The following is a 56293-nucleotide window of genomic DNA, read 5'->3' on the forward strand; positions in this document are numbered from 1 at the left end:
CCCACTGGTCGGAGCCGCCGTACTGGAGCTGGCAGCCGTGCCGGCGGTGCAGCTCGAAGAAGTCGTTGGCCTGGAGCAACTGGTAGCTGAACTCGGTGTAGCTGATGCCGCTCTCCAGCCGCGCCTTGACGACCTCCCGGGCCAGCATCTTGTTCACCGGGAAGTGCTTGCCGACGTCCCGGAGGAACTCCACCACCGACATCTGGCCGGTCCAGTCCAGGTTGTTGACCATCTGGGCCGCGTTGTCCCCGGTGTACGTGACGAACGGCGCGAGCTGGTCCCGGATGCGCTGGACCCAGCCGGCGACGACCTCGGGCGGGTTCAGCGTCCGTTCGGCGCTCTCCTTCGGGTCACCGATCTGACCGGTGGCGCCACCGACGAGCAGGAGCGGCCGGTGCCCGGCGCGTTGGAGCCGGCGGGCCGTGACGACCTGCATGAGGTTGCCGACGTGCAGGCTGGGGGCGGTCGGGTCGAAGCCCACATAGAACGTGGCGCTCGGGCCGTCGAGCAGCGCACGCAGCTCGTCCGGGCCGGTCGAGTCCTGGATCAGGCCCCGCCACAGCAGGTCTTCGGTCAGGGAGTCCCGCCCCTGCGGGAGGTTGCTGTCGGTCACGGTCACCGATTCTCCCCCATCGCCGGTCCGGGGCCGTACCGGGTTTGCCGCGACGGCGACGACTAGGCTGGCGGCGCCGCCGAGCACGAGGAGGAACCACGGTGGAGATGCTTGACGTGACCGGAGGGTTCGCCGCCCTGCTGGGGCTGAAGTTCGACGAGGTCAGCGGCGACCGGGTGGTGGTCCGGTGGCAGGTGCGCCCGGAGCTGCAGCAGCCGTACGGGATCCTGCACGGCGGCGTCCACTGCTCGGTGGTAGAGACGGTGGCCAGCGTGGGCGGCGCGCTGTGGCTGGGTGACCGTGGCCGGGTGGTCGGGGTGTCGAACCAGACCGACTTCCTGCGCGCGGTGCGCGACGGCGAGCTGACCGGGGTCGGCACGCCGGTGCACCGGGGACGCAGCCAGCAGCTGTGGCAGGTGGAGATCACCGACGGCGACGACCGGCTGGTGTCCCGCGGACAGGTGCGGTTGCAGAACCTCACCACCGGGCAGGGCTGAGTCAGCCCGGGTAGGCGACGCGGCTGAGCTCGGGACGGGCCCGCACCAGTTCGTCCAGGCTGGACCCGAGCCGGGGTCCGAGGGTGCCGGCGTAGGTCGCGGTCAGGTGGTTGTTGTCCCGGTAGACGAGCACCCCACCGATGATCGGGGGGCAGCTCGCCGCCGGGCAGATCGCGTCGTTGAGGTTCAGCGCCACGACCCCGGGCAGGCCCGCGGCGGCGCGCTCCTGGCTGATGCTCAACGCCGCCGCGGTCTCCCGCGAGAACCCGCACTCGGTAAGCCGGTCCCGATGCAGGGAGACACACTCCGGGATGTCGAAGTTGGGTCGCGGGGTGTCCCGCAGCCCCACCACGAGGGTGCCCGGCCCGGTCGCCGACGACCACGCCTGCCGCAGCGCGTCGACCCGCGCCTGGTCGTTCTCCGCCCCGTATAGCGGCCTGCCGCCGGGGGCCAACCGGTACTCGGAGCTCGCCGTGGCCAGGACCAGGTCAGGGCGGTCCGGCCCGGTCAGCGCGGCGCGGACGTTGTCGTTCCACACCTCGCAGCTCGGGAAGGGCTGGTTCTTAACGATCACCGGGGCGGCCAGGAAGGGGCACGACGACTTGAGGTAGGTGACCAGCCGCCAGCCGCGCTCCTCGACCACCCGTCGCAGGGCGGGGAACCACTGCGCGGCGTGCGAGTCGCCGACCAACGCCACTGCGAATTCGCTGTCCCGGTCGCCGTAGACGCAGGTGCGGGCGGGCGCGTCGGTGCCGCTGACGATGCACTTGGCGCCGTAGACCTCGGCGACGTCGGCGCGGGCCGAGGCCGGCTCCGGAACGACGTGGTCCACCTGCTCCACGCCGGGCACCGCCGCCGCCGGCCCGGAGGGCAGCGCGGCGGCGCCGGGCGCGGCGGCCGTCTGGTCGGGCCGCAGCGGGGCCGGGGCGAGACCGAACTGGAAGCCGAGCGCGGCAACCACCGGCAGCACGGTGCAGACCAAGCCGAGCCGCAGGGCCCGCGCCGGCTCGCCGGCGAGCCGGGGGCTGCGCCGCACCGGGTTCTCCACGAGGCGGTACGTCAGCGCGGCCGGCACGACGGAGAGAGCGACGACCGCCATCCCCTCGACGGCGCCCAGCTCACCCAGCCGGGCCCGCGCGACCACCAGCAACGGCCAGTGCCACAGGTACAGCGAGTAGGACAGCGCGCCGACGGCCCGCAGCGGGCGCAGCCCCAACAGCGCTTCGGGGCCGGTCCGGCCGGCGGTGAAGCCACCGGCGATGATCGCGGCGGTGCCCAGGGTGGGCAGCAGGGCTGCCCAGCCGGGAAAGGCGGTCAGCGGGGTGATCACCAGGCCAGCGGTGACCACCGCCGCGAGCCCCACCCAGCCCAGCGCCGCGGCGACCGGCCGGGGCAGCCGGCCCAGCCCGGTGGCGGTCACGGCCAGGACGGCGCCGACGACCAGCTCCCACAGCCGGGTGGTGGTCACGAAGTACGCGCCGGCCGGCTCGGCGGCGGTGAGGTGCACCGACCAGAGCAGGGACGGCACCCCGATCAGGGCCAACCCCACCAGGGCCAGCGGACGCAGCGGCCGACGGCCGGCCCCCCGCCCGGCCAGGCGGGCCGCGAGCGCCCCCGCGGCGATCAACAGCAGCGGCCAGATCAGGTAGAACTGCTCCTCCACCGCGAGCGACCAGAAGTGCTGCACCGCGCTCGGCGCGTCGTCGGCGTGCAGGTAGTCGACCGCCTGGGCGGCGAGCCGCCAGTTCATCACATAGAGGCCGCTGGCGATCACGTCCCCGGCGGTGTCCCGCCAGCGCAGCGGCGGCAAGAGCAGCAGGGTCAGCAGCAGGGTGGTGAGCAGGACGACGACCACGGCCGGCAGTAGCCGCTTGGCCCGGCGGGCGTAGAAGCCGACGAGCGAGATCCGGTCGGTGCGCTCCAGTTCGGCGAGGAGCAGTCCGGTGATCAGAAACCCGGAGATGACGAAGAAGACGTCGACACCGACGAAGCCGCCGGGCAGGAAGGGCACGCCGGCGTGACCCAGCATCACCAGGAGCACCGCCAGCGCGCGGATGCCCTCGATGTCGCGGCGGAAACCGCGCTGGGGCGTACGCGCGTGGCGGTCCGGGGCCATCAGGGGTGTCCTCCGAGGTCCTGCGGCGTCCCGGCGAGGGGGATCGGCGCTGCTGCCAGGTCCGGCGGCGACTGTAACAGGGGCCCGGCGGCCGCCTCATCCGCCACGACGCCGGCGGGATCCGCCGATGCGGGGGCGGGCAGCGGCGGTACGGGCTATGGTCGCGGCGATGGGACCGCCACCCGGGCCGCCGACGTGAGGAAGCTGCTCGCCGCCACCCTGGGCGTGCTGTCGGCCATCGGCGGGTTCGTCGACATCGGCGACCTGGTGGCGGCCAGCCAGGCCGGCGCGCTGTTCGGCATGGCCCACGCCTGGGTGCTGCTGGCCGGCGTGGTGGGCATCTGCGCGTACGCCGACATGTCCGGCCGGATCGCGGCGGTGAGCGGACGGGCGGTGTTCGACCTGGTCCGGGAGCGGCTCGGGCCGCGGGTGGCGCTGCTCAACCTGGTCGCGTCGTGGCTGGTCACGGTGGTCACGCTCGCCGCGGAGCTGGGCGGGGTGGCGCTGGCGCTGCAACTGGCGAGCGGTGTGAGCCACCTGCTCTGGGTGCCGCTGGCCGCGCTGGCGGTGTGGCTGGTGCTGTGGCGGATGCGCTTCGAGCTGATGGAGCGGGTCTTCGGCCTGGCCGGGCTGGCGCTGCTGGTCTTCGCGGTGGCGCTCGTGGCGTTGCCCACCGACTGGGCGGAACTCGGACGCGGGGCGTGGCAGATCAGCTCGGCCGGGCACGGCTGGCCGCTGTACTGGTTCGTGGCGGTGGCGTTGTTCGCCTCGACGGTCAGCCCGTACGAGGTCTTCTTCTTCTCCTCCGGCGGGGTGGAGGAGCGGTGGGGCGCGGCCGACCTGGCGCGCGCCCGCTCGAACGTGCTGATCGGCTTTCCGATCGGCGGGTTCCTGGCGTTGTCGCTGATCGCGGTGGCGACGGTGGCCTACCACCCCGCCGGGGCGTCGCTGGGTTCGCTCGACGAGGTGGCCCGGCCGGTGGCGACCGCGTTGGGCGGCGCCGGCCTGGTCGCCGCCGTGCTGGCGTTCTTCGCGGTCACCTTCGGCGCGGCGCTGGAGACCGGGTTGTCGGCGGCGTACGCGGCGGCGCAGTACTTCGGGTGGCAGTGGGGCAAGCGGGTCAGTCCCCGGGAGGCGGCCCGGTTCCACAGCGTCCTGCTGGTCGGCCTGCTGCTCGCGGTGGTGATGCTGATGACGACCGTGGACCCGGTGCGGTTGACCGAGTACATGCTGGTGCTGAGCGCGGTGGTGCTGCCGCTGACCTACCTGCCGATCCTGGTGGTGGCGAACGACCGCACCTACCTGGGCGACCGGGTCAACGGGTGGTGGGCGAACCTGCTCGGCGCGGTGTTCCTGCTGCTCATCGTCGCCGCCTCGGTGGCGGCGATCCCACTGGCGATCGTGACGGGGATGGGGCGATGAGGGTCCAGCTCGCCAAGCAGTTGCTCGACCGGCAGATCGTCGACGTCGAGGGCCGGCTCGTCGGTCGGGTCGACGACGTCGCGTTCGCGGTGAACGACGAGGGCTACCCGTACGTGGACTGTCTGCTCACCGGGCAGGGGGCGCTCGGGCAGCGGGTCGGTGGCCGGATCGGGCGGCTGCTGGTGGCGGTCGCCGACCGGTTCACCGAGGATCCGCCGGTGCCGCCGCGACGCGTACCGCTGGCGAGCGTCGCCCGGGTGGACAGCGCGGTGCGGCTGCGGTGCCGGGCGGCGGAGCTGCCGCCCTCGCCGGTGGAGACGTGGCTGCGGCAGCACCTGATCGAGCGGATCCCGGGGGCGTACCGTGCGAGCGGGTGAGCTGCTCGGGCGTACCGCGTACGACCTGCACGGGCGGCGTCTGGGCCGGGTGGTGGACGTGGTGGTGCGCGGTGGCTGGCCGCCGGACCGGCTGCGGATCACCGACGTGATCGTCGCCGCTCACTGGTGGACGCGGGTGACCAGCCGGCTGATCGGGCCGGAGCTGCATCCCGCCGGGCCGTGGTTGCTGCGGGTGGTCGCCCGGCTGGTCGGGCGCAGCACCCACCAGGTGCCCGCGGACGCGGTGCGGCTGCGACCACCGGTGCCCGGCTTTCCGTTCGGTCGGCCCGCCGACCGGCGCTGAGTCGAAGCGACACCGAGGCGCGGGGCCGAAGCGACACCGAGGCGCGGGGCCGAAGCGACACCGACCCGCCGCGGGGCCCGACCGGCGCTGCCCAGGAACCGGCGCTGCCTGAGGAACCGGTGCCGGCCGGCGCTGCGCCCGGTGCGTCAGTGGCGCGCCTCGTCGAGCTGCTCGGCGGCGTCCGCCGGGTCGGCCGGGGCGGTCGGGGCGGCGTCGGCGGTCGGGGCGTCGTCGGTGCCGTCGCTGTCGGCGGTGCCGTCGCTGTCCTCGCTCGGCTCGCGACGGGGGCGGCGGCGGATGTGCACCTCGGTGATGGCCCGCTGGTCGACCTCGGCCACCGTCATCTCCCAGCCGTCGACGGTGACCTGCTCCCCCGCCACTGTCGGGATGTGTCCGAGGCAGATCAGCACCAGCCCGGCGACCGTGGTGTAGTCACCGGCCGGCCGGTTGGGCAGCTCCACCCCGAGGTCGGTGAGGTCGTGCACCGGGAAGGTGCCGGGCAGCACCAGCGAGCCGTCGGCCTCGGTGCGGACCGCACGCAGGTCCCGGTCGGTCTCGTCGTAGATCTCGCCGACGATCTCCTCGAGGATGTCCTCGAGCGTGACGATCCCGTCGACCGCGCCGCGTTCGTCGACCACCAGGGCGATGTGCTGGCGCTCGGCCTTGAACTGGCGCAGCGCGTCCACCACGGGCAGCGAGTCCGGCAGCAGCATCGGCGGGCGGGCGATCTCGTCGACCGGTCGGTCGTCCGGGACGCCGACCAGGTCACGCAGGTGGAGGACACCGACCGCGTCGTCCAGACCGCCGTGGCGGACCACGGGCGCCCGGGAGTGGCCGGTCGCCGCGAGGACGAGGCGCGCGGCGTCCGCGGTGGTGCCGCTGTCGAGCGTGAAGACCTGCAACCGGGGTACGAGGACGGCACGCAACTGCCGGTCGGCGATCTCCACGGCACCGGCGATGATCGTGCGCTGTTCCTTGGTGAAGCCGTGGTTCCCGGCCACGATGTCGCGCAGCTCGTCGGGGCCGATCTCGTCGGGCTCGTGCTTGGGGTCGAGGCCGACGAGGCGGACCACCGTGTCGCTGGTGGCGCCGAGCAACCAGACCGCCGGTCGGGTCACGCTGGCCAGGATGTCAAGCGGCCGGGCCACGACAAGCGCCCACCGCTCGGCGGACTGCATGGCGATGCGTTTGGGCGCCAGCTCGCCGAAGACGAGCGTCACGAACGTGAGCACCAGGGTCACCGCGACGATGGCGACCGTCTCGGCGGCGTTGCCGAAGATGCCGAGCAGCGGCACCAGCGGCCGGGCCAGGGAGACGGCCGCGGCGGCGGAGGCCAGGAACCCGGCGAGGGTGATGCCGATCTGAATGGTGGCCAGGAACCGGTTGGGGTCCTTGGCGAGCCGGGCGAGGGTCCGGCCGCCGCGGCTGCTGCGCTCCAGCCGTTGCAGCTGGCTGTCCCGCAGCGAGACCAGGGCCATCTCGCTGCCGGCGAAGGCCGCGTTGACGATCACCAGCACACCGACCAGGGCCAGTTGGCTCCAGTAGCTCTGCACGAGCGCTTCTCTCCCTCGGCCCGATTGACGTCGGCGATGGCCGACTCGCCGGCCGGTGGGCCCGGTCGGCGTTGCCCCACTGTGCCCCGTGGGCCCACGCCTGAATCCTGGCTCGCCCCCGCACCCGGCCGGCCCGGCTCAGGCCGGGTCGGGTAGGTCGAGCACGTACGCCCCGCCCTCCGGGCGGAAGCCGAGCCGGTGGTAGTAGGGGGCGACCATACCCGGTGGGGAGACCACGCGGCGGAAGCCCCGGTCGGTGAAGAGCCGGCTGCGCCGGTAGACGAACTCGCCCGGGGTGAAGTCACGGAACGGCGGGGTCACGTAGTCCAGGTCGATCTGGGCCACCCCGCCGGCCTCGGCGTGCGACACCATCACGCCGACCACCTCGTCGGAGCGGACCACCAGGAACGCCGAGCGGCCGGGCGCGGCCGGGTCCCACCGGAAGGTCGGGTTGAACCGGGCGATGTCGGTGGCGTGCACCCGCAGCGTGTGTGCCAGGAACGCGTCTCCGGTGCCCACCTCGACCACCTGGTAGGTCCGCTCGTCGTGTCGGGTGGCCAGCAGCTTGCGCAGGTACCACAGGTTGATCACGGTGAGCACCACGTTCAGCCCGACCATGGGCCAGACGTGCACGGCGGCGTTGTAGCCGATCAGGATCAGGCAACCGACCAGGTTGAGCGCCCGCAGCCGCAGGATGCGCGTCTGCAGCAGGGACCAGACCAGCAGCGCGGAGCCGGCCCAGCCGACGAGTTCCAGCCAGTTCACCCCGGGGAGACTAGTGGTTGCCCTGGTCAGCCGCCTCGGCGGGCAGCTCCAGCACCCACTCCTGCACCTCCGCGCCGCGGCCCGGAGCGTACCCGGAGTCCTCGCCGACCACGACGAAGCCGCACTTGCGCAGCACCGCGAGCGAGGCGGCGTTGTCCTTCGCGGCGCGGGCACGCACCGGCCGCCGCGGCAGCTCCCGCAGCAGCGCGGTGAGCCCGGCGGTGGCGTGGCCGCGGCCCCAGCGGGCCGGGTCGATCCAGTAGCTGACCTCGGTCTGCTCGTCGACCGGGAACGCCGCCACGTGGCCGACCACCTCGCCGCCGGCGACGATCGTGCGGTTGACGATGCGCTCGTCGGCGCGGATGCGCGCCCAGTGCGCGTCGAACGCCGCCCGGTCCGACGGATCCTTCGGCCCGAACGCGGCCATCCAGTTGGCCTGCGGATCCTGCTCGTGGGCGAAGAACACGGGCAGGTCGTCGTCGCGTACCGGACGGAGTTCCACCTCGGGGGTCATGGCCGGGAAGGATACGTGGGCCCACCGACACGATCGGGACCTCCGGCCCGTCAGGTGTCCCGTCCGGCCCTGCCGCCACGGCCGGCCGCGCCGGTACGAAGGAGGAGGAACGACGCAGTCGAGGAGGCCGGACCATGGCGAAGTACGTCTACGACTTCATCGAGGGTGACCGGAGCCGGGCCGACCTGCTCGGCGGCAAGGGCGCCAACCTGGCGGAGATGACCCGGCTCGGCCTGCCGGTGCCGCCGGGGTTCACGGTGACCACCGACGCGTGCCGCGCCTACCTGGCCACCGGCGCGCCCCCGGACGGGCTGTACGAGGAGATCAACGCGCACCTGCGCCAGGTCGAGACGCGGCTGGACCGGCGGCTCGGCGACCCGGCCGACCCGCTGCTGCTGGCGGTCCGGTCCGGCGGGCGGTACTCGATGCCGGGGATGATGGAGACGATCCTCGACATCGGGCTCAACGACTCCACGGTGACCGGGCTCGCCGCCCACGCCGGCGACGAGCGGTTCGCCTGGGATTCGTACCGGCGGTTGATCCAGATGTTCGGCCGCACGGTGCACGGCATTCCGGGTGAGGAGTTCGAGCACGAGTTGGCCGCGGTGCGGGCCACCGCCGGGCCGGGCGGGCCGAGCGCGGCGCAACTGCGCGACCTGGTCGACACGTACAAGAAGATCTTTGTCCGGCACGTCGGGCAGGAGTTCCCGCAGGCCCCGCACGAGCAGCTCTTCCTGGCCGTGCGCGCGGTGTTCTCCTCGTGGCACTCGGAGCGGGCGCGGGTCTACCGCCACCAGGAACACATCCCGGACGACCTGGGCACCGCGGTCAACGTGATGGTCATGGTCTTCGGCAACCTCGGCCGGGACTCCGGCACCGGAGTGGCGTTCACCCGCGACCCGGCCACCGGCGCGCCCGGCGTGTACGGCGACTACCTGACCGACGCGCAGGGCGAGGACGTGGTGGCCGGCATCCGCAACACGGTGCCGCTGGCCGAGCTGGAACGGCTGGACCCGGCGAGCTTCCACCGGCTCCGGCAGATCATGGCGACGCTGGAGCGGCACTACCGCGACCTGTGCGACGTCGAGTTCACCATCGAACGGGGCCGGCTGTGGATGTTGCAGACCCGGGTCGGCAAGCGGACCGCCGCCGCCGCGTTCGTGATCGCCGCGCAACTCGCCGAGGAGGGGGTGATCACGGCCGACGAGGCGCTGACCCGGGTCACCGGGGCGCAGCTCGCCCAGCTCATGTTCCCCGCCTTCGACGCCGCCGACGCGCCCGCGCCGCTCGTCGTGGGGGTGGGGGCGTCGCCGGGCGCCGCGGTGGGACGGGTGGTCTTCGACTCCGCCGCCGCGGCGGCGGCCGGCGGGCCGGTGGTTCTGGTCCGCCCGGAAACCAACCCGGACGACCTGCCCGGCATGATCGCCGCGGCCGGGGTGCTCACCTCGCGGGGCGGGAAGACGTCGCACGCGGCGGTGGTGGCCCGGGGCATGGGCCGGGCCTGCGTGTGCGGGGCGGAGGCGCTGCGGATCGACGTCGAGCGCGGCGAGTTCACCGTCGGCGACCGGGTGGTGCGGGCCGGCGAGGTGATCTCGATCGACGGGACCAGCGGGCGGATCTGGCTCGGCGAGGTGCCGGTGCGGCCCTCACCGGTGGCCCGCTACCTGGCCGGCGAGCTGAACCCCGAAGCCGATCCGCTGGTCGCCGCCGTGCACCGGCTCCTCGGACACGCCGACGCGGTGCGGACGCTGGGCGTGCGGGCCAACGCGGACACCCCGGAGGACGCCCGCCGCGCCCGCCGGCTCGGCGCCGCCGGGATCGGGCTGTGCCGCACCGAGCACATGTTCCTCGGCGAGCGCCGGGAGCTGGTCGAGCGGCTGATCCTGGCCGAGGGTCCGGCGGACGTCACGGCGGCCCTGGACGCGCTGCTGCCGTTGCAGCGGGCCGACTTCGTCGGGCTGCTGGCCGCGATGGACGGGCTGCCGGTCACCGTCCGGCTGCTCGACCCGCCGCTGCACGAGTTCCTGCCCCCGCTGGCGGAGCTGACCGCCCGGGTGGTCCGCGCGCAGGCGCGCGGGGAGGATCCGGGCCGGGACGCCACGCTGCTGGCCGCGGTGCGCCGGATGCACGAGACCAACCCGATGCTGGGGCTGCGCGGCGTGCGGCTCGGGCTGATGGTGCCGGGTCTGTTCGCGATGCAGGTGCGGGCGCTGGCCGAGGCGGCCGTGCAGCGGGTCCGGGCCGGCGGCGACCCGCGCCCGGAGATCATGGTGCCGCTCGTCGGGGACGTACGGGAACTCGCCGCGGTGGCCGACGAGGCGCGGCGCGTGCTCGCCGAGGTGGACGGCGCGCCGGAGATCCCGATCGGCACCATGATCGAGACGCCGCGGGCCGCGCTGACCGCCGGGGAGATCGCCGCGGAGGCCCGGTTCATCTCCCTCGGCACCAACGACCTGACGCAGACCACCTGGGCGTTCTCCCGCGACGACGTGGAGGGCTCGTTCTTCCCCACGTACCTGGCCCGGGGGATCTTCGGCGTGTCCCCGTTCGAGAGCGTCGACGTCGCCGGGGTCGGCCGGCTGGTCCGGCTCGCCGTCGCCGAGGGGCGGGCGGCCCGGCCGGAGCTGACCGTCGGGGTCTGCGGCGAGCACGGCGGCGACCCCGACTCGATCGCGTTCTTCGCCGCGGCCGGACTCGACTACGTCTCCTGCTCGCCGTACCGGGTGCCGGTGGCGCGCCTGGCCGCCGGCCGGACCGCGGTCGAGGCCGGCGCCGACGCATCCGACTCCCGTTAGGAGGGCAGCACCATGACCGCCATCTTCAACCCGACCGGGCTGAACACCGTACCCCCGGTCCCCCGCCCGGCGACGCCGGCCGACGACCCGACGCCCGCCCCGGCGGTCCCCGGGCCGGTGGGGCCGGTGCTGGAGCTGCCCGGCGCGGCGCTGGTCCCGGTCACCCACGCCGGTCGCCCGGTGGGCGCGTTCGTCCTGGCCGACGGCAGGGTCCGCTACCGCCGGGTGGTCGACCCGGACCGGTTCGTCGCGGCGGCCACCGGCGCGTTCGCGGTGGCCGCGCTCACCGCCGCCGTGGCGGTGTGGTCGCGCCGCCGCCCACCGGCGGTGCACACGGTCACCATGGGCCCGGGCGGCTGGCTGAGCATGCGTGGCCTGCCGGCCTCCCGCCCCGACCACCGTCCCTGGTGGGCGCGCCTCCTGCACGCCCATCCCCTCCCCCGCTGACCCCTGACAGGAGCGATCATGAGCGGCAACCAGCGCACCGTGGAACCGTGGCGGGGCTTCCGGGACGGGCCGTGGCGCGACACCGTCGACGTGGCGGACTTCGTCCGCCGCAACCACGAGCCCTACGCCGGGGACGCGTCGTTCCTCACCGGGCCGACCGAGCGCACGCTCGCGGTCTGGGACCGGCTCCGGGCGATGTTCCCGGAGGAGCGGCGCCGCGGCGTGTACGACGTGGACGCCGCCACCCCGTCCGCCATCACCTCGCACGGCCCCGGCTACGTCGACCGGGAGCGGGAGCTGATCGTCGGGTTGCAGACCGACGCGCCGCTGCGTCGGGCGATCATGCCGGCCGGTGGGCTGCGCATGGTGGAGACCGCGCTGCGGGCGTACGGGCGCGAACCCGACCCGCGGGTGCACGAGATCTTCACCAGGTACCGCCGGACCCACAACGACGCGGTCTTCGACGCGTACCCGTCGGGCGTGCTGGCCGCCCGACGCTCGCACGTCATCACCGGGCTGCCCGACGCGTACGGGCGAGGCCGGATCATCGGCGACTACCGGCGGGTGGCGCTCTACGGGGTGGACCGGCTGGTCGAGGAGCGCCACGCCCACAAGGCGGCGCTGGACGGCCGGCGCAGCACCGACGACGTGATCCGGGACCGCGAGGAACTGGCCGAGCAGATCCGCGCGCTCGGCGAGCTGAAGGAGATGGCCGCCGGGTACGGCTTCGACATCTCCCGCCCGGCGGCCACCGGCCAGCAGGCGATCCAGTGGCTCTACTTCGCCTACCTGGCCGCGACGAAGGAGCAGAACGGCGCCGCCATGTCGCTCGGCCGCACCGCCGGCTTCGTCGACGCCTACCTGCGGCGGGACATCGCCGAGGGCCGGCTGGACGAGCGCGGCGCGCAGGAGCTCGTCGACGACTTCGTGATCAAGCTGCGGATCATCCGGTTCCTCCGCACCCCCGAGTACGACCAGCTCTTCTCCGGCGACCCGACCTGGGTCACCGAGGCGCTCGGCGGGATGGGCGCGGACGGCCGGCCGCTCGTCACCCGCACCACGTTCCGCTACCTGCAGACCCTCTACAACCTCGGCCCGGCACCGGAACCCAACCTGACCGTGCTCTGGTCGCCCCGGCTGCCGGCGGGGTTCAAGCGGTTCTGCGCCCAGGTGTCGCTGGACACCAGCGCCATCCAGTACGAGAACGACGAGCTGATCCGTCCCGCGTACGACGACGACACCGCGATCGCCTGCTGCGTCTCGGCCATGCGGGTGGGGCGGGACATGCAGTTCTTCGGCGCCCGCGCGAACCTGGCCAAGGCGCTGCTCTACGCGATCAACGGTGGCCGGGACGAGCTGACCGGCGAGCAGGTCGCGCCGCCGACCACGCCGGTCGGCGGCGAGACGCTCGACCACGACGAGGTCCTCGCGGCGTACGACCGGACGCTGGACTGGCTCGCCGAGACGTACGTGGACGCGCTGAACGTGATCCACCACCAGCACGACAGGTACGCGTACGAACGGCTGGAGATGGCGCTGCACGACCACCCGGTGCGCCGGTTCATGGCCACCGGCATCGCCGGCCTCTCGGTCGCCGTGGACAGCCTCTCGGCCATCCGGCACGGCCGGGTCAAGGTGCTGCGCGACGCCACCGGGCTGGCCGTCGACTACGCGGTCGAGGGCGAGTTCCCCACGTACGGCAACGACGACGACCGGGCCGACGAGATCGCCGTGTGGTTGGTCGAGACGTTCGCGGCGAAGCTGCGTCGCCAGCACACCTACCGGGACGCCGAACTGACCATGTCGGTGCTCACGATCACCTCGAACGTGGTCTACGGCCGGCACACCGGCAACACCCCGGACGGGCGGCGGGCCGGTGAGCCGTTCGCGCCCGGGGCCAACCCGATGAACGGCCGGGACACCCACGGCCTGGTCGCCTCGGCGCTGTCGGTAGCGAAGCTGCCGTACGACGCGGCCCGCGACGGCATCTCGCTGACCGGCACGGTCACCCCGGACGGCCTGGGGCACACCCGCGCCGAGCGGATCGCCAACCTGGCCGGGGTGCTCGACGGCTACACCGACGCCGGCGGGTTCCACCTCAACGTCAACGTCCTGGACCGGGCCACGCTGCTCGACGCGATGGCCCACCCGGAGCGGTACCCGCAGCTCACCGTCCGGGTCTCCGGGTACGCGGTGAACTTCGTCCGGCTCACGCCGGAGCAGCAGCGGGACGTGGTGTCCCGGACGTTCCACGGGTCGCTGTGACCGGCCGGCCCCCGGCGGCGCCGGTGTCGGCGCCGCCGGTCCTCCACGGGGCGGTGCACTCCTGGGACACGTCGGTCGGGGTGGACGGGCCCGGCACGCGCTTCGTCGTGTTCCTCGCCGGCTGCCCGCTGCGCTGCCGGTACTGCCACAGCCCGGACACCTGGTACGGGCGCAGCGGCCGGCGGCGCACGGTGGACGAGATGGTCGCCCTGGTCGCGCGGTACCGCCGGTTCGTCCAGGTGGCCGGCGGGGGCGTCACGATCAGCGGCGGCGAGCCGCTGCTCCAGCCGGCGTTCACCGGGGCGCTGCTGCGCCGCTGCCGGGCGCTCGGCCTGCACACCGCGTTGGACACCTCCGGGTTCCTCGGCGACCGCGCCGACGACGCGCTGCTGGACGCCACCGACCTGGTGCTGCTGGACGTGAAGGCGGGCAGCCCGGCGACGTACCGCCGGGTCACCGGCACCGGCCGGCTCGCGCCGACGCTGCGGTTCGCCCGCCGACTGGCCGACCGGGGTACGCCGATGTGGATCCGGTACGTGCTGGTGCCCGGGCTGACCGACGCGGTCGACGAGGTGGCCCGGGTGGCGGACGTGGCCGCCGGGCTGGCCGGCGTGCAGCGCGTCGAGGTGCTGCCGTTCCACCGCCTCGGCGCGCACAAGTACGCCGAGCTGGGCCTGGCCTTCCCCCTCGCGGGCACCGCGCCGCCCGATGCGGAGTTGCTGGCCCGGGTACGCGGGCAGTTCGCCGCCCGTGGCCTGACCGTCACCTGATCCGGTTCGTACCGCACCAGCAGGAGGAGCATGTCGATCGCACGGTCGCGCCGCCGCCCCCGCCCGGCCTGTCCGGGCCCGTTGGTCGTCCGCCGCCGGACCGACCCGGATCAGCTCGCCACGGACCCGGAATAGCCGTACAGGTCCAGCAGCCGGACCCGGGACGCCTGGAGGCGGTCCACCACCACGCTCATGAACCGTTCGGTGAGCTGCCGGCCCAGCGTGTCGTCGGACTCCATCAGCCGGCGCACCCCCGCCGCGTCGAACTCGACCGCCGTGCCGCGCCGGGTGGCCACCGCCCCGAACTGCCAGCGGTAGGGCGGGAAGAGCCAGGACCAGCCGAGCACCCCACCCGCGCCGATCGTCTCGATGCCCACGTCACCGCGACCGGGCACCGGGAAGTCCAACGCCACCTGGCCGCTGCGGACCAGCCAGAACCGCTCGGCCGGCTGCCCGGCCCGGAACAACCGGTGCCCGGGATGCCAGGCCACCGGGCGGGCGTGACCGGTGAGCCGAGGCAGCCACCCGTCGGGCAGCCCGGCCAGGAACGGATGCACGCGCAGCATCTCCAGCGGGGTCATGACGCCTCCACGATCGACAGCGGCGAACCGTGGTTCCATCCCACCCGTTCGCGTGCCGGCGCGGCAGGGCCGATGGTCCCGTACCGGGTGCGTGGCGGCGCGGTCGATCGGGATGGGGGGCGGCCACAATGGCGGGAACCGACCGGAGGGGACACACCGATGAACCGACCCGTCGTGGCGGGGGTGGACGGATCACCGTCCAGCCTGGCCGCCGCCGACCAGGCCGCCGCCGCCGCGGTGGCACGCTCCCGGCCGCTGCTGCTGGTGCACGGCTACCTGCACCCGCTCGGGTACGGCGTGCCGCTCAACCCGTACGACGTCGGGGTGCCGGCGCCCACCGCGGAGGCGGAGAAGATGCTCGAACGGGTGGCTGCCGACCTGGCCGACCGGCACCCGGGGCTGCGGGTGGAGGTCCGCCAGGTCGCCGGTGGTCCGGGCGCGGCCCTGGTGGAGGAGTCGCGCCGGGCCGAGCTGGTGGTGGTGGGCAGCCGGGGCGTGGGCGGCTTCACCGGGCTGCTGCTCGGCTCGGTGGGCGGGCAGCTCGCGCAGCACGGGCACTGCCCGGTGCTCGTCGTCCGCCCCGCGGAACAGCCGATCCCCGTGGGCGGTCCGGTGCTGGTCGGGGTGGACGGCTCCGAGTCCGCCGGGTACGCCGTCGAGCTGGCCGCGGACGAGGCCGACCGCCGGGACGCCGAGCTGGTGCTGGTGCACGTCGCCGCGCCGGAGCGCGGTGCGGCGGTGCCGGAGGCCGCAGCGAGTGTTCCCGACCGGGCCGAGGCCGCCGAGCTGCTGGGTGAGGCCGCCGACCGGGTCCGGACGGCGCACCCGGGGCTGCGGGTGACCGAGCGCACCATGGTCGACGCCTCGCCGGAGACGGCGCTGCGGGACGCGAGCGGGGAGGCGTCGTTGGTGGTGGTTGGTTCCCGGGGACGGGGCGGCTTCGCCGGGCTGCTGCTCGGCTCGGTCAGCCAGGCCCTGGTGCAGCACGCCCACTGCCCGGTGCTTGTCGCCCACCCACCGTCGCCGACCGGCGACTGACGCCGGTCGGGTCAGGCCGGGTCGCGGCCGGCGAGCAGGTCGGCGAAGTCGGTGATGAGGGCGAATGGGTCGGCCGGGCCGGTCGCCGGGGGCCGGCGGTCCACCTGCTCGGCCAGCTCGGCCGCCGCACGGCGGATGCGGGCCCGCAGCGCGCTGTCGCCGTCGTCGCCGGCCCAGTCCTCGGGCGCGGCGAAGACCGCCGTCGGCAGCGTCACCGCCCGCAGGTACGTGAACATCGGCCGGACCGCGTGTTCCAGCGCCAGCGAGTGCCGGGCGGTGCCGCCGGTGGCCCCGAGCAGCACCGGCGTGCCGGCCAGCGCGTCGGCGTCCACCACGTCGAAGAAGGACTTGAACAACCCGTTGTAGGACGCGTTGAAGATCGGCGTCACCGCGATCAGCCCGTCCGCCGCCGCGATCACGTCGAGGGTCTGTCGCAGCGCGCCCGGCGCGAAGCCGGTGAGCAGATGGTTGACCACGTCGTGGGCGTGCTCGCGCAGCTCCACCGGGCGCAGCTCCACGTCCGCGCCGCGGCCGGCCAACTCGTCGCGGGCAGCCGCGGCGAGCTGGTCGGCGAGCAGCCGGGTGGACGAGGGCTGGCCGAGACCGGCCGAGACAACCGCGAGGGTACGCCGGGTCATCGCCCCTCCCCCGCGGTCGCGGCGGCGTCGACGGTGGTCGTCACGGCGTCGCGGGCGGCCAGGAGGCTGGCGTGGGTGGGCGCCTCGGGCACGTGCGCCGGACGCATCGAGTCGAACTCCTTGCGCAACACCGGGACCACCTCCTCACCCAGCAGGTCGAGCTGCTCCAGCACGGTCTTCAGCGGCAGGCCGGCGTGGTCCATCAGGAAGAGCTGCCGCTGGTAGTCGCCGACGTACTCGCGGAAGCCGAGCGTGCGGTCGATGACCTGCTGCGGGCTGCCGACGGTCAGCGGCGTCTCCCGGGTGAACTCCTCAAGCGACGGGCCGTGCCCGTAGACCGGGGCGTTGTCGAAGTACGGCCGGAACTCCCGTACCGCGTCCTGCGAGTTGCGGCGCATGAAGACCTGCCCGCCGAGGCCGACGATGGCCTGGTCGGGCGTGCCGTGGCCGTAGTGCGCCCAGCGCTGGCGGTAGAGGCCGACCATCCGCTGGGTGTGCTCCTTGGGCCAGAAGATGTGGTTGGCGAAGAAGCCGTCGCCGTAGTAGGCGGCCTGCTCGGCGATCTCCGGGCTGCGAATCGAGCCGTGCCAGACGAACGGCGGTACGCCGTCGAGCGGGCGCGGGGTCGAGGTGAACGACTGCAACGGCGTGCGGAACTTACCCTTCCAGTCGACTACGTCCTCCCGCCACAGCCGGTGCAGCAGGTCGTAGTTCTCGATGGCGAGCGGGATGCCGTTGCGGATGTCCTGCCCGAACCACGGGTAGACCGGGCCGGTGTTGCCGCGACCCATCATCAGATCCACCCGGCCGTCGGCCAGGTGCTGGAGCATCGCGTAGTCCTCGGCGATCTTGACCGGGTCGTTCGTGGTGATCAGCGTGGTCGAGGTCGACAGGAGCAGCCGTTCGGTGCGCGCGGCGATCCAGCCGAGCATGGTGGTCGGCGACGACGGCACGAACGGCGGGTTGTGGTGCTCGCCGGTGGCGAAGACGTCCAGGCCGACCTCTTCGGCCTTGAGCGCGATGGCGGTCATGGCCTTGATCCGGTCACGCTCGGACGGCAGCCGCCCGGTGGTCGGGTCGACGGTGACGTCACCGACGGTGAAGATTCCGAACTGCATGACCAGCTCCTCGGGTGAGAGCCGGACCGGTCGGCCCGGCATCGCACCGCACAACCTATTTGACGAGTCAACTATTCCGCTGCCCGGGGCAGACACCCGACCTCCAGCTCGGAGAAATAGCGACATCGGGCACCTCGCAATGCCACCACCTCGGCGTAGTGGAGTCGATCAAGCCGACGCTGGGAACACATCGGGCCCCCGGATACGCTTGCCGGCCATGACGTCGTACCCCTGGCTCGACGCGCCGGCCGCGGAGATCGCAGCCACCGCGCGGACCCTGCTCGGTTGGACCGTGTCGGCGAACGGCGTCCGCGTCCGGCTCACCGAGGTCGAGGCGTACGCCGGCACCGGGGCGGATCCGGCCTCGCACGCCCACCGTGGGCCGACGCCGCGCAACCGGGTCATGTTCGGGCCGGCCGGGCACGTCTACGTGTACTTCGTGTTCGGCATGCACTGGTGCGCGAACATCGTCTGCGGGCGCGACGGCGAGGCGGCGGCCGTGCTGCTGCGCGCCGGCGCCGTGGTGGACGGGATCGAGACCGCCCGCGAGCGCCGTCCCCGCGCGAGCGACCGGGATCTCGGGCGCGGGCCGGCCCGGCTGGTCACCGCGCTCGGCCTCGGCCGGGACGCGAACGGCACCTCGGCGGTCGACGGCACCGGACCGCTGCTCCTGGCCGCGCCGGAGAGCCCGGTCGACCCGGCGCGGATCACCGCCGGCCCCCGGGTCGGTGTCGCCGCCGCGCACGACCTGCCCTGGCGGTTCTGGTTGATCGACGAGCCGAGCGTGAGCGCCTACCGCCGGCACACCCCGCGCCGCCGCCAACCGGCGGCCCGGTAGCGGCCCACCACCGCGCCTCACCCCTCCTCGCACTGATCATGAAGTTGGCGGCATCAAAAGAGATCAACATCGCCGCCAACTTCATGATCACCTTTCTCTAGCGATCGTGAGCGGGTTGTGCGGTTGGGTGCTACGGGTGGCGGGGAGGCTGCGCCTGGTCACTTGTCGAAGCCGTCCACGCAGCCAGTTCGCCCGACCCCACCTGGCCGGGCGGCCGGCCGAGCAGATGATCATGTGCCCCGACCGGCAGGTGGCGCTCCGAAGCGTCAAGCGTGCGCGCGGCAGTGGCGAAGCGATCTCAGCAACCCCTGCGTGCTCCTGGTGCGTCTCACTCACGGGAGAGCACGGGGTTACGCACGAATGGCTTTCAACAGGGTGTTGACAACAGGCCATTCTCGGGTGTGGGATTGACGGCATGGTCACCGTGGACAACGACCCGTTCACCGCTCCGGATGCTGCCCAGGCCCGGGCCCACCGCAACTACGCGGCGCTGCTGCGGATCGCCGAGCGGCACGCCGGCACCAACTCCCGGCGTCGGCGCTACGCGCACCCCGACGTGCCCGACGCCTACGAGGCGGCCACGCTGGTGATGGCCCTCGCCGGCGGGGCCGAACTGGACGCGGGCGAGGAACCTGTCGACCAGGCCGACCTGATGGCCGCGCTGACCCTGATCCCGCACGTGCGGGCGGAGGTGGACGTGTTGGAGGCCGGGCTGCTCCAGGTGGCCCGCAGCCGAGGCATGACCTGGCAGGCGATCGCGTTCGGGCTGGGGCTGGGCAGCGCACAGGCGGCCCGGCAGCGCTACGAGCGGCTCACCGTGCGCACCGGCACCGGCGACTGACCGGGCCGACGAACTGTCACAGCCGCGGGTGAGACTGTGCCGGACGAGGGCACGGGAGGACGCGATGACGCGCGACGAGATGCTTGCCTACTGCCTGGCCAAACCGGGCGCCTGGCTGGACCGGCCGTGGGAGGCCGACGAGGTGGCGAAGGTGGGCAGCCGGATCTTCGCCTTCCTCGGCGCTCCCGACGGCGAGGCCCGGATCTGGGTCAAGTGCGGCCCGTCACGCGAGGTGGCCGACGAGTGGCTGCACCGGTTCCCGGACGACGCCCGCCCCTCCCCCTACATCGGCCGGTCCGGCTGGAACGCGCTGCGCCTGACCGGCGGCATCCCGGACGACGACCTGATCGACGCGGTGGACGGGTCGTACGACGCGGTGGTGGCCAAGCTGCCGAAGCGGGAGCGGCCGACGGGCTGAGGTTCCGATCCGGCCCGGGCCGGGCGGCGAACCGGGGCGCGCGACTCTATCCTCGTTCCGTGCCGTACGCCGACCTCACCTTCGCGCAATGGAACGACCTGCCCGACGACGCGGCTCGCCGGGTCGCGGCAGGAATCGCGGACCGGCACGGCCTCACCCCGCTGGGCCTGGAGGTAAGGGCCTACGTGGGGCGTTCGCACCGGGTGGCCCGGTTCGACCGCGATGGAATGCGGTTCGCTCTCGTCCCCGGCGGGCGGCCGACGCTCGGTTACGACGGGTCGCGCTTCCGGCCCGACTCCGGCCAGTCGGCCGACTACGCCGAGAGCGCCGACGAGTACGGCCTGCCGCCGCTGAACGAGTTCGTCGACGCGATGACGACGCCGGAACGGGTAACGGAGCTGCCCGCGATGCTGGTGGCGGTGGACGCGTACGACCCCTGCCAGATCCTGCTGGAGCCGGACGACCCCCGGGTCCGCGAACTGGTCGCCACGGTCGAGCCAGGCATCGGCGGGAGGAGGACCTTCGAACCCGACGGCGGGCTGCACGTCGAGTTCGACCGGGCCGGGCGGGTGACTCGGGCCCGGCTGACACGGCAGGTCTCCTACGACGAGGCGATGGCCGGGATCGAGAGCCTCGGCCTGCGGACGGCCACACCGGACGAGTGGGAGTGGGCGTGCGGGGCCGGCGCGGCGACGTTGTTCCGCTGGGGCGACGACCACCCCGTTGACGCCTATCCGTCCAGTCTCCGGGTCGGGCCGCACCGGGAAGAGAATCTGTGGGGCCTGGCAATCGGGCAGGATCCCTACCGGCAGGAGGCGACGACCGAGCCGACGGTGGTGTGCGGCGGCGACGGTGGGGGTGCCACGTGCGGCGGCAGCGGCTTCTTCCTGGGCTGGCTTACCCTCGCGACCGCCTACCGGGACGACGACTTCGGCCGCTGGTTCGCCTCGGACGACGGGTACGCCGACGAGATCCTCACCCGGCCGGTCATCGAGCTGAGCTGACCGGCCGATCCGGCTGGCGGAGGCGGGCGCCCGAACGGCGGGGTGCGCTGCCGTGCCAGAATCCCGAGCCGTGTCCCACCCACCCTTACAGCCGTACCCGCCCACGCCCGGCGGGGGCACGCCTCTCGTCGCGTACCCCGTCCGATCGCGCCAGCTGCCGATGACGGCGTTGGCCATCCATCAACCAGGCACGCGGCCAGGGCAGCATCAGCGGGTCGGCCGAGTCATAACCGAATTCGTGGAGCTGTTCACCGACATGAAATTAAAGCAGCACTGAACCGCAAGTACGGGATGCGGCCGATCAGTTCATGGAGAACGCGACGACGACTGTCACCTGAGCGCGTACGAAGCTTGTCCGGGGCGGGCGGCGGGCACCCGCCCCGGACACGGTGTACTCAACGGGGAACGACCTGCTCGGCGGCCCAGTCCCGCCAACCGGCCAGCTTGTCCGCGGCGGCGGCGAGCTGGTCGGCGACCGGCCCGGGGCCGGTGGAGCCGGGGGTGATGCGCGCGGCCAGGGCCGAGCGCACCGACAGCACGTCGCGCACCGACGGGTCCAGGTGCTCGCTCACCGCGGCCAAGTCGGCGTCGGAGACCTCGTCCAGCTCGCACTCCCGGGCCGCGCAGAGCGCCACCAGCTTGCCGGTGATCTCGTGTGCGTCGCGGAACGGCACGTGCCGGCGGACCAGCCAGTCGGCGACCTCGGTGGCGAGGGAGAAGCCCGACGGGGCGGTGGCCGCGAGCCGGTCCACCCGGACCGTCATCGTGGAGATCATCCCGGCCAGCGCGGGGAGCAGCAGCTCAAGCGTGTCGACCGCGTCGAACGCCGGCTCCTTGTCCTCCTGCATGTCCCGGTCGTAGGTCATCGGCAGGCCCTTGAGCATGGTGAGCACGCTCATCAGGCCGCCGACCAGCCGGCCGGACTTGCCGCGGGCCAGCTCGGCGATGTCCGCGTTCTTCTTCTGCGGCATAATCGACGAGCCGGTGGCGAACGAGTCGTCGAGCTCGACCCAGCCGAACTCCTGCGACGTCCAGAGAACCACCTCCTCGCCGAGGCGGGACAGGTGCACGCCGGTCATCGCGGTGACGAAGAGGAACTCGGCCACGAAGTCTCGGTCGGCCACCGCGTCCATCGAGTTGGCGAACGAGGTGCGGAAGCCCAGCTCCTTGGCGACCGCCACCGGGTCCAGCGGCAGCCCCGAGCCGGCCAGCGCGCCGGCGCCGAGCGGGCTGATCGCGGTCCGCTCGTCCCAGTCGCGCAGCCGCTCCAGGTCGCGCAGCAGCGGCTGCACGTGGGCGAGCAGCCAGTGCCCGAACGTCACCGGCTGGGCGTGTTGCAGGTGGGTCATGCCCGGCGCGGCGGTGTCCACGTGCCGCTCCGCCTGCTCGACGAGCGCCTCGGCCAGCTCGACCAGCCGGGCGGCCACCCCGCGGGCGTGGTCGCGCAGATAGAGCCGCAGGTCGGTGGCGACCTGGTCGTTGCGGGAGCGGCCGGCGCGCAGCTTGCCGCCGAGGCTGCCCAGGCGTTCCAGCAGGCCGCGCTCCAGGGCGGTGTGCACGTCCTCGTCGTCGATGGTGGGACGGAACGCCCCGGAGGCGCAGGCGGCCTCCAGGTCGTCCAGCGCGGCCAGCATCCGCCCGAGTTCGTCCGGGTCGAGCAGGCCGGCGCCGGCGAGGACCCGGGCGTGCGCCCGGGAGCCGGCGATATCGTACGGGGCGAGGCGCCAGTCGAACTGGACGCTCACCGACAGCCGCGCGAGCGCCTCGGCGGGACCGCCGGCGAACCGGCCTCCCCAGAGGCTCGTCCGGTTGGTGGCGGCGCTGTTCTCGGTCAGGCTCTTGTCGTCCACCCCACCCATTGTGGTGGTCACGGCCGCACCTCCTGCCACCGGGCGTACCGTCCGACGCCGTCGACCCGCTCGGTCATGCTGTGGTGTTCCCTTCGATGTGTTCCTCCCGGCGGGCCCACCCGGCGAGGCGGTCGCCGAGCGCGGCGCCGCCGTCGGCCTCGCGGGCCACCACGAGGATGGTGTCGTCGCCGGCGATGGTGCCGACGATCTCCGACAGGCCCGCCCGGTCGAGCGCGCTGGCCAGGTAGTGGGCCGCGCCCGGCGGGGTGCGCAGCACGGCGATGTTGCCGCTGGAGTCGACGCCGTTGAGCAGTTCGCGCAGCAGCCGGACCAGCCGGGCCGGCGCCCCCTCGGCGTCCCGCAGCGGCCGGCGGCCGTCCTCGGGGATCAGGTAGACGCCGCGCCCGTCGCCGCCGCGCGCGGTCACCGCCCCCAACTCCTTGAGGTCACGGGAGAGGGTGGCCTGGGTGACCTGGATGCCGTCGGCGGCGAGCAGGTCGGCCAACTCGGTCTGCGAGTGGATGTCGCCGTCGCGGATCAGCTCGACGATGCGGCCGTGCCGCGCGGCGCGGGTCAGCGGAGCGGTCATGTGGATGCCTCCAGGAGAAACGTCAGCAGCGCCTTCTGGGCGTGCAGGCGATTCTCCGCCTGGTCGAACACGGCGCTGCGCGGGCCGTCGAGCACCTCGCCGGTGATCTCCTCGCCCCGGTGGGCGGGCAGGCAGTGCAGCACGATCACGTCGGCCGCGGCGTGGTCGAGCAGGGCGTCGCTGACCTGGTAGGGCCGGAACGGGGTGATCCGGTCCAGCCCGTCGTCCTCCTGGCCCATCGACGTCCAGGTGTCGGTGGCGACCACGTGCGCGCCGCGTACCGCCTCGACCGGGTCGGTGCCCACGTCGACGGAACCGCCGGTGCCGGCGGCGATCTTCGCCGCGCGGGCCACGATCGCCGGGTCCGGCGCGAAGCCGGCCGGTCCGGCGATCCGGACGTGCATCCCGGCGGTCGCGCCGGCCAGGAGGTACGAGTGGGCCATGTTGTTCGCCGCGTCGCCGACGTAGGCGAGGATCCGCCCGGCGGTGTCCCCGAACCGCTCCCGGACGGTGAGCAGGTCGGCCAGCAACTGGCAGGGGTGGTAGGTGTCGGTGAGCGCGTTGACCACGGGCACGGTGGCGTGCGCGGCCACCTCGGCGATCCGGTCGTCGCCGTGGGTGCGCAGCACGATCGCGGCCACGTAGCGGGACAGCACCCGGCCGGCGTCGCCGAGGCTCTCCCCGCGGCCGAAGTGGGTGACCTGGGTGTCCACCACGAGCGGGTGCCCGCCCAGCTCGGCGATGCCGGCGTCGAACGAGATCCGGGTGCGCAGGCTCTGCTTGTCGAACAGCACCGCCACCGACCTCGGCCCGGCGAGCGGCGTGTGTCCGTACCGGTCGGCCTTCATCCGGGCGGCGAGGTCGAGCACGGCGGCCTGCTCGGCCGGGGTGAGGTCGTCGTCGCGCAGGAAGTGGCGGGTCATGCGGGGGCCTCCGTGCGGGTCGAGGGGGTGGGCGCCGGCGCGGCGGCTCCGGCGGGCATGGCCGGTCCGCCGAGCGCGGCGTCGAGGGCGGTGGGAAGCGCGGCGAGGAACGCGTCGGCCTGCGCCGGGGTGAGGATCAGCGGCGGGGCGAGCCGGATCACGTCGGGCTGCACCGGGTTGACCAGGAAGCCGGCCTCCCGCAGCGCGGTCGCCACCGGGCCGGCCACCGGCCGGTCGAGCGCGAGGCCGAGCAGGAGGCCGGCGCCGCGCACCTCGCGCACCAGCGGGTGCCCGAGCGCCTCGACGCCGCGTCGCAGCCGCTCGCCGACCCGCTTGACGTGGTCGAGCAGGCCCTCGTTGGCGATCGTGGCGATCACCGCGAGCGCGGCGGCGCAGCTCACCGGGTTGCCGCCGAACGTGGTGCCGTGCGAGCCCGGGGTGAGCAGGTCGGCGGCCGGGCCGAAGGCCAGGCAGGCGCCGAGCGGCAGGCCGCCGCCGAGCCCCTTGGCGAGCGTCACCACGTCCGGTTCGACGCCCTCGGCCTGGTGGGCGAACCAGTGCCCGGTGCGCCCGACGCCGGTCTGCACCTCGTCGAGCACCAGCAGCGCGCCGTGCGCGGCGGTGATCCGGCGGGCCGCGGTGAGGTAGCCGGGCGGCGGGACCACCACGCCGTTCTCGCCCTGGATCGGCTCCACGATCACCATGGCGGTGTCGTCGGTGACCGCGTCGGCGAGCGCGTCCGCGTCGCCGAACGGCACGTGGGTGACGTCGCCTGGTAGCGGGCGGAACGGGTCGGCCTTGGCCGGCTGGCCGGTGAGCGCCAGCGCGCCCATGGTCCGGCCGTGGAAGCCGCCGTGGGTGGCCACCACGTGCCGTCGCCCGGTCAGCCGGGAGAGCTTGAACGCGGCCTCGTTGGCCTCCGCGCCGGAGTTGGCGAGGAAGACCCGGCCGGGGCGGCCGGCCAGGGCCAGCAGCAGCTCGGCGAGGGCCACCGGCGGCTCGGCGACGAACAGGTTCGACACGTGCCCGAGCGTGGCGACCTGTTTCGACACGGCGGCCACCACCGCCGGGTGGGCGTGGCCGAGCACGTTGACGGCGATGCCGCCGAGCAGGTCGACGTACTCCCGGCCGGCCTCGTCCACCACGACGGCGCCGCGGCCGGCGACGAGCGCCAGCGGCGGCGTGCCGTAGTTGTCCATCATGGTGGCGTTCCAGCGCCGCAGCAGGCTCATGAGCCGATCACCATCGTTCCGAACCCTTCCGACGTGAACACTTCGAGCAGCGTGGAGTGGGCGACCCGGCCGTCGACGACGTGCGCGGCGGGCACGCCCTGCCGCACCGCCCGCAGGCACGCCTCCATCTTCGGGACCATCCCCGACTCCAGGGACGGCAGCAGCTTCGCCAGGTCGTCCGCGGTGATCTCGCTGACCAGGCTGGACGTGTCCGGCCAGTCGGCGTAGAGACCCGGCACGTCGGTGAGCACGACCAGCTTGCGCGCGTCCAGGGCGACCGCGAGCGCGGCGGCGGCGGTGTCCGCGTTGAGGTTGTGCAGCACCCCGTCGACGTCCGGCGCGACGGTGGAGATGACCGGGATCCGGCCGGCCGCGATCAGGTCGGTGACCGCCGAGACGTCCACCGACTCCACGTCGCCGACCTGACCCACGTCGACCGGCTGCCCGTCCACGTACGCCGGGCGGCGCACCGCGGTGAACAGCCCGGCGTCCTCCCCGGAGAGGCCGACCGCGAACGGGCCGTGCGCGTTGACCAGCCCGACCAGTTCCCGGCCGACCTGACCGACGAGGACCATCCGGACCACGTCCATCGCCTCCGGGGTGGTGACCCGCAGGCCGCCCCGGAACTCGCTGGCGATGCCGAGCCGGCCGAGCATGGCGGAGATCTGCGGGCCGCCGCCGTGCACCACGACCGGCTTCAGGCCGGCGTACCGGAGGAAGACCATGTCCGCGGCGAAGGCCCGCCGCAGCTCGGGGTCGACCATCGCGTTGCCGCCGTACTTGATCACGACGGTGGCGCCGGCGAAGCGGGCCAGCCAGGGCAGCGCCTCGATGAGCGTCGCGGCCTTGGCCTGGGCCCGGGTGAGGTCGTCACTCATCATGACGAGTACGCCGAGTTCTCGTGCACGTACCCGTGCGACAGGTCGTTGGTCCAGATGGTCGCGGCCTCGCCACCGGCGTGCAGGTCGATCCGGATGGTGACGTCACGGCCGGTGAGGTCCACCTTGGCGCGGTCCTCGGCGGCGGCGCCGCCCCGGCACACCCAGATGCCGTTGACCGCGACGTCGACCTCGTCCGGCTCGAACGCGGCGGCGGTGGTGCCGACGGCGGCGAGGATCCGGCCCCAGTTCGGGTCGTTGCCGAACAACGCGGTCTTGACCAGGTTGTTGCGGGCGACCGCGCGGCCCACCTCGACGGCGTCGTCCTCGCTCGCCGCGCCGACCACGTCGATCGCGATCTGCTTGGTCGCCCCCTCCGCGTCGGAGAGGAGCTGCTGGGTCAGGTCGTGGCAGGCGGCGGTGACCGCGGCGGCCAGCTCGGCCGCGGTCGGCTCGATGCCGGAGGCGCCGCTGGCCAGCAGCAGCACGGTGTCGTTCGTGGACATGCACCCGTCGGAGTCGATCCGGTCGAAGGTGACCCGGGTGGCGGCCCGTAGCGCGGCGTCGAGCGCGTCCGGCCCGGCCACCGCGTCGGTGGTGAGCACGCAGAGCATGGTGGCCATGGCGGGCGCCAGCATCCCGGCGCCCTTCGCCATCCCGCCGACGGTCCAGCCACCGCCGCGCGTCACGGTGGTCTTGGGCCGGGTGTCCGTGGTCATGATCGCCTCGGCGGCCGGCAGCCCGCCGTCGCGGGACAGGCCGCGCACCGCGTCGCGTACGCCGGGTAGCAGTTTCGGCATCGGCAGCCGCTCGCCGATCAGGCCGGTGGAGCAGACCGCGACCTCGCCGGCGCCGACGATCAGCCGGGCGCTGCCGGCGGTGAGCGCGGCGGCGGTGTGCTCGGCGGTGGCGTGGGTGTCCTGGAAGCCGGCCGGGCCGGTGCAGGCGTTCGCGCCGCCGGAGTTGAGCACCACGGCGCGGACCACGCCGCCGTGCACGACACGCTGGGTCCAGAGCACCGGGGCGGCCTTCACCCGGTTGGCGGTGAAGACGCCGGCGACACCGGCGTCCGGGCCGTCGTTGACGACCAGGGCGACGTCGGCGGCGCCGGAGGGCTTGAGGCCGGCGGCGACGCCGGCGGCGCGGAATCCACGGGGAGCGGTGACGGTCATGGGGCGACTCCGAAGACGGACAGGCCGGTGGTCTCGGGGAGGCCGGCCATCAGGTTGGCGTTCTGCACGGCCTGACCGGCCGCGCCCTTGCCCAGGTTGTCGATGGCGCTGACCACGATCACCCGCCCCGAGTCGACGTCCACGGTCGTCTGGAGGTGGCAGGCGTTCGAGCCGGCGGTGGCGGCGGTGTGCGGCCACGACCCGTCGGGCAGCAGGTGCACGAAGGGCTCGTCGGCGTAGGCGGCGGCCAGCACCGCGCGCGGGTCGGCGTCGCCGGTCGGCAGCGCGGTGACGGTGGCCAGGATGCCCCGGGGCATGGGGGCGAGCACCGGCGTGAACGACAGCCCGGTCGCGCCGGTGGCCTGCTTGATCTCGGGCACGTGCTGGTGCGCGCCCACCTTGTAGGGGGACAGGTCGCCCATCACCTCGCTGCCGAGCAGGTGCGCCTTGGCGGCCCGGCCGGCGCCGGAGGTGCCGGAGGCGGCGACCACCACCACGTCGTCGGGGCGTACCGCGCCGGCGGCGATCAGCGGGGCCAGCGCCAGCGTGGTCGCGACCGCGTAGCAGCCGGTGTTGGCCACCCGCCGGGCCGCCGCGATCCCGCCACGCGCGCCGGGTAGCTCGGGCAGCCCGTAGGCCCAGGCGCCGGCGTGCGCGCCGCCGTAGTAGCGGGACCAGGCGTCCGCGTCGTGCAGCCGGTGGTCGGCGCCGAGGTCGACCACCTTGACGGTGTCGGGGAGGGCCGCGGCGAGGGCCGCCGACTGGCCGTGCGGCAGGGCCAGGAAGACCAGGTCCGCGTCGGCGAGCGCCGCCGGGTCGGTCGCCCCGAGCACCAGGTCCAGGCCGGCGAGCTGCGGGTGTACGGCGGCGACGGGCTGGCCGGCCTGGCTGTGCGCGGTGGCGGCGACCAGCTCGAACTCGGGGTGGCCGGCGAGCAGGCGCAGCAGTTCGCCACCGGCGTACCCGCTCGCCCCGGCCACCGCTACTCGAATGCCCATACTAACCTCCGCATGAATATGCGGTAACTTTAGCAGCGCAGGCGGTGATCATGCAAGGTTATACGGTGCACCGCATGATGCTTCGGTCGCTCACTCCGGCGCGAGCGCCGTGAGCGCCCCGGCGGCGAGCGCCGCCACGCCGGCCGGCAGCGCCAACCCGGCATCGGGTGCGAACGACGGGCTGTGGTTGGCCGGCAGGCCGGCGAGCTTCTCGGCGGCGCTCGCACCGGGCGCCGACCGCCACTGGCGCGGGCCGACGACGCCGAGCATCCAGTACCCGCTGGGAATCCCACCGGCGGCCAGCAGCGGAAAGTCCTCGGCCGCCAGCGACGGCGGCCACCAGGCCACCCGCTCGGCGCCGAACGCCCGCTCGTGCGCGGCGCGCAACCGCGCGGCCACCGCCGGATCGCCCTGATAGGCCGGGGTACGCGAGACGACCCGCAGCACCGGCTCCACCGGGCTGCCCGCGGCCTCGCAGCAGGCCCGGACGACCCGGGTCACCCGGGCCAGCACGTCGTCGAGCGTCCGGTCGGACAACGCCCGGATCGTGACGCCCAGGGTGGCGTCCTCCGGGATCACCCCCGGGTGGTGACCCGCCCGCAGGGAACCCACGGTCAGCGACACCTGCTCCGCCGGCCCGACCTGCCGGGCCACGACGGTCTGCAACTGAACCACGATGGTGGCGGCGAGCACCACCGGGTCGACACACAGGTGCGGGGTGGCGGCGTGCCCACCGCGCCCGGTCACGGTCACCTCCAGCGTGACGCAGCCGGCCGTCATCGGGCCGGCCCCGTGCGCCACCATGCCGGCGGGCAGGGGCGCGGCGTGCTGCGCCAGCAGCAGGTCGGGGCGACCGAACCGCTCGTGCAGGCCGTCCGCGACGAGCGCGGCGGCGCCGCTGAGCGTCTCCTCGGCGGGCTGCCCGAGCACGAGCAGCGTCCCCCGCCACCCGTCCCGCCGCCGGGCCAGGTGAGCCGTCGCGCCCACCGCCGCGGCCAGGTGCAGATCGTGCCCGCAGGCGTGCATGACAGGGGTCCGGCGCCCCGCGCCGTCGAGGGCGGTCGCGGTGCTCGCGTACGGCAGCCCGGTCCGCTCGGCGACCGGCAGCGCGTCGAGCTCGGCGCGGAGCATCACCGCCGGCCCGGCCCCGTTGGCCAGGACGCCGACCACGCCGTGCCCGCCGATGCCGGTCGTGACCTCGCAGCCGATCTCCCGCAGCGCGGACGCGAACCGCGCGGCGGTGCGCTCCTCCGTCCCCGACAACTCCGGATGGGCGTGCAGGTCGCGGTAGAGCGAGCCGGCCCGGGCCAGGACGTCCGGCTCCGGGGACGGGCCCGGGACGCGGGCGGTGACGGGCGGACCGGGTGACGCCATGGCGGTAAGCCAACCGCCTGCCGCTGTCACCCCGCTCACATCCGGTGACAGCGACCTGGTGGTCCGGACGACGGCGATCGGTGAGAGCCGTGCGGTCTGCTTGTCCCGGGCCGGAGGAACCGGCCGGACACGACCGTTTGGAGTCACCATGGCGCCCGAGACCGACCTGAACGCCCTCGCCGAGGAAATCCTCGAGCTGGAGTCCGAGACCTTCGCGATCTCCGACTACGCCGACGCCTCCGAGGCGATCCTGGCCTCGTGCTCCTCGTCGGGCACCACCTCGACGTGCAGCAGCACCACCTCGACCACCAGCTGCTCGGCCTGAGCTGATCGGTCACCACGTCGGGCCGCCCACCGGGCGGCCCGACGTGCGTGTGTCCGGCCCGGGCGGTCGGCGGTCGGCTCAGGGGAACGGGTGGGGGACGCGGCGTAGGTCGGCGTCGGTGAGCGCGGCGCCGGTCAGCCCCGCCGCGTGCGGGGCGGTACGCAGGCGCGGCAGGTACAACGCCCGCTGGCGCAACCAGCCGAAGTCGATCGGCAGCAGGCCCGGCACCACCACACACACCGACCGCAGCCCGGCCGCCTCCTGCTCCGGGCTGGTCTGGTCGACCAGGACCGCCTGATGCCCGCGCCGCCGCAGCGTGTCCAGGACCCCACGCAGGTCGTCGAGAAGATCCCGGCCGCCGGCCGCGCGGGGGTCGCCGAAGACCTGCCCGACGTCCCGCGCCGACCCATCGTGCAGGTAGGTCGCGGCGTGCCGGGCCATCCGGGGCAGACCGAAGAGGGCCGAGTGGTCCGGCAGCCGGCGGACCAGGTGGTAGTCGTCGGCCATCCGCTCCAACTCCGCGCGCCGGCGACGCACCATTGTCGGTTGGTGCGGGATGTAGGTGAGCGCCTCGGCGACCGCGCCGGCCACCGCCTGCTCCGGATCGACGTGCGCGGCGGCGGCGAAGGAGAGCAGCCCCGGACCGCCGTCGTGGCGGACCGCCAGGCTGGTGACCACTGGCACGTCGAGGTCGATCCGGTTGTCGAAGGCGTGCAGCGCGTACCCCTGCAACTCGGCCCGGTCGGCCATCGCCCGCACCGCCGGCGAACAGCTCGCCAGGTCGATCCGGGGCAGCGTCAGGTTGCCGTACCAGGCGAGCAGGAAGGCGTCCCGCTCGATCAGCTCCAGCAACCCGAACAGGGCGGCCTCGACCAGGCAACTGCCGGTGGCGCAGCCGCTCGAGGACGAGAGCACGAAGGTGTCGTCGGCCGCCGGGGAGCTGTAGAAGCAGAGCCGCCGGGGCACCAGCACCGGCCGGCCGGTGTGCAGGTTCCGCCCCCACACCCACGGGATCGGCCGGTCCGGGTCGAACCGGCGCAGGATCGGGTCCCGGTCGTACACCTCGTCCGGGTAGCTGCCGCACCCGTCCGGATCCAACGCGTGGTCGGCCACGTCCGCGTACGCGGCGACGACGGGCACGAGGTTGCGTCGCCGGTGGGTGCCCGCGTGCCGCTCCAACCCCTCCAGGTACGCCAGCGCGTGGCTGGCGTCGTAGCCGGTGGACTGGCCGCTCCAGGAGACGTCGAGCAGCCCGCCGTACCCCCGGATGAAGACGCTGCCGGTGACCGGGGCGGTGGTGGGCGAGGTGATGGTGAGCCGGGTGCCGGCCCCGAGCGCGCCGCAGACCGGGTTGACCAGAGCCGCCCGCGGCAACGGATAGTCCCCCGGTGCGCGCAGCCGGTACGTGTCCGGGGCCGGCTTCGGCGCCGGCAGGTCGATCTCCGGCACCTCGGCGGGCGAGTCGGGGCGCGCCACCGAGCACGCCGGGCAGCGCGGCTCGGCCAGCACCGGGTGGGTCCGCACCCGCAGCGTGTCCAGTTCCAGGCGGCTGACCCGGGCGAGCCGCCGGCTGGGCTCGTCCCAGGTCGGCGGCGCGGGTCGGGGCGCCGGGGCGTACACCGCCCGGTACAGCTCCCAGACGGCGTCGAGCTGGTAGGCGGTCATCGGAGGCCACGGCCCGACCGCGGTCGTCGGCCCGCCGGTCTCCAGCGCGTCGCGTTCGCTGCGACCGCGCAGCCGCTGCCACCTGATCGCCAGGCAGCGCCCGCACGCGGCCCCCGGCGCGCCGCCGGGGACCGGGCCGACGAGGACCGCGTCCGCGCTCAGGTGCACGGTGGCGTCCCGGCGGCGCGGCGGCGTGCCGGCGAGCACGTCGGCGGCGCCGAGCGTGACCACCCGGGGCGCCGGGCCCACCGGCCGTGCCGTCCAGCTCCGGGACAGGTGCTCGTCGAGCCGGGCCGCGGCGGCGGACAGCGGGGCCGGGGGCGCCGCCGCCGCGGTGCCGGTCATGAGTCGCGGCTCCACCGGAAGGTACGCACGCCGACGACCGCGAACACGACCGCGAAGCCGACGAGCGCGGCGCACGCCACCAGATAGTCGGTCATCGTGCCGAAGCCGGTGAAGGCGTACGCCATGCCGTCGTTGACGTAGCGCAGCGGCAGCGCCCGGGAGATGCCCTGCAGCCACCCGGGCATCAGCTCCAGCGGATAGAACGACCCGGAGAGGAAGGCCATCGGCACCACGATGCAGTTGGCGATCGCGGCGACCGCCTCGGCGGTGTCCGCCCGCGAGCCGACGATCAGGCCCAACGCCAGGAACGTGGTCACCGCCAGCAGCATCATCGGCAGGGACAGCGGCCACTTCGAGTCGGGACGCATGCCGAGGAAGGGCAGCATGGCGACGCCGACGAAGAGCAGGCTCTGCGCGACGCCGATGGCGAGCGCGACCGCGTAGCGGGAGCCGACCACGGACCAGATGCTCGTCGGCGCGAGCCGGATGATGCGCAGCAGGTCGTCGTGGCGCCACTGCATCAGCGTGAACGAAACCCCGAACAGCGCGGCGCTGGCCAGGCCCCACGACAGCACGCCCGGCGCGATGAAGTCGATGTAGCCGTGGCCGGTCTCGGCGACCTCCTGGTTGCGGAAGATCAGCCCGAAGATGACCAGGAAGACGAGCGGGAACGCGAACGTGAAGAAGAGCGTCGTGGCGTCCCGGACGCTTGCCTTGTAACTGGCGCGGGCCAGTGCGGTGTATGCGCTCATGCCTGCGGCGCTCCCATCAGTTGCAGGTAGACGTCTTCCAGGGTGGCCGGGCGGGTCTCCACCTCGTCGAGGCCGCCGTCCGCCCCGAGGGCGGCCAGCACCCGGGCCGTGTGGGCGGTACGCAGGACGATCGCGCCGTCCTCGACGTCGATCCCGTCGACGCCGTCGAGCCGGCCGGCCTGCTCGGGGCTCAGCCGGCCGGCGGGCACGACGAGGCGGGTGCCGACGCCGGATCGCGCGATCAGCTCCCGGGGGCTGTCGAGGGCCAGGACACGCCCGTCGGCGAGGATGGCGACCCGGTCGCACAGCCCCTGCGCCTCGTCGAGGTGATGGGTGGTGTAGACGATGGTCTTGCCGGCCGCCTTCAACTCGCGCAGCAGTTGCCCCAGATCGCGGCGGGCCTGCGGATCCAGGGCGGCGGTCGGCTCGTCCAGGAAGATCACCTGCGGGTCGTGCACGATCGCCGAGGCGATGGCGAGGCGCTGGCGCTGTCCACCGGAGACGTTCGTGACCCGGACGTCGGCCGAACCGGTCAGCCCGACCAGCTTCAACGTCCGGTCGGCGGCGGAGGCGGGCAGGCCGTAGAGCGCGGCGACGGTCACCAGGTGCTCGCGGGCGGTCAACCGGGTGAAGAACGCGGACCGCTGGGTCTGCACGCCGATCAGCGGCAGCAGGTCGAGGTTGCGTGGCGTCGGCGACATGCCCAGCACCCGGACGACGCCGGTGTCCGGGGACCGCAGGCCCTCGATCATCTCGATGAGAGTCGTCTTGCCCGCGCCGTTGGGTCCGAGCATGCCGAAGAACTCACCCCGGCCGATCGAGACGGAGACGTCGTCCACCGCTCTCACCTCGCCGTACGACTTGCTCACGGAGTCCAGCTCGATGGCCGGATCGTCGGTGGCTGACATGGTCATACCTTTCGCTGGTGGGCTTCGATGTGCTGCTGGTGCGGCGGGGACGACCGATCCGAGGGTCGAGCCCGTCGGGGCCGGGCCGACCAGCCGGCGAGCGTCAGGCCGACGACCGCGGCGGGCAGGACATGGCCGAGCGCGCCCAGTGCGGGCGCCAGGAGCGCGCCGACGAAGTAGACCACGCCGGCGGCGGTCCCGACCGCGACGAAAACCCACCAGACGCCGTACAGGCCGAGGCGGATCGCGACCGGCCCCGGGTATCGCACGCCGCCGCGGCGGGGCCACCGGACCAGGGCGGTGCGGAGGTAGCGGCGGCTCTCCGGCGCCAGGTCCAGTGTGTCGAGCAGGTGGCTGACGATCTTGTAGCCGTCCAACGGTGGGACCGGGACGAAGTTGACCAGGGTCTGCGCGGCGGCGACAAGCACGTACGCGCTGAACAGCCGGCCGGCGAAGGCGCCCGGCAGTGCGGCGAGCGCGGCGCCGACGAGCAGCAGCACCAGGCCGTTGGCCAACCCGCCGGCGGCGGCGATCAGCACCTGGTCCCGCCGCCTCGCCAGGTAGGCGTAGTCCTCGATCCGGCAGGTGAGCGTGACCAGGTTGATCCGCTCGACGGTCGCGCCGAGGCGGACCGCCGCCAGCGCGTGGGCGAACTCGTGCGTGGCCGCGCCCGCCCAGGCGAGCAGCCCGAGCAGGAGCAGGCTGAGCGGGTCGGTGAACGCCGGGCGGGCCTCCTGCCAGAGCGGGCCGGCGTGCCACGCGACGGCCGCCAGCAGGGCGGCCACCAGCACGCCCAGCACGGCGACCGGAGCGGGCCGCAGCACATGCCGCAGCCGCCGGGCCCACCTGTCGACCGAGTCGTGCCGCGTCGCCGGGACCACCGGCGGCGCGCCGGACCCGCCGACGAGCAGGCCCCGCTCGTGCAGCAGCCACAGCAGCCGCACCCAGTGGTCGTCGCCGAGCCGGCGGCCGTACGCGGCGGCGTACTCCGCGCCGACCTCGCCCAGCGACCGGACCCCGTCGAGCCGGCCGACCAGGAACCGTTCCTTGCCGGACAGCTCGAACGCCCGGCCGCTGCGGCGGTCCTTGACCAGGTGCACGGTGGCGGGTCCGCGGTGCAGGGGCCGGGAGAAGAGCAGGTCGTCGCGGAGCCGGGGACGCTTGCCGAGCAGGGCCGGACCGGTCATGCCGCCACCGCCAGCTCCCGCAGCACCCGGGCGAGCAGGTACGACAGGTAAGCCTCGTCCCGGATAGTGGCGTGCAGCCGGTTGTTCGTCATGTGCAGGTACGGCGAGAGCAGCGCGGCGAGCGCCTCACCCGGGTCGGTGACCACCCGGTCCCCGCCGTCGCCCCACGACCGCAGGGTCAGCCGGCCGGACGCGGCCAGCCCGAGCACCCGCTCCCGCAGTTCGACGGCGTGCTCGGCCCAGCCGCGCAGGAACCCGGGCAGCCGTTGGACCTCCCCGCGCGCCACCAGGTCGAGGATCCGTTCGACACGTGGCCCCAGCTCCGGCGCGACCCCGTCGTACATCCGCCGGTACTCCTCGGCGCCGATCAGCTCCGTGCCGGCGAACGCGCGGTGCCAGAAGTGGTGGTAGCGGTCGAGGAAGTCGACAAGCTCCGCCCGGTCGGGCAGGAACGTCCCGGCCAGCACCGTCATCAGCTGGGCGGCGGTGCCCAGCAGCACCGGTCGCAGGTGCAGGTTCATCGACGCGACGGCCCGCAGCACGAGGTCGCTGGAGTGCCGGAAGTGCCACTCGGCGACCTCGATCCCGTCCGGCCCGCCGTACTTGCCGTACTCCGGCTCGTAGGGCCGGTAACTGACCGAGTTGTTGGGCTGCAACAGCATCTGCCCGTTCGCGTCGACGAGCTCCGCCGGCCGCCCGGCCGGGAACTCCAGGGCGAACAGGATGTCGTACAGCTCGCGCAGGTAGCCGGTGCCCATCGCGTACAGCGCGGGGCGGGTGGCGAGGAACCGGCCGATCGCCGCCTCGGCCCGTGCCCGGACCTCCGGCTCGTCCGACGGGGTACGGGGGCGCAGCCGCAGCCGCACGTGCGGCCCCTCCAGCCAGTAGTTGATGAAGAAGTGTCCGGCGAGCAGGTCCCGCTCGGTGAGCTCGCGGATCAGCGGCGCCACACACTCCACGAGCAGCGGCTGCGGGTTGGCGGCGTAGAACACGTGCAGCGCCAGCCAACTGCCGCGCGGGTCGGCGGCGCCGCCGGTGTCGGTGGGTACGGCGGCTGGCACGGTCATCGGGTCCCCCCAGGTTCGGTGCGGAAGGTTTCCACGGCCAGCTCGCAGACGTGGCCGCCGTGTTCGCCGCGGGCCGCCAACTCGTCGGCGGCCGGCAGCATCTCGCGCAGCACGATCCGGTCGTCGGGAGCGCCGAGCGAGGCCCGCAGCGCCTGGAGCGACAGCGGACTGTCGAAGTCGACGTACTGCGGTTTCGGGTTGGCCCCGGCCCGGCCCGCGGCGGCCGGATAGACGGTGGCGAAGACCCGCGTCGGCACGTCGTGCTCGGCCCGCCACCGGCGCCAGCGCAGGAAGGCGTCGGCGTCGGCGCTCGGGTCGTCGGTGTCCGGCAGGTCGCCGGCGTGCGCCGACCAGCTCCGGCGGCTGAGCACCACGTCGCCGACGCGCAGCCGGGGCCGGGTCGTCACCCCGTCGACCGCGGGCCCGGCGGGCACGCCACGCCACGGGTCCAGACGCACCATCGACGCCGGCGAGAGCAGCAGCAGGGTACGCGGGATCTGCGGCAGCGCCATCGGCACCAGGTAGCCGAGGTAGACGGGGATCACCTCGCGGTCGAGGCGGGTCGAGCGCAGCACCACCCGGTCGGTGTCCGGGTCGTGCACCAGGTGCAGGTCGTCGAGGGTGAGCTGCCGCCGGGGCGCGACGTCGCTGGTCTCCCCCGGGCAGACGATGACGTGGTCGGTGAGCCGGTCGTGCAGGTTCAGGTTGGTGGTGGCCGCGCCGCCGGTCAGCTCGGCGAAGACCGCGTCCGGCGGGGCGACCGCCCGGGCCTGCTCGCGCAGCCGTTCGGCGAGGCTCGGCGTGTCCCCGGAGAAACAGTGGGTGAACCGGCTGAACGGGAAGGACAGCCCGCCGAAGGACTGGTTGAGCACCAGCAGCGGCTCCGGCTCGCGCAGCGCCACCTGCACGAAGTGCCCCTGCGGGCGGAACCCGCCGGTGATGCCGCCGAGCAGGTCGCCCACCTCGTCGAAGATCGCCTCCGGCAGCCGCAGCTCGTCCTGCCCGGCGTCCGCCTCGGCCAGCCGCCGCAACCGGTCGGCGAAGGTCTGCCGGGCCGTGTCCAGCGCGGTCATCTCGGGCCGGCCCAGCCAGTTCTCCTCCGGCGTGTAGCTGCCGTCCTCGGCGAACGCCGGGCGCCCGGCGACATAGGAGGAGTACTGGTCGTAGAGGTCGTCGTGGAAGTCCTCGACCAGGCGCAGCAGGTCGTCGCACCGGCCGCCGACGCCGAAGCGGGCCAGGAAGAAGCCGTGGAACATGATCCGGTGCGGCAGGTTCTGGTCGAAGGCGGGCAGCACCCGCTCCACCGCGGCCAGCCCGCCCCCGCCGGCCAGGTCACTACCGCCGGCCGGGTCGCCGCAGGTCAGCCGCCGCCAGGCGGGCGCGCTCACCGGGACGGGGTCGCCGTCGATCCGGCTGTCCTCGTAGAGCAGGGTCTGCGGCAGCGCCGGCTCCGGTTCGCCGAGGGCCGTCATGGCCGCCCGTACCGCAGCCCGCAGCTCGTCCGCCACCGCCCGGCGCCGGGCCAGGTCCCCGTCCCGGTAGGCGTCAACCAGCTCGGCGATCGCGGTCAGGTCGTGGGCGGTCCGGACCGCCCACGGGCGGTCCAGGTCGGACAGCGCGCCGGCCAGCGCCCGGACCGGGTCGGGGCGGTGCACGTCGACGTCCAACCCGGGCAGGCGCAGCATGCCGAGCCGCAGCAGGGTGGACAGGTACGCCTGCCCGTCGCCGCGGTCCGCCCCGGTCCGCTCGCACAGCCGGTCCACCAGTTCGGCCCCGCGGATCGTCCCGCGCTCCCGCAACAGCGCGGTCAGCTCGTCGAGGACGCCGCTGCGGCGGAGGAAGAACAGCCCGTCCCGCACCGAGTCGAAGCTGACCGCGGCGCGGTCGTCGCCGGCGGTCACCCAGTGTCGCACGTAGCGGATCCGCTCGGCGTCGCGTCGCCAGCCCGGGCTCAGCGCCACCGGCAGGTCGCCGCGCCGCACCGGGTCGGCGCTGATCAGGTCGGCGATCCGGCTGACAAGCACGACATTGAGCCGGACGTACCGCTGCCACCGCTGCCCGACGGCCACGCCGAGGCTCTCCGTGTCGTCGTCGAACCGGCCGAGGGCGACGCCGGTGAACGTGCTGAACGGGCTGGTCTTGCAGGCGGTGCGGTAGAGGTAGGACAGCAGTGAACGCTCGACCCGACGAACGCGCTTGTTCGCCGGCCGGTCCGGATCCGGCCGGACGCCGACGGCGAGCTGCTGGTCGAGGGTGGGTGAGGCGAGCTGGAGCCCACCGCGCAGCCGGGGCTCGTCGGCCAGCTCCCACAGTCGCCGGCGGGACCGGGCGATCTCGGCGGCGAACACGGCGGCGCCCTCGTCCTCCAGCCGGGCCAGCCGGGTCCGCGCGGCCAGCCACCGCCGCAGCTCCGGCCCGGACGACGGCCGGATCCGCTCGGCCTCGGCGAGCGCCGGCTCCGGGTCGGCGGGCAGCACGTTGTTGTGGATCTGCCGGCGCAGGGCCAGCAGCCGCCGCCGGGCGTCCTCGTCCTCGTTCCCCCCGATCAGGTCGTGCAGCAGGTCGCCGGCCCGGACCCCGTCGGCGGCGAGCCGCCCCCGCAGCGCGAGCACCGCCTCGGCCCAGTCGGTCGCGCGCGGGCACCGCAGCCCGTCGACCGTGGACAGCGGCAGCCCGGCGATCCGGGCGGTGAACCAGTCGCCCGTCCGCCAACCGCCGGTCGAGGCGGCCGGCGGCGCGCTCGGCGCGGGTACGGTCGCCGTCATGACAGCTCGTAGCGGTAGTCGCCGAGCTGCGGCCGGTCGTGCCCGGCCAACATGATCAGCAGCGGGAACTCGCCGGTGTCGGCGAGCGCCAGTTCCTCCACGTAGGAGACGCTGTCGAAGCCCAACGCCACCCCGGCCCCCAGGCGCAGCGCGGCAGCCGCCGTGTAGAAGGTCTGGGAGATCGCCCCGACGGTGGCGTTGACCAGGTTGTAGCCACGGTCGCCGGTGGCGTCGAGCACCGCGTGCGTGCGGACGGTGGGCACCAGGACGACCGCGGCCTGCTCCAGGTTGTAGTTGGCCAGGAAGTAGTTGCGTTGCAGGAACTCACCCGGCGGCCCGGCGGTGGCCGGGATCAGGGCGTGGTCGACCGGGTCGTACTCGTAGCCGCGGGCGGGCACGCCGTCGACGTGGTTGACGAACGCGTAGAGCTTGGCCAGCGGCCGGTCCGACGGGCCGTCGATCTCGCTCGGCACCCGGGTCGCGGCGGTCGCGCGCAGGAGCGCGGCGAGCTGTCCGGCGGTGATCGGTCGGCGGGCCAGGAACCGCCCGAAGCTGCTGCGGCGGCGCGCCAGGGCCGTACCGACGGGCATGTCCATCGGCGCGGCGGGCGGCAACGGTATGCGCCCGGCGCGGCTGGGCGCCGGGTGCGCGCCGGCGCCGGCGAGCGCGCCGACCGGCGGTCGGCGCACCGCGGCGGCGGTGCTGCGGTTGATCCGCCGCAGGAGGTCGAATTCGAGTCGGGTACGGGAGCGGTCCCGGTCGGCGTGCCGGACCCGGACCGGGCCCGGCGGCGTCGCGTCGACGGGCCCGACGTGGTCCGGCGGCGTCCCGGCGGCGGCCATGGCACGGTCCGGCGGCGTCCCGTCGACGGGCCCGGTGCGGTCTGCGTCCGCCCAGGTGAGGGGCACGACGGCGAAGAGCGCCTCGGCGTCCGGGTCGAGGCCGAGCAGGTCGGCGACGGCGGCCTGGTCGAACCAGAGGACCGGCCGGATCCGCCGGCCCTGGCCGCCGGCCCACAACCGCCAGGTCTGCAGCAGGGTGCCCACGTCCATCGACACCGCGTGGTAGGAGAAGTTGTTGTACTTGAAGGCGTTCTGCCAGAACTTGACGCCGATCACCAGGAACTGGGTGGCCGGTTCCGGCCGGCCGAGGGCCGCGTTGAGCCGGCCGGTGACGTCGCCGGCCAGCAGCCGCTGCATGGCCTGCCGGGCGTGGGCGTAGTAGTAGACGCCCGGGAGGACCCCCGCACCCGGCCCGGCGATCCAGTAGACGCTGCACGGATAGAGACCGCCGCCGGAGGCGGTGCCCCGGTGCCAGTTGGCGTGCGCGTACGAGGGAAGTGCGGCCAGGTCGGTGTTGGCCTGGACGCCCAGCCGCCGGCCGAGCAGTCCGTAGGAGTCACGCAGCATGCCGCCGAGCAGTCCGGTGGTGAACGGCTCGTCGGCGTCGTCGCCCCGGCGCAGCGCCGTGTCAAGCGCGACGTCCACCGGCGGCGGATCCGGCAGCGGGAAGGCGACCGCGTCCGGGTAGTACTTGCCCCGGCGGGGGGCGTCCCCCCAGTTCGGGGTGAAGTCGGCCGGGGGCATGGGCTCCCGGCCGCGGCGCAGGATCGCCGTGGCGTACGCGTGGGCGTAGCCGGCGGTTTCAGACGTCATGGCGGCACCTCACGGGAACGGGTGGGGAACGGAGTGGATCTCGTCGTCGCGCAGGTCGCGGTCGAGGAGGCCGGCGGCCCGGAAGGCGGTACGCAACCGGGGCGCGTGCGGCGCGCGCTGGCGCATCCAGCCGAAGTCGATGGGCAGCAGGCCGGGCACCAGCACGCTCGCCGTGGCGAGGCCCAGCTCGTGCTGCTCGGGGCTGGTCTGGTCGACGGCGATCACGTCGAACCCGTGCCCGGTGACCGTCTTGAGGCAGTACTCCAGATCGTCGCGGAGGTCGGCGGAGACCGGCGGGGCCGGGCGGTCCGGCCCGTACAGGTCGGCCATCGCGGCCGGACGGGGACCGTCCTCCAGCAGGAACGCGGCGTGCCGCGCCATCTCCGGCAGCCCGTACAGCAACGGATGGTCGTGCAGGCCGCGTACCTGGGAGAAGTCGGTCACCATGGTCCGTAGCCGTGGCTCGTCGGCGGCGGCGCGCAGCCGCACCATCACCGAGTCGGTGGCGATCTCGCACAGCGCCGCGGTGATGGCGGCCTGCGGGTCGAGGCTCGCGCCGCCGCCGAACGCGAGCGCGCCGAGGCCGCCGTCCTCCCGTACGGCGACGGCGGTCACCACCGGGATGTCGAACGTCATCCGGGCGTCGAAGAACCGGGCCCGGTAGCCGTACATCGCCAGCCGATCGATCATCATCCGGGTCTGCGGCCGGTCGACGGTGGCCGGGTCGATCTCCGGCAGGGCCCGGCCGCCGTACCAGGCCAGCAGGAACGCGTCCCGTTCGATCGCCTCCATCAGGCCGTGGTAGACGGCCTCCACGAGCGACCCGCCCGACGCGCACCCGTTCGAGGTCTCCTGGACGAAGCGTTCCTCGACGCTCGCCGCGTGGTAGTACACCAGGACCTCGGGGACCAGGACCGGCCGCTGGTCACGCAGCGACCAGCCCCAGACCCAGGTGATCGGCCGGTCCGGGTCGAAGCGGTGCACGTACGGGTTGGCCTGGTAGAAGCCGTCCGGGTAGAGCCCGCACTCGCGCGGATCGAGGGCGTCGCCGCCCAGCTCCCGCAGGCTGCCGGTGACCACCGTGCGCTTACGCCGGGGGCGCAGCCCGGCGGCGCGTTCCAAGCCCTCCAGCACCGCGATGCGGGCACTGCGCCGGTAGCCGTCGGCGTGCCCGCCGTAGAGCGTCTCCCGCAGGTACGGGCCGCTGCGCAGGGTGAACGAGCCGATCGCCGGTGCGGTCGACAGCGAGGTCAGGTCCTGCCACAGGGTCGAGCCGAGCGCTCCGCACACCGGGTTGGCGAAGCCCGCCACGTCCAGCGGGTACGCGTCGAGGTCCCGTCCGCGGAAGCCGTGCGGGTCGCTCTTGGGCGTGGGCGTCAGCTCGATCGGGGCGAGGTCCCGCGCGTCCGCGACGGTGCCGCCGCAGGCCGGGCACTCCGGGTCCGCCACCACCGGAACCCGGTGCACCCGCAGCGTGTGCAGGTCGACCTGACGCACCTCGGCCGGGGCGCCGCCGTCCGCCGGGGCGCCGCCGTGGTGCGCGGTGATCAGGGCGGCCAGGAAGTCCGCGACGAGCGGGATCGCGTACGGCCACGGACCGGCCGCCCGCGTGTCGCCGCCCAGTTCGACCGCGTCCCGCAGGTCACGGTGCCGCACCGCCTGCCAACGCCGGGCCAGGCAGGTCGCGCAGGCGCCCGCCGACGCCACCGGGGCGAGCAGGACCAGCTGCCCGTAGACGAACACCCGGGGCCCGCCGGCCGGGCGGGCCGGCGCGGCCAACTCGTCCCGTATCCCGAGCGCGACCACCTCGGCGGCGCAGCCGCGCTCGGCGAGCAGCCGCGCCAGGCCGGCGCAGACCAGCTCGTCGGTCGCGGCGACCTGGCTCACCTGCCGTCCCCCGCGGTCAGCAGCACCTTGACCGCGACCAGGCCACCGGCGGCCAGGTCCGCGCCGCCGACCGGCGCCACGAGCACGTCGTGTCCCCGCTCCCGCAGCCGCTCCCGCACCTCCGACCAGCGGTGGGCGGCCCCGGTGGCGGGTGTCGTGTCCCGCACCGTGAGGGTGCCCGCGTCGAACTCCTCCAGCAGCGGGTCGCCGGTGTCCGGCGTCACCGCCGGATCCTGCGCGTGCAACGCGGCCTGGCCGAGCACGTCCCGCAGCGCCGCGCGGGCGGCCACCGTGTGGACCGGGTCGCCGGCCACGGCGTACCGCCACCGGCCCGCCGTCTGGTCGAGGTAGCGGGCCAGCAGCACGCTCAGCCCGGCCTCCGGCACGCCGGTGAGGTCGAGCAGTTCCACCGGGATCCCGAGGTTCGCCGCCGACTTGGTCAGGAAGAGCAGTTCCGGGTCCGTTCCGTGGGTTTCCAGGCGTACCTGCCGCGCGGCGGCCCGGCCCTCGACGACCGCGCGCAGCGCGCGGTACGCGAGCGCCGAGGCCAGCCCGGACCGCACCGCCTCGGCCAGGTCGCCGCCGGCGCCCCCGCCGGCCCGGGTCGGTTCCGCGCCGCGGGCGCGGTTGGCCGCTCCGAACGGCTCCAGCACCGCGGCCGGCACCGCCGCCGCCGCGCCGGTGAGCAGCGACCGCGCCGCCGCCCAGTCGCCCGCGGCGGGCTCACCCCAACCGGAGTCCAGGCCGAGCCGGGCGGCGTCGAGCCGGGGCGCGTCGGCGGCGGGCGGCCGGCGGACGGCCGCCTGGCCGGTGGTGGTCACGGCGGCGACCCGCAGCGCCCGCAGCCGCGCGGCGGCGACGTGGTGTACGTCGAAGGCGTGGACGGTACGGCGGTGGCCACGCGGATCGGTGAGGTCGACCGCGCCGATCTTGATCGGGCTCTGGTCCCAGCGTTCGTCGTCGTAGCGCCGGAACACGCCCAGGTGCGGCTGGAGCAGCGGCTGGTGCACGACGAGTTGCGCCACGGCCGCGTCGGCCCGCGCCGACTCGTCCTCCTCGACGGTCGGCTCGTCCAGCGCCAGCTCCACCTCGGACGCCTCGGACGCGTCCGGCGGCTCCGGCGGGCAGAAGGCACACCCGGGACGGGTCAGCAGCGGCTCGGCCAGCACGTCGAGCGAGGCCAGGTGCTGGACGATCACCGCACCGTCGGTCTCCGCCGGCAGCGCGCCGGTGGTGAGCCGGAAGACCTCGTACGCCAGCAGGTTGCCGACCATGGCGGCCAACGGCCCGTCCGGCTCGGCGGCGACCGGTCCGGTCCCGGCGGGCAGGGCGGCGGCCCGCCACACCGCACCCGCCGCGCCGGTGTCGTCGTTGTCGGTCAGCCGGTCCATCGCGCAGCACCAGCAGCCCCGGCGATCGGGCCCCTGCACCGGGCCGACGAGCATCCGCTCCCCGCAGACCCATGCCGGCAGGAGCAGCCGGCCGGCCGGGATGCCCGCCGTGAGCAACCGCAGCGTGTCCCGGGGCGCGCGGTCACCGGCCGCCACCACGACGAGGTCCGCGTCGAGGTCGGCCCAGCCGACGTCGGCGTCGGGCAGTTCGTCGACCCGGACCGGACACCCCGCCGCGGTCAGCGCGTCCGTCTCGGCGGCGAGGTCGCCCGCGACCCCGGCCGCCACCGTCACCCCGGCGGCGCCGTTGCGGAGCAGGGCGGTGGCGCAGGCCCGGGCGACGGGACCGGTGCCGAGCACCGCCACCCGGGTGTCGCGAAAGGCGGCGAAGCGGTGCGCCGGTCGGTCGGTGTAGTGGTCGACGTAGGCGATCTGGCTGGCGAACCAACCGGCAACGGCGGAGCCGAGGATCGACTCCGGATCCTCCTCGGCCGGCACGTCCCGGGCGAAACCGCGCGCGTAGAGCGCGCCGACCAGCTCGCCGATCATGACGCGCTGCGGCTCGGGCAGCGGCCGGCAGATGTCGGCGACCCGGTTGCGCCCGTTCAGGTGCGGCACGAGCAGCGACGCCAGCCGGTAGGCCGCGCCGGAGGACAGCCGGAAGCCGCTGCTGGCGTTGTGGAACAGCACTCCGTCCTCGGTGCGGGTGAACAGCACGTCGTGTCGCATCCGCGGCCGGGTCTGAGCCACCGTCTCGTAGGCAGTGCTCATCCGAGGGTTCCCTTCACTCGATCGGGGGTCGGTCGTCGGCCGGCGACGCCGAGCGCGTGCCGCCGCAACAGGTCACGGATCCGGTACTGGTCCGCGGCCTCTTCCATCAGGCTCTGGTCGACGAGGTCGTCGAGCAGCTCGCGCGCCCGGGCCGGGTCCACGCCGAGCAGGCCGGCGGCGCCGGGGACGGTGATCGTCTCCGGCGCTCCGGCGGCCAGCCGGAGGAAGGCGTCGGCGAGCGCGTCGCCGAGCCGGGCCAGTGCCCCGTCGAGCCGGCCGGCGAGGGACATCTCCGGGTCGCCGGGCAGGCTCAGGCGCCCGATCGGGTCCGCCCGCAGCCACTCGGCGGCCTCGTCGAGGGTCATCCGGGCACGCAGGAGAACCCGGGTGGCGGCGATCCGGAGCGCCAGCGGCAGGTGTTCGCACAGTGCGGCGAGGTCGGCCGCGGCCCGCGGCTCGGCCCGGACCCGGTCCGGGCCCAGGGCCACCCCGAGCAGGTCCAGGGCCTCGTCCCGGTCGAGCGGCTCGACCCGGTGCAGCCAACCGCCGAGCCGGGCGACCAGGGCGGAAAGGCTCGGCCGGCTGGTCAGCAGCAGAACGTCACCCGGGGACAGCAGCGCCGGCAGCCGCCGGGCCAGCGTCGCGTCAGCGACGTCGTCGGCCAGCAGCAGGCGGCGGCCGGCAGGCGTGGGGGGAGACGACGCGTCGGTGGCGTCCGGCTCGACGGGCCACACGCCGCCGGGGAAGTCGTCGGCGACGAGTCCGGCGACGTGCTGGGCGAGGGCGGTCTTGCCGACGCCCGGCAGCCCGCTGAGCACCACGATGCGGGTGCCGCCGCGCAGCCGGTCGGCGAGGGTGCGGCAGAGCGCCGCCCGGCCGACGAAGCCGGCGGCCGGCGGCCGTACGGGCGTCGGCGGCGCGGGCCGGGACGTCGTGGTGACGACAGGCGTCGGCGCCTCGCCGCGCAGGATGGCCAGTTCCAGCCGCCGCAGCCCGGCACCGGGCCCGACGCCCAGTTCGTTGCCGAGGTGCTCCTTGATCCGGCGCAGTTCGGTGAGCGCGTCGGCCTGCCGCCCGGTGCGGTACAGCACCTCGACGAGCTTCGCGGCGAAGCGTTCGTTCGCCGGGTAGACGCGGGTCGCCGCCCAGAGGTCCACGAGCACCGACCGGTCCCGACCCAACCCGATCTTGAGGTCACAGAGCCGTTCGATGACCCGGACGCGTTCCTCGCCCACCCGGGGCACGACGTCCCGGTGCAACGCCTCCGACGGCACGTTCGCCAGCATCGGTTCGCGCCACAGCGCGAGCGCCTCCTCGAGGGTGGCCAGCTCGGTCTCCGGCTCCGGTTCGGCGCGGGTCCGGCCGGCCAGCTCGCGGAACCGCATCAGGTCGACGGTCTGCGGACCGGCGGTGATCCGGTAGCCGCCGGGCACGGTCCGGATCACGTTCGCGGTCAGCCCGTGCCGCTGGAACAACTGACGCAGTCGCAGGGCGCAGGTCTGCAACGCGGCCCGGGCCGAGACGGGCGGATCGTCGCCCCAGATCGCCTGCTGCAGCGTGGCGACCGACACCACCTCGTCGGGATGCAGCAACAGCGCCGCCAGCAGGCAGGTCACCTTCGACGGCGGCAGTACGAGCGCGTCGGCGCCGGTGGTGAGCGTCAGCGGGCCGAGTACGCGAAAGGCGGCGGTCGGCGTGGGCGCCACCAGCGCCGGGTCACGTCGCGCGGGCAGGCTCGCCACGTGTGATTCCATGGTGATCCTCCCTCTTCCTCGGACGGACACCGGTCAGGTGACCGTCCAGCCTCGCAGCGCCGGCACCCGCCGAATCGCGCGTTCACAGACGCGCTGCACGATGTAGTCGGAGATCGCCTGTTCGGAGGCGACCGTGAAGACCGCGACGGTCAGCCGCCCGGCGATCGAGCGGGCGTGGATGTGGCGGATGCCGTCCGCCGCCGCGGCGTTGAGCCACAGCAGGTCCGTCAGTTCACCGGCGGACAGGCCGCGATCATCGTCCGGCGGCCGCAGCACGAGCCGGGTGAGCAGCACGGCAAGCCTCCGCTGAGCCGGACCGCCCTGGTTCGCGCCTCGCTGCCACCGATCGCCGGCGTGTCCGCATCGACGCCCCCTTCCGCATCGGCCCGCCGTTTGCGGGTGTGGCATCGAGGGTGGTGCCTGCGACCGGATTCCGTCACGCCCTTCCGTGCCGGCGGAACCGGCCGTGGCCGGTTCCGCCGCGCGCTCCGGTGCATAAACCCGGCATTTTCTGTTTCGCTCCCCGTGGAGACACATGTCCAATTGGCGGCTGTCACTAGTTTTTATCGCCAGGTACATCAATCTGTTATCTAGCCCATGGTCGCCTTTCCCTTATTCTGATGATCATCAAATCCGGGGGGAGGAGAACGTGCTCGAAAGGTTGGGACTGTCGGCGGCCGACGAAGCCGTCTACTGGGCCATGTTGGACAATCCGACGTGGGACGTCGACGACCTCATCCGGGGTCTCGACATGCCGGAGACGGCCGTCCACGACGCCCTCGCCGCGCTTGCCGACCGCGCGATGATCCTGCCCTCGACGGGCCGGCCGGGTGAGCTGCGCGCGGTGAGCCCGCAGCTCGGCCTGCTCGCCCTCCTGGACCAGGCGGAGCAGCGGACGGTCGCCGAACAGGCCGGGATCCAGGCGACCCGCGCCTCGGTGCTGGCCCGCGCGGCGAGCCGGGACGGCCACCGCGAACGGGAGGAAATCGTCCGCCTCAAGGGGATCGACGAAGTCCGCGACCGGCTCTCCGAACACGCTCGCACCGTCGCCGAGAGCGTCATGATGCTGACCGTGGGTCGGGCGATTCCACCACAGATCAGGGAAACCGGCGGAGCCCTGAGCCGGATGGCACTGGCCCGTGGTGTGACGATTCGTCACATCTATCAGGAAACGCTACTGAAGGATCCGGCCTCCTGCGCATATGCGGAGGCCATGGCCGAATACGGGGAGGAAAGTCGGGTCATGCCGGGCGCGCCGATGCGAATGACGCTCGTGGACCGCAGAATCGCGCTCCTGCCGAGTGCCTCCCGGGCCCAGCGGGGCGCGGTGGAAATCCGCAGTGTCCGCCTGGTCTCCGCGCTCTGCCTGCTGTTCGACCTGCTGTGGGAGAAGAGCGTCCCGCTGTCCCGTCCGGCCGACGGCAACCCCGACGGGCTGACCGAGCAGGCGAGCGCCATCCTGCGGCTGCTCCGCTGTGGACGCACCGACGAGGCGATCGGCCGCCAGCTCGGCCTGTCTGAACGCACCGTACGCCGCACGGTCGCCGACCTCATGAAGCGGCTGGACGCCGACAGCCGCTTCCAGGCCGGCGTGGAAGCGGCTCTCCGCGGCTGGATCTGACGGTGTTAAGAAGGGCCCCCGCCTCTACCGAATCCGTTAAGCGGGGGCCCCTCCTTACACCTCAAGCCCCGCGGAGGGTGGCCCCCACGCGCTCCGCGGCGAGGGCGACCGCCGCGTCCCGGGCGGCCACCGCCTCCTCGCCGGCGAGCGTCCGGTCGGGCGCCCGGAACGTCAGCTTGTACGCAAGCGACTTCCGTCCCGCGCCGAGCTGCTCCGAGGCGTAGACGTCGAAGAGTCGGACGTCCTCCAGCAGCGCGCCGGCCCCCTCGACCAGGGCCCGCTGCACCTCGGCCGCCGGCACCGCCTCGTCGACCACGAGCGCCACGTCGATCAGGGCCGGCGGGAACGTGGAGACGGCCGGCCCGGCCGCCAGCGGCGCGGCCGGAAGCGCGTCCAGGTCCAGCTCCATGGCGCTGGTACGCCGGGGCAGCTCCAGCGCCGCCACCACGGCCGGGTGCAGTTCGCCGGCGTGACCCACGACGGCGTCGTCGACGAGCAGCTCGGCGCAGCGGCCCGGGTGCCACGGGGCGCGCTCACCGGCCCGGACGGTGACCCGGTCGGCGGGGATGCCGGCGGCGTCGAGCACCGCCCGGCCCGCCTCGACGGCGTCCGCCCAGCTTGCCGCGCGGCCCGCGCCCCACCAGCCGGCCGGCTCGATCTCCCCGCACAACGCCACCGCCACGTGCCGCGGCTGCGATGGCACCACCGCGTCGGCGGCGGCGAACTCCTCGTCGGTGGGCCGCCGGTCCACACCCATGGCCGGCGGGGCGCCGGCGCCCGGACGCGGGTGGAAGACCGCGCCGATCTCGTAGATCGCGACGTCCCGCTGGCCCCGGCCGACGTTGCGCCGGACGATGCCGAGCAGCGGGCCGAGCAGGGTGGTGCGCAGCAGCGGCTCCTCCTCGGACAGCGGGTTCGCCACCCGCACCGCGGGCCGGCGCGGGTCGTCGGCCGGCAGGCCGAGCTGGTCGGCCAGCTCCGGCGCGACGAACGGCTGCGCCAGCACCTCGACCCAGCCACGCTCGGCGAGCGAGCGGGCCACCGCGCGACGGCGCTGCTGCGGCGGGGTCAGGCCCCGGCCGGGGCGCGCGGTGGGCAGCACCGACGGCACCCGGTCGTACCCGTCGAGGCGGACCACCTCCTCCACCAGGTCGGCCGGATCGGTCAGGTCGGGCCGCCAGCTCGGCGGCGTCACGGTCAGCACCTCGCCGGCCCCGGCGGCGGCCACCCCGGCCGCCCCCGGGTCCTCGCCGAGCCGGTCCGCGCCCCGGGTGACCGCGCACCCGACCTGCTCCAGCAGCTCCACCACCCGGTCGGTTGGGTAGGACACGCCGATCCGGCGCGACGGCAGGTCCACCGGCAGTGTGACCGGCGGAAGCGGGCGGACGTGGTCGAGGTCGAGCACCTCGGTGCCGGCCGTGCCGCCGGCCAGGTCGGTGAGCAGCCGGACCGCCTTCTCCAGCGCGACAAGCGGCAGCGCCGGGTCGACACCCCGCTCCCAGCGCTTCGCGGCCTCGCTGAACAGCTTGTGCCGCCGGGCGGTGCGGCCGACCATGGCCGGATCCCAGTGCGCCGCCTCGAACAGCACGTTCGTGGTGGAGGCGAGCACCTCGCTCGTCTCGCCGCCCATCACCGCGGCCAGCGAGATCGGCCCCGTCTCGTCGCAGATGACCATGTCCGCCGGCGCGAGGGCGCGGCTCACCCCGTCGAGCGTGGTCAGCTTCTCCCCCGGCTCGGCGCGACGCACCACGAGCGGCCCGGCGATCCGGTCGGCGTCGAAGGCGTGCATCGGCTGGCCGAGTTCGAGCATCAGGTAGTTGGTGAGGTCGACCGGCAGCGAGATGCTGCGGATGCCGGCCGCGGTGAGCCGCTGCCGCATCCAGTCGGGCGTGGCGACGGTCGGGTCCACGCCGCGCACCATCCGGGCGGCGAACCGGTCGCAGCCGACCGTGTCCCGCACCTCCACCGGGTACGCCGGCTCGGCGGTCCCGCCGGTGGCCGGCACGTCGGCCGGGTCGCGGAACGGCACGCCGAGCGCGTGCGACAGCTCCCGGGCGATGCCGCGGACGCTCAGCGCGTACCCCCGGTCCGGGGTGATCTCCATCTCGACCACGACGTCGTCGAGGCCGACGACCGGCCGCGCGTCATCGCCGGGCTGGGCCTTCACGTCCGCCGGCAGCACGATGATGCCCGAGTGGTCGTCGCCCAGGCCCAGCTCCTTCGCCGAGCAGATCATGCCGTGGGAGTTGCGCCCGTACGTCTTGCGCGCGCCGATGGCGAAGTCGCCCGGCAGCACGCCGCCCGGGAGGATCACCACGACCTTGTCGCCCGGGGCGAAGTTGCGCGCCCCGCAGACGATCTCCTGCGGCTCGCCGGTGCCGTTCGCGGCCCCCACGTCCACCCGGCAGAAGCGGATCGGCTTCTTGAAACCGGTCAGCTCCTCGATCTCCAGGACCTCACCCACGACCAGCGGACCGGTGACGGTCGCCCGCAGGTCCACGATCGACTCAACCTCGATGCCCAGGTCGACGAGCGCCTGCTCCAGGTCGCCGATGGGCAGGTCGGCGGGGAGGTCCACGTACTCCCGCAGCCAACTGACAGAAACTCGCATGACTGTTAGACCACCGTTTCCCTTGCTCAGGCGCCGAACGCGCGGGTGAACCGCACGTCGCCCTCGGCCATGTCCCGCATGTCGCTGACCCCGTGCCGGACCATCACGGTCCGGTCGATGCCCATGCCGAACGCGAATCCGGAGTAGACCTCCGGGTCGATGCCGCAGGCGCGCAGCACCCGCGGGTTGACCATGCCGCAGCCGCCCCACTCGACCCACTGCGGCCCGTCCCGGTGCTCCGGGAACCAGACGTCGAACTCCGCCGACGGCTCGGTGAACGGGAAGTAGTGCGGACGCCAGCGGGTCTTCGCGCCCTCGCCGAACATGGCCCGGGCGAAGTGGTCGAGCGTGCCGCGCAGGTGCGCCATGGTGATGCCCCGGTCCACCACCAGGCCCTCGACCTGGTGGAAGACCGGCGCGTGGGTGGCGTCCAGCTCGTCGGTGCGGTAGACCCGGCCGGGCACCACCACGTAGATCGGCGGCTTGCGGGTGAGCATGGTGCGCGCCTGCACCGGCGACGTGTGGGTCCGAAGAACGAGGCCCGAGCCCGCTGAGCCGGCCGCAGCCGCGGCAGAGCCGTCGGCAGGTGCGATGTGGAAGGTGTCCATCAGGCCCCGCGCCGGGTGATCGGCCGGGATGTTGAGCGCGTCGAAGTTCGTCCACTCCAACTCGACCTCAGGCCCCTCGGCCACCTCGTAGCCCATGCCGACGAACAGGTCGCTGATCTGCTCCATCAGCACGGTCAGCGGGTGGCGGGCGCCGCGCGGCCGGCGGTCGTACGGCAGGGTCACGTCGACCCGCTCCTCCACCAGCACCCGCTCGGCCTGCTCGCGGTCCAGGATCTCCTGCCGGGCGGCGTACGCGGACTCGATCGCCCGGCGGGCTTCGTTGACCCGCTTGCCGGCGTCGGACTTCGCGGCCGGCGGCAGCGCGCCGATCTCCCGGCGCGCGAGCGACACCGGGGACCGGTCCCCCAGGTGCGCCGGGCGCAGCGCGGTCAGCGCGTCCGGGTCGGCGGCGGCGGCGAACGCCTTCTCGGCGTCGGCCACGGCCCCGGCCAGGGCGTCCGGGTCGAGCAGGGCGACCTGCTTCGGGTCGTACGGATCGTTGCGGTAGCTCATGGTGAACGGGCACTCCCTCACGGCGGCGCCGGCCCTTGCACAGGTCGGCGAGGCGAGTCTACGGACGCGCGGCTTCGCCGCAGCCCGCCGGTGGGGAGTCGTGCAGGGAGAAGGGTCAGGCCCGCCGCCCGCCGACACCGGCGGGCTGGCTAAACGAACGCCGTGGCGCGTTCATCACGAGGCGGACTCCCCTGCTGTTTCGCGCGTGCCCCCGGGGGCACGCAGTGCTCTGGCGGAAGAATACAGGCAGACGGCCGCCGCCGCAGCCAGGTTCAGGCTCTCCGCCCGGCCGTGCAGCGGCACCCGGACGCGGGCGTCGGCGACCGCGGTCAACTCCTCGGGCAGGCCGTGCGCCTCCGAGCCGAACAGCCACCCGGTGGGCGCGGCGAGCCGGCCGGCGTCGGCGAGATCGTCGAGGTCGCTGTCGCCGTACCCGGTGGTGGCGAAGATGGACAGCCCGGCGGCCCGCAGCGCCCCGACCACCCGGAGCGGGTCGTCGGCGCGGACCACGTCGACGTGGAACAGGCTGCCGGCGGACGCCCGCACGCACTTGCCGTTGTAGGGGTCGACGGCCTCGCCGGCGAAGACCACCGCGCCCGCGCCGGCCGCGTCGGCGGTGCGCAGCACGGTCCCGGCGTTGCCCGGGTCGCGGATCCCGGCCAGCACCGCGACCAGGCGCGGCCGGCGCGCCAGGGCCTCGTCCAGCCGGACGTCGAGGTGCCGGCAGACCGCCACCAGGCCCTGCGGGGCCACGGTCTCGGCGAGCGCCGCGAGGGCGTCGTCGGTGACCTCGGAGACCGGCACGTCGGCCCGGGCGGCGGTGGCGGCGAGGTCGGCGTACCGGTCCAGGGCGGCCGGCGTGCCGAACAGCTCGATCACCGTGCCGCCGCGGGCGAGCGCCTCGCGGACGGCCTGCGGCCCCTCGGCCAGGAACCGGCCGGCCTGGTCGCGGTCGCGCCGGCGGTGCAGCCGGCGGGCCGCCGCGACCCTGGGGGTACGCGGGGTGAACGGGCCGGGAACAGCGTCGAGGCGCCTCCCCTGCGACGGTGACTGCATGGGAGACGCCTCGATCTGCCGTACGGGTGGGTGTCAGGCGGCCTGGGCCGCGGCGCCACCGGTGCCCTCGGCCGCCACGGCGGCGCGGGCCAGCTCGACGATCGCCGCGAACGCGGCGGCGTCGTTGACGGCCAGGTCGGCCAGGATCTTGCGGTCGACCTCGATGCCGGCCAGGCGCAGGCCCTGGATCAGCCGGTTGTAGGTCATGCCGTTGGCCCGGGCCCCGGCGTTGATCCGCTGGATCCAGAGCTGCCGGAAGTCGCCCTTGCGGTCGCGACGGTCCCGGTAGGCGTACTGCATCGAGTGCAGCACCTGCTCCTTGGCCTTGCGGTAGAGCCGGGAGCGCTGACCGCGGTAACCGCTCGCGGACTCCAGCAGGGTACGACGCTTCTTCTGGGCGTTAACAGCCCGCTTGACGCGTGCCATCTCAACTCCTTCTTCGGTTCAGGTGGCGCGCGTCAGCGGCCGAGCAGCTTCTTGATGCGCTTGGTGTCGGCCTTGGCCAGCTCGACCGTGCCGGTCAGCCGACGGGTCCGGGTGCTGGCCTTCTTCTCCAGGTTGTGGCGGAGGCCGGCCTGCTGGGCAACGATCTTGCCCTTGCCGGTCACCTTGACCCGCTTGCCCATACCCGTGTGGCTCTTCATCTTCGGCATGTGGAACGTCTCTCCCTGTTACTGGCCGCTGGTGTCAGCGGTCGGGCCGGTCTCGCCGGCTGCGGCGGTGCCGCCGGCCGTCGGGGCCTCGCCACCTGCCGGGGCTGCGGACTCCTCCGCGGCGCGGTCCCGAGGCCCGCCGCGGGACGCCGTCGCGGCGACCGCGGAGGCCTTCACGGCCCGGTGCGGAGCGAGCACCATGATCATGTTTCGACCGTCCTGCTTCGGAGCGGCCTCGACGTATCCCAGGTCCGTGATCTCGGACTCGAGCCGGCGCAGGAGCCGGTAACCCAGCTCCGGACGGCTCTGCTCGCGACCGCGGAACATGATCGTCACCTTGACCTTGTCGCCCGCCTTGAGGAACCGCACCACGTGACCCTTCTTGGTCTCGTAGTCGTGCGGGTCGATCTTCGGCCGGAGCTTCATCTCCTTGATGACGGTCTGCTGCTGGTTACGCCGCGCTTCGCGCGCCTTGAGTGCGCTCTCGTATTTGAACTTTCCGAAGTCCATGAGCTTGCACACCGGCGGGCGCGCCATCGGCGCAACCTCGACCAGGTCCAGATCGACGTCCGCGGCCAGTTGCAGAGCGCGCTCCAGCGGGACGATGCCCACCTGCTCACCCTCAGGACCGACCAGTCGGACCTCACGTGCCCGGATCTGCTCGTTCACGCGTGGTTCGACGCTGATGGGGCCTCCTCGAGTCGAGTGTCCTACGGTGCCGACTCCGCGGGCCCCCGGGTGGGAGCCGACCCGGAAAGCAGAAGGCCCCGGCGTATGCCAGGGCCCACTCGACCGGTCGGCACGATCACAGGATCGCGCATCCGGGATCGGGACGTGCCCGAAACCGGGGACCGGACCCGGACGCCTGGGCGGCGACTCGGGTGGGAGCGGGCGCTCCGCTTCGCGACCGCCCGCTCGTCAGGGACGGGGGCAGTCTGGTCGACTCCGCAACACTACACCCCCGGCCCAGGCGCGCCCAAACCGGGCCGCAGGTCAGCGGGGTGCCGCGTGGTTGGCGGCGAGCCCGGCCAGGTGCGCCTGGTGCAGGCGCCGCAACGCGCGGACCGCCTCGACCGCGCTCTCCTTGTCGGCGGCCTGCAACGCGACCATCGGCAGCAGGTCGTCGTCGTGCAGCTCCAGGCTGGCCCACGGGGCGCCCCGGTCGAACCGGACCCCGCGGATCACCTCCCAGGGCAGCTCGTACGAGCCGAGCACGTTGCGCACCCGCACGCCGTTCGCGTCGGCGACCACGCGGGGGCGGGTGAACAGCAGGAACCCGAGCGCGCCGAACACGCCCAGCCCGACCATGGCGAACTGGTCGCCGCGCTGGAACGAGCCGTAGCCGTCGCCGGTGGCGCCGGTCAGCGAGGTCGCGACCAGGCTGAACACCACGAGCAGCGTGATCGCCGCCGCCCAGCAGACCACCCGGACGCGGCGGGGCCGCACGGTCACCACGGAATCGCTCACCCGACCAGTCTGCCATCCGGCTCGCGCTCGCGTTCGGCCGCCACACGGACCGGCACCCGCCACCGGACGCCGGCCACCAGCACCGCCAGCAGCGTGAGCACGGCGCCGGCGAGCACCGGGAGCCGGACGCCCGGCCCGCCGGGCAGCGCCGCGTCCAGCAGCAGCGCGCCGCTGAGCTGCCCGGCCACCAGCGCCAGCCCGGTCCGCAGCACCCCCGCGGCGCGTACGCCGACGAGCAGGGCGAGCACGATGCCGACGCCGAACACGCCGCCGACGTAGAGCCACCACTGCGTGGGCCAGGCCGCGTGATCGCCGAACGCGCCGGTCAGCACCGCCACCGCGCCGATCACCGACGAGCTGACCACGAAGTTCACCGCCAGCCCGGCGGCCGGCCCGATCCCGGCCGCGACCCGGCCGTTGAGCGCGGACTGGAGCGACACCGCCAGCCCGCCGACGACCGAGAGCAGCACCATCCCGACCGCCAGGTCGCCGACCGGCCGGCCGAGCTGCGCGAGTGCCACCGCGCCGATGCCGAGCGCCGCCCCGGCCACCCGGGGCGTGGTGAACGGCAGCCGCCCGACGGCGGCCAGCCCGACCCGGTCGACACCCAGGCCGCCGAGGCTCCCACCGGCCACCTGGGCGATTGTGTATACCGCCACCCCGAGCACCGGCACCACCGCCGGCGCGGTCAGCACGATCACCGCCCCGCCGACCCCGCCGAGGTAGGACCACCAGGGCAGGCGGGCCCGGCGCAGCCCGGCCAGCCCGGTCCGCATCGCCGGCAACACGGCCAGCCCGACCAGCACGATCAGGCAGCCGCCCACGTTGTTGACCACCGCGCCGAGCACCGGATCACCGGTCCGCTCCCCCAGCTCGGCGTTGATCACGCCCTGGGCGGCGGACGCCATGCCACCCAGGACGACGACGGTCAGCGCGGCCGGGAGCGGCAGCGGCCTCACAGTCGACAGGCGTGGATGTTGGTGACCAGGATCGCCCGCGCGCCCAGGTCGTAGAGCTCGTCCATGATCCGGTGCACGTCGTCGCGGAGCACCATCGCCTGCACCGCGACCCAGCCCTCCCGGTGCAGCGGCGAGACCGTGGGTGACTCGATGCCCGGCGTGAGCGCGCTGGCCCGGTCGAGCAGCCCGGCCGGCACGTCGTAGGCGAGCATCACGTAGCGGCGGGCGACCAGCACGCCGTGCAGCCGGCGTTCCAACTGCTCCTGCTGGGCGCCGCCGGGCGCGCCGGTGCGCCGGACCAGCACCGCCGAGGAGCGCAGCAGCGGCTCGCCGAAGACCACCAGCCCGGCCTGGCGCAGCGTGGCGCCGGTCTCCACCACGTCGGCCACCACGTCGGCCACGC

51 protein-coding genes (2 of these 51 running past the window's edge) are annotated in these 56293 nt (G+C 74.2%); 15 read left to right on the top strand and 36 right to left on the bottom strand.

Translation table 11 applies throughout. From position 1 onward, the window contains the following. Positions 1 to 613, bottom strand: partial view of a tyrosine--tRNA ligase gene (gene tyrS, locus O7602_RS17200; RefSeq protein ID WP_281590358.1) — the 5' end (the start) only. Its footprint begins 671 nt before the window's first position; the window shows 613 of its 1284 coding nt (coding positions 1-613); the start codon lies at positions 611 to 613; its stop codon lies off the left edge, out of view. A gap of 107 nt (positions 614 to 720) precedes the next feature. Between tyrS and O7602_RS17205 the strand changes: the two genes are divergently transcribed. Then, positions 721 to 1110 carry a PaaI family thioesterase gene (locus O7602_RS17205; protein ID WP_281590360.1) on the top strand — a complete coding sequence of 130 codons (390 nt, stop codon included), beginning with the start codon at positions 721 to 723 and terminating at the stop codon, positions 1108 to 1110. Position 1111: 1 nt separating this feature from the next. On the opposite strand, the gene O7602_RS17210 is transcribed toward O7602_RS17205, so the two are convergent. Beyond that, on the bottom strand, positions 1112 to 3226 hold the full coding sequence (locus O7602_RS17210) for an acyltransferase family protein (protein WP_281583656.1): 2115 nt from the start codon (positions 3224 to 3226) through the stop codon (positions 1112 to 1114). A 195-nt stretch (positions 3227 to 3421) separates the two neighbouring features. Between O7602_RS17210 and O7602_RS17215 the strand changes: the two genes are divergently transcribed. The 3 genes from O7602_RS17215 to O7602_RS17225 are packed head-to-tail and all read left to right on the top strand — an operon-like array spanning position 3422 to position 5329. Then, complete coding sequence (locus O7602_RS17215) at positions 3422 to 4648, top strand: divalent metal cation transporter (protein WP_281583657.1); 1227 nt, start codon at positions 3422 to 3424, stop codon at positions 4646 to 4648. Beyond that, positions 4645 to 5025: a hypothetical protein gene (locus tag O7602_RS17220; protein WP_281583658.1), complete on the top strand. Its 381-nt coding sequence runs from the start codon at positions 4645 to 4647 to the stop codon at positions 5023 to 5025. Before O7602_RS17215 ends, O7602_RS17220 begins: the two co-directional genes overlap by 4 nt. Continuing rightward, positions 5012 to 5329 carry a PRC-barrel domain containing protein gene (locus O7602_RS17225; protein ID WP_281583659.1) on the top strand — a complete coding sequence of 106 codons (318 nt, stop codon included), beginning with the start codon at positions 5012 to 5014 and terminating at the stop codon, positions 5327 to 5329. The genes O7602_RS17220 and O7602_RS17225 overlap by 14 nt, the downstream gene beginning before the upstream one ends. Before the next feature lie 146 nt (positions 5330 to 5475). Here the strand turns inward: O7602_RS17225 and O7602_RS17230 are convergent, their stop codons facing one another. The 3 genes from O7602_RS17230 to O7602_RS17240 form a co-directional block, all read right to left on the bottom strand. After that, positions 5476 to 6882, bottom strand: a complete 1407-nt coding sequence (locus O7602_RS17230) for a hemolysin family protein (RefSeq protein WP_281583660.1) — start codon at positions 6880 to 6882, stop codon at positions 5476 to 5478. Positions 6883 to 7020: 138 nt separating this feature from the next. Next, positions 7021 to 7647, bottom strand: coding sequence for a hypothetical protein (locus O7602_RS17235; protein WP_281583661.1), 627 nt, complete (start codon positions 7645 to 7647; stop codon positions 7021 to 7023). 10 nt (positions 7648 to 7657) lie between these two features. After that, a complete protein-coding gene (locus O7602_RS17240) occupies positions 7658 to 8161 on the bottom strand; it encodes a GNAT family N-acetyltransferase (RefSeq protein WP_281583662.1) in 504 nt (167 codons plus the stop codon). 134 nt (positions 8162 to 8295) lie between these two features. Here O7602_RS17240 and ppdK point away from each other — a divergent pair, with 134 nt between their 5' ends. Genes ppdK through pflA form a run of 4 tightly spaced genes read left to right on the top strand, consistent with a single transcriptional unit; the run spans position 8296 to position 14438 of the window. Beyond that, entirely contained in the window at positions 8296 to 10956 is a 2661-nt protein-coding gene (gene ppdK, locus O7602_RS17245) for a pyruvate, phosphate dikinase (RefSeq protein ID WP_281583663.1), read from the top strand. A 12-nt stretch (positions 10957 to 10968) separates the two neighbouring features. Then, the gene (locus O7602_RS17250) at positions 10969 to 11403 is read left to right on the top strand and encodes a hypothetical protein (protein WP_281583664.1); all 435 of its coding nucleotides are present in this window, start codon (positions 10969 to 10971) and stop codon (positions 11401 to 11403) included. A gap of 18 nt (positions 11404 to 11421) precedes the next feature. Then, positions 11422 to 13668: a formate C-acetyltransferase gene (gene pflB, locus O7602_RS17255; RefSeq protein WP_281583665.1), complete on the top strand. Its 2247-nt coding sequence runs from the start codon at positions 11422 to 11424 to the stop codon at positions 13666 to 13668. Continuing rightward, positions 13665 to 14438 carry a pyruvate formate-lyase-activating protein gene (pflA, locus tag O7602_RS17260; RefSeq protein WP_281583666.1) on the top strand — a complete coding sequence of 258 codons (774 nt, stop codon included), beginning with the start codon at positions 13665 to 13667 and terminating at the stop codon, positions 14436 to 14438. The genes pflB and pflA overlap by 4 nt, the downstream gene beginning before the upstream one ends. A 110-nt stretch (positions 14439 to 14548) precedes the next feature. Here the strand turns inward: pflA and O7602_RS17265 are convergent, their stop codons facing one another. Beyond that, on the bottom strand, positions 14549 to 15019 hold the full coding sequence (locus tag O7602_RS17265) for a cyclic nucleotide-binding domain-containing protein (RefSeq protein WP_281583667.1): 471 nt from the start codon (positions 15017 to 15019) through the stop codon (positions 14549 to 14551). Between the two features lie 159 nt (positions 15020 to 15178). On the opposite strand from O7602_RS17265, the gene O7602_RS17270 reads away from it, so the two are divergent. After that, a complete protein-coding gene (locus tag O7602_RS17270; protein WP_281583668.1) occupies positions 15179 to 16057 on the top strand; it encodes a universal stress protein in 879 nt (292 codons plus the stop codon). An 11-nt stretch (positions 16058 to 16068) separates the two neighbouring features. Here the strand turns inward: O7602_RS17270 and O7602_RS17275 are convergent, their stop codons facing one another. Continuing rightward, positions 16069 to 16695: a CE1759 family FMN reductase gene (locus O7602_RS17275; RefSeq protein ID WP_281583669.1), complete on the bottom strand. Its 627-nt coding sequence runs from the start codon at positions 16693 to 16695 to the stop codon at positions 16069 to 16071. After that, positions 16692 to 17813: an LLM class flavin-dependent oxidoreductase gene (locus O7602_RS17280; protein WP_281583670.1), complete on the bottom strand. Its 1122-nt coding sequence runs from the start codon at positions 17811 to 17813 to the stop codon at positions 16692 to 16694. Before O7602_RS17280 ends, O7602_RS17275 begins: the two co-directional genes overlap by 4 nt. Before the next feature lie 217 nt (positions 17814 to 18030). Between O7602_RS17280 and O7602_RS17285 the strand changes: the two genes are divergently transcribed. The 4 genes from O7602_RS17285 to O7602_RS17300 all read left to right on the top strand — a co-directional run bounded on the left by O7602_RS17285 (position 18031) and on the right by O7602_RS17300 (position 20914). Further along, on the top strand, positions 18031 to 18651 hold the full coding sequence (locus O7602_RS17285; protein ID WP_281583671.1) for a DNA-3-methyladenine glycosylase: 621 nt from the start codon (positions 18031 to 18033) through the stop codon (positions 18649 to 18651). 415 nt (positions 18652 to 19066) lie between these two features. Next, positions 19067 to 19492, top strand: coding sequence for a DNA-binding protein (locus tag O7602_RS17290; RefSeq protein WP_281583672.1), 426 nt, complete (start codon positions 19067 to 19069; stop codon positions 19490 to 19492). 64 nt (positions 19493 to 19556) lie between these two features. Continuing rightward, positions 19557 to 19910 carry an MmcQ/YjbR family DNA-binding protein gene (locus O7602_RS17295; protein ID WP_281583673.1) on the top strand — a complete coding sequence of 118 codons (354 nt, stop codon included), beginning with the start codon at positions 19557 to 19559 and terminating at the stop codon, positions 19908 to 19910. A 59-nt stretch (positions 19911 to 19969) separates the two neighbouring features. Continuing rightward, positions 19970 to 20914: a hypothetical protein gene (locus O7602_RS17300; protein WP_281583674.1), complete on the top strand. Its 945-nt coding sequence runs from the start codon at positions 19970 to 19972 to the stop codon at positions 20912 to 20914. A 395-nt stretch (positions 20915 to 21309) separates the two neighbouring features. Here the strand turns inward: O7602_RS17300 and argH are convergent, their stop codons facing one another. From argH to O7602_RS17340, 8 genes are all read right to left on the bottom strand, one after another. Then, on the bottom strand, positions 21310 to 22773 hold the full coding sequence (gene argH, locus O7602_RS17305; RefSeq protein WP_281590362.1) for an argininosuccinate lyase: 1464 nt from the start codon (positions 22771 to 22773) through the stop codon (positions 21310 to 21312). 64 nt (positions 22774 to 22837) lie between these two features. Further along, positions 22838 to 23353, bottom strand: a complete 516-nt coding sequence (locus O7602_RS17310; protein ID WP_281583675.1) for an arginine repressor — start codon at positions 23351 to 23353, stop codon at positions 22838 to 22840. After that, complete coding sequence (gene argF / locus O7602_RS17315; protein WP_281583676.1) at positions 23350 to 24276, bottom strand: ornithine carbamoyltransferase; 927 nt, start codon at positions 24274 to 24276, stop codon at positions 23350 to 23352. The genes O7602_RS17310 and argF overlap by 4 nt, the downstream gene beginning before the upstream one ends. Next, the gene (locus O7602_RS17320) at positions 24273 to 25508 is read right to left on the bottom strand and encodes an acetylornithine transaminase (protein ID WP_281583677.1); all 1236 of its coding nucleotides are present in this window, start codon (positions 25506 to 25508) and stop codon (positions 24273 to 24275) included. The genes argF and O7602_RS17320 overlap by 4 nt, the downstream gene beginning before the upstream one ends. Continuing rightward, on the bottom strand, positions 25505 to 26386 hold the full coding sequence (argB, locus tag O7602_RS17325) for an acetylglutamate kinase (RefSeq protein WP_281590364.1): 882 nt from the start codon (positions 26384 to 26386) through the stop codon (positions 25505 to 25507). Before argB ends, O7602_RS17320 begins: the two co-directional genes overlap by 4 nt. Further along, positions 26386 to 27558: a bifunctional glutamate N-acetyltransferase/amino-acid acetyltransferase ArgJ gene (gene argJ / locus O7602_RS17330; protein ID WP_281583678.1), complete on the bottom strand. Its 1173-nt coding sequence runs from the start codon at positions 27556 to 27558 to the stop codon at positions 26386 to 26388. Before argJ ends, argB begins: the two co-directional genes overlap by 1 nt. After that, on the bottom strand, positions 27555 to 28556 hold the full coding sequence (gene argC / locus O7602_RS17335; RefSeq protein WP_281583679.1) for an N-acetyl-gamma-glutamyl-phosphate reductase: 1002 nt from the start codon (positions 28554 to 28556) through the stop codon (positions 27555 to 27557). The genes argJ and argC overlap by 4 nt, the downstream gene beginning before the upstream one ends. Before the next feature lie 90 nt (positions 28557 to 28646). Then, on the bottom strand, positions 28647 to 29930 hold the full coding sequence (locus O7602_RS17340; protein WP_281583680.1) for an amidohydrolase: 1284 nt from the start codon (positions 29928 to 29930) through the stop codon (positions 28647 to 28649). A 148-nt stretch (positions 29931 to 30078) separates the two neighbouring features. Between O7602_RS17340 and O7602_RS17345 the strand changes: the two genes are divergently transcribed. Continuing rightward, positions 30079 to 30255 carry a thiazolylpeptide-type bacteriocin gene (locus O7602_RS17345; RefSeq protein WP_073827725.1) on the top strand — a complete coding sequence of 59 codons (177 nt, stop codon included), beginning with the start codon at positions 30079 to 30081 and terminating at the stop codon, positions 30253 to 30255. A 78-nt stretch (positions 30256 to 30333) separates the two neighbouring features. Here O7602_RS17345 and O7602_RS17350 read toward each other — a convergent pair whose 3' ends face one another. From O7602_RS17350 to O7602_RS17400, 11 genes are read right to left on the bottom strand one after another with little or no spacing between them, the layout of a single operon-like run. Further along, positions 30334 to 32265, bottom strand: a complete 1932-nt coding sequence (locus tag O7602_RS17350) for a TOMM precursor leader peptide-binding protein (protein ID WP_281583681.1) — start codon at positions 32263 to 32265, stop codon at positions 30334 to 30336. Further along, complete coding sequence (locus O7602_RS17355; RefSeq protein WP_281583682.1) at positions 32262 to 33017, bottom strand: ABC transporter permease; 756 nt, start codon at positions 33015 to 33017, stop codon at positions 32262 to 32264. The genes O7602_RS17350 and O7602_RS17355 overlap by 4 nt, the downstream gene beginning before the upstream one ends. Beyond that, positions 33014 to 33925, bottom strand: a complete 912-nt coding sequence (locus O7602_RS17360) for an ABC transporter ATP-binding protein (protein ID WP_281583683.1) — start codon at positions 33923 to 33925, stop codon at positions 33014 to 33016. Before O7602_RS17360 ends, O7602_RS17355 begins: the two co-directional genes overlap by 4 nt. 2 nt (positions 33926 to 33927) lie before the next feature. Then, a complete protein-coding gene (locus O7602_RS17365; protein WP_281583684.1) occupies positions 33928 to 35112 on the bottom strand; it encodes a M50 family metallopeptidase in 1185 nt (394 codons plus the stop codon). Beyond that, on the bottom strand, positions 35109 to 36179 hold the full coding sequence (locus O7602_RS17370) for a lantibiotic dehydratase C-terminal domain-containing protein (protein ID WP_281583685.1): 1071 nt from the start codon (positions 36177 to 36179) through the stop codon (positions 35109 to 35111). The genes O7602_RS17365 and O7602_RS17370 overlap by 4 nt, the downstream gene beginning before the upstream one ends. Continuing rightward, a complete protein-coding gene (locus O7602_RS17375) occupies positions 36176 to 38944 on the bottom strand; it encodes a lantibiotic dehydratase (RefSeq protein ID WP_281583686.1) in 2769 nt (922 codons plus the stop codon). Before O7602_RS17375 ends, O7602_RS17370 begins: the two co-directional genes overlap by 4 nt. Beyond that, positions 38941 to 40599, bottom strand: a complete 1659-nt coding sequence (locus tag O7602_RS17380; protein ID WP_281583687.1) for a nitroreductase family protein — start codon at positions 40597 to 40599, stop codon at positions 38941 to 38943. Before O7602_RS17380 ends, O7602_RS17375 begins: the two co-directional genes overlap by 4 nt. A gap of 9 nt (positions 40600 to 40608) precedes the next feature. Then, positions 40609 to 42486 carry a TOMM precursor leader peptide-binding protein gene (locus tag O7602_RS17385; protein WP_281583688.1) on the bottom strand — a complete coding sequence of 626 codons (1878 nt, stop codon included), beginning with the start codon at positions 42484 to 42486 and terminating at the stop codon, positions 40609 to 40611. After that, a complete protein-coding gene (locus O7602_RS17390; RefSeq protein WP_281583689.1) occupies positions 42483 to 44648 on the bottom strand; it encodes a TOMM precursor leader peptide-binding protein in 2166 nt (721 codons plus the stop codon). Before O7602_RS17390 ends, O7602_RS17385 begins: the two co-directional genes overlap by 4 nt. Continuing rightward, positions 44645 to 46402, bottom strand: a complete 1758-nt coding sequence (locus O7602_RS17395) for a BTAD domain-containing putative transcriptional regulator (protein ID WP_281583690.1) — start codon at positions 46400 to 46402, stop codon at positions 44645 to 44647. Before O7602_RS17395 ends, O7602_RS17390 begins: the two co-directional genes overlap by 4 nt. A 33-nt stretch (positions 46403 to 46435) precedes the next feature. Next, positions 46436 to 46696, bottom strand: a complete 261-nt coding sequence (locus tag O7602_RS17400) for a hypothetical protein (RefSeq protein WP_281583691.1) — start codon at positions 46694 to 46696, stop codon at positions 46436 to 46438. Between the two features lie 406 nt (positions 46697 to 47102). On the opposite strand from O7602_RS17400, the gene O7602_RS17405 reads away from it, so the two are divergent. Continuing rightward, complete coding sequence (locus O7602_RS17405) at positions 47103 to 48023, top strand: helix-turn-helix transcriptional regulator (RefSeq protein ID WP_348651335.1); 921 nt, start codon at positions 47103 to 47105, stop codon at positions 48021 to 48023. A gap of 61 nt (positions 48024 to 48084) precedes the next feature. Here O7602_RS17405 and pheT read toward each other — a convergent pair whose 3' ends face one another. The 9 genes from pheT to hisG form a co-directional block, all read right to left on the bottom strand. Beyond that, the gene (pheT, locus tag O7602_RS17410) at positions 48085 to 50634 is read right to left on the bottom strand and encodes a phenylalanine--tRNA ligase subunit beta (RefSeq protein WP_281583693.1); all 2550 of its coding nucleotides are present in this window, start codon (positions 50632 to 50634) and stop codon (positions 48085 to 48087) included. Positions 50635 to 50660: 26 nt separating this feature from the next. Then, positions 50661 to 51755: a phenylalanine--tRNA ligase subunit alpha gene (gene pheS / locus O7602_RS17415; RefSeq protein ID WP_281583694.1), complete on the bottom strand. Its 1095-nt coding sequence runs from the start codon at positions 51753 to 51755 to the stop codon at positions 50661 to 50663. Positions 51756 to 51929: 174 nt separating this feature from the next. Further along, positions 51930 to 52811, bottom strand: coding sequence for an RNA methyltransferase (locus tag O7602_RS17420; protein ID WP_281583695.1), 882 nt, complete (start codon positions 52809 to 52811; stop codon positions 51930 to 51932). 33 nt (positions 52812 to 52844) lie between these two features. Beyond that, entirely contained in the window at positions 52845 to 53237 is a 393-nt protein-coding gene (gene rplT, locus O7602_RS17425; RefSeq protein ID WP_281583696.1) for a 50S ribosomal protein L20, read from the bottom strand. A gap of 32 nt (positions 53238 to 53269) precedes the next feature. Continuing rightward, a complete protein-coding gene (rpmI, locus tag O7602_RS17430) occupies positions 53270 to 53464 on the bottom strand; it encodes a 50S ribosomal protein L35 (RefSeq protein WP_281583697.1) in 195 nt (64 codons plus the stop codon). A gap of 18 nt (positions 53465 to 53482) precedes the next feature. Further along, positions 53483 to 54133: a translation initiation factor IF-3 gene (infC, locus tag O7602_RS17435; RefSeq protein WP_281583698.1), complete on the bottom strand. Its 651-nt coding sequence runs from the start codon at positions 54131 to 54133 to the stop codon at positions 53483 to 53485. Positions 54134 to 54457: 324 nt separating this feature from the next. Further along, entirely contained in the window at positions 54458 to 54931 is a 474-nt protein-coding gene (locus tag O7602_RS17440; protein WP_281583699.1) for a PH domain-containing protein, read from the bottom strand. Then, positions 54928 to 55890: a DMT family transporter gene (locus tag O7602_RS17445; protein ID WP_281583700.1), complete on the bottom strand. Its 963-nt coding sequence runs from the start codon at positions 55888 to 55890 to the stop codon at positions 54928 to 54930. The genes O7602_RS17440 and O7602_RS17445 overlap by 4 nt, the downstream gene beginning before the upstream one ends. After that, positions 55887 to 56293, bottom strand: partial view of an ATP phosphoribosyltransferase gene (gene hisG, locus O7602_RS17450; RefSeq protein ID WP_281583701.1) — the end only. Its footprint extends 439 nt past the window's final position; 407 of the gene's 846 nt are visible here — the last part of the coding sequence; its start codon lies beyond the right edge, outside the window; the stop codon is at positions 55887 to 55889. Before hisG ends, O7602_RS17445 begins: the two co-directional genes overlap by 4 nt.

It is taken from the genome of Micromonospora sp. WMMD1128, from assembly GCF_027497235.1.
Classification (GTDB): Bacteria; Actinomycetota; Actinomycetes; order Mycobacteriales; family Micromonosporaceae; genus Micromonospora.

What these genes read in the sequence shown, in the direction of transcription:
- ppdK (WP_281583663.1), top strand. Translation starts at nt 8,296, where the DNA reads ATGGCGAAGTACGTCTACGACTTCATCGAGGGTGACCGGAGCCGGGCC.
- argB (WP_281590364.1), bottom strand. Translation starts at nt 26,386, where the DNA reads ATGAGTGACGACCTCACCCGGGCCCAGGCCAAGGCCGCGACGCTCATC.
- pflB (WP_281583665.1), top strand. Translation starts at nt 11,422, where the DNA reads ATGAGCGGCAACCAGCGCACCGTGGAACCGTGGCGGGGCTTCCGGGAC.
- O7602_RS17390 (WP_281583689.1), bottom strand. Translation starts at nt 44,648, where the DNA reads ATGAGCACTGCCTACGAGACGGTGGCTCAGACCCGGCCGCGGATGCGA.
- O7602_RS17265 (WP_281583667.1), bottom strand. Translation starts at nt 15,019, where the DNA reads ATGACCCCGCTGGAGATGCTGCGCGTGCATCCGTTCCTGGCCGGGCTG.
- O7602_RS17210 (WP_281583656.1), bottom strand. Translation starts at nt 3,226, where the DNA reads ATGGCCCCGGACCGCCACGCGCGTACGCCCCAGCGCGGTTTCCGCCGC.
- O7602_RS17360 (WP_281583683.1), bottom strand. Translation starts at nt 33,925, where the DNA reads ATGTCAGCCACCGACGATCCGGCCATCGAGCTGGACTCCGTGAGCAAG.
- O7602_RS17375 (WP_281583686.1), bottom strand. Translation starts at nt 38,944, where the DNA reads ATGACGGCGACCGTACCCGCGCCGAGCGCGCCGCCGGCCGCCTCGACC.
- O7602_RS17280 (WP_281583670.1), bottom strand. Translation starts at nt 17,813, where the DNA reads ATGCAGTTCGGAATCTTCACCGTCGGTGACGTCACCGTCGACCCGACC.
- O7602_RS17295 (WP_281583673.1), top strand. Translation starts at nt 19,557, where the DNA reads ATGACGCGCGACGAGATGCTTGCCTACTGCCTGGCCAAACCGGGCGCC.
- O7602_RS17370 (WP_281583685.1), bottom strand. Translation starts at nt 36,179, where the DNA reads ATGACCGTGCCAGCCGCCGTACCCACCGACACCGGCGGCGCCGCCGAC.
- rplT (WP_281583696.1), bottom strand. Translation starts at nt 53,237, where the DNA reads ATGGCACGCGTCAAGCGGGCTGTTAACGCCCAGAAGAAGCGTCGTACC.
- O7602_RS17420 (WP_281583695.1), bottom strand. Translation starts at nt 52,811, where the DNA reads ATGCAGTCACCGTCGCAGGGGAGGCGCCTCGACGCTGTTCCCGGCCCG.
- O7602_RS17290 (WP_281583672.1), top strand. Translation starts at nt 19,067, where the DNA reads ATGGTCACCGTGGACAACGACCCGTTCACCGCTCCGGATGCTGCCCAG.
- rpmI (WP_281583697.1), bottom strand. Translation starts at nt 53,464, where the DNA reads ATGCCGAAGATGAAGAGCCACACGGGTATGGGCAAGCGGGTCAAGGTG.
- pheS (WP_281583694.1), bottom strand. Translation starts at nt 51,755, where the DNA reads ATGAGCTACCGCAACGATCCGTACGACCCGAAGCAGGTCGCCCTGCTC.
- O7602_RS17205 (WP_281590360.1), top strand. Translation starts at nt 721, where the DNA reads ATGCTTGACGTGACCGGAGGGTTCGCCGCCCTGCTGGGGCTGAAGTTC.
- O7602_RS17250 (WP_281583664.1), top strand. Translation starts at nt 10,969, where the DNA reads ATGACCGCCATCTTCAACCCGACCGGGCTGAACACCGTACCCCCGGTC.
- O7602_RS17320 (WP_281583677.1), bottom strand. Translation starts at nt 25,508, where the DNA reads ATGAGCCTGCTGCGGCGCTGGAACGCCACCATGATGGACAACTACGGC.
- O7602_RS17405 (WP_348651335.1), top strand. Translation starts at nt 47,103, where the DNA reads ATGTTGGACAATCCGACGTGGGACGTCGACGACCTCATCCGGGGTCTC.
- pheT (WP_281583693.1), bottom strand. Translation starts at nt 50,634, where the DNA reads ATGCGAGTTTCTGTCAGTTGGCTGCGGGAGTACGTGGACCTCCCCGCC.
- O7602_RS17380 (WP_281583687.1), bottom strand. Translation starts at nt 40,599, where the DNA reads ATGACGTCTGAAACCGCCGGCTACGCCCACGCGTACGCCACGGCGATC.
- argJ (WP_281583678.1), bottom strand. Translation starts at nt 27,558, where the DNA reads ATGACCGTCACCGCTCCCCGTGGATTCCGCGCCGCCGGCGTCGCCGCC.
- O7602_RS17365 (WP_281583684.1), bottom strand. Translation starts at nt 35,112, where the DNA reads ATGACCGGTCCGGCCCTGCTCGGCAAGCGTCCCCGGCTCCGCGACGAC.
- O7602_RS17240 (WP_281583662.1), bottom strand. Translation starts at nt 8,161, where the DNA reads ATGACCCCCGAGGTGGAACTCCGTCCGGTACGCGACGACGACCTGCCC.
- O7602_RS17310 (WP_281583675.1), bottom strand. Translation starts at nt 23,353, where the DNA reads ATGACCGCTCCGCTGACCCGCGCCGCGCGGCACGGCCGCATCGTCGAG.
- O7602_RS17285 (WP_281583671.1), top strand. Translation starts at nt 18,031, where the DNA reads ATGACGTCGTACCCCTGGCTCGACGCGCCGGCCGCGGAGATCGCAGCC.
- O7602_RS17340 (WP_281583680.1), bottom strand. Translation starts at nt 29,930, where the DNA reads ATGGCGTCACCCGGTCCGCCCGTCACCGCCCGCGTCCCGGGCCCGTCC.
- O7602_RS17345 (WP_073827725.1), top strand. Translation starts at nt 30,079, where the DNA reads ATGGCGCCCGAGACCGACCTGAACGCCCTCGCCGAGGAAATCCTCGAG.
- argH (WP_281590362.1), bottom strand. Translation starts at nt 22,773, where the DNA reads ATGGGTGGGGTGGACGACAAGAGCCTGACCGAGAACAGCGCCGCCACC.
- O7602_RS17275 (WP_281583669.1), bottom strand. Translation starts at nt 16,695, where the DNA reads ATGACCCGGCGTACCCTCGCGGTTGTCTCGGCCGGTCTCGGCCAGCCC.
- O7602_RS17355 (WP_281583682.1), bottom strand. Translation starts at nt 33,017, where the DNA reads ATGAGCGCATACACCGCACTGGCCCGCGCCAGTTACAAGGCAAGCGTC.
- O7602_RS17395 (WP_281583690.1), bottom strand. Translation starts at nt 46,402, where the DNA reads ATGGAATCACACGTGGCGAGCCTGCCCGCGCGACGTGACCCGGCGCTG.
- O7602_RS17350 (WP_281583681.1), bottom strand. Translation starts at nt 32,265, where the DNA reads ATGACCGGCACCGCGGCGGCGGCGCCCCCGGCCCCGCTGTCCGCCGCC.
- O7602_RS17220 (WP_281583658.1), top strand. Translation starts at nt 4,645, where the DNA reads ATGAGGGTCCAGCTCGCCAAGCAGTTGCTCGACCGGCAGATCGTCGAC.
- O7602_RS17270 (WP_281583668.1), top strand. Translation starts at nt 15,179, where the DNA reads ATGAACCGACCCGTCGTGGCGGGGGTGGACGGATCACCGTCCAGCCTG.
- argC (WP_281583679.1), bottom strand. Translation starts at nt 28,556, where the DNA reads ATGGGCATTCGAGTAGCGGTGGCCGGGGCGAGCGGGTACGCCGGTGGC.
- argF (WP_281583676.1), bottom strand. Translation starts at nt 24,276, where the DNA reads ATGACCCGCCACTTCCTGCGCGACGACGACCTCACCCCGGCCGAGCAG.